The following is a 56,992-nucleotide window of genomic DNA, read 5'->3' on the forward strand; positions in this document are numbered from 1 at the left end:
CGTTTCAGTTATGTGTTCAAGGCTTGACGACAACGTTGCGAGGGGTTTGACTTCACCGCACCGGACCGCCGAGTGATCCCGACCACGTGGCAGCGGGTGCCCCCGCATCCCCCTTGCTCGGCGGCCCTCTGGAGGAGGTCAAAGTCGTTGAACACCCGTAACAGGTTCGTGCGCCGCGCCACGGTCGGCGCCGCCGCAGCCCTGACCCTCGCCGCCGCCGGATGCGGTGCGACCACCACGACCAGTGGGGAGGGCGAGGCCGGAGGCAACGCCTCGGTCGAAGAGGGCTTCACCATCGGTCTGCTGCTGCCCGAGTCCAAGACGGCGCGCTACGAGAAGTTCGACCGGCCCTACTTCGAAGAGGCCGTCGCCGAACTGTGCGAGAAGTGCGAGGTCTCGTACCAAAACGCCGACCAGGACACCAGCAAGCAGCAGTCCCAGGCCGAGGCGATGCTCACCGAGGGCGTGGACGTGCTCGTCCTCGACGCCGTCGACGCCGAGGCGGCCGGCAGCATCGTGCAGCAGGCCAAGGGCCAGGGCGTGCCCGTCGTCGCCTACGACCGTCTCGCCCAGGGCGGCGTGGACTACTACGTCTCCTTCGACAACAAGACGGTGGGCAAGGTCCAGGGGCAGGCCCTCATCGAGGCGCTCGAGGCCGAGGGGAAGGCCGACGAGGGCGAGATCGTCATGATCAACGGTTCGCCCACCGACCCCAACGCCGCGGACTTCAAGGCCGGCGCCCACGAGGTGCTCGACGGCCAGGTGGAGATCGGCGCCGAGTACGACACCGCCGACTGGTCGCCCGACAAGGCCCAGCAGCAGATGGAGCAGGCCATCACCTCCATCGGCGCCGACAACATCTCCGGCGTCTACTCCGCCAACGACGGCATGGCCGCGGGCATCATCGCCGCCCTCAAGAGCGCGGGCGTCGAGGAGCTTCCCCCCGTCACCGGCCAAGACGCCGAGCTCGCCGGTATCCAGCGCATCGTCGCGGGCGACCAGTACATGACGGTCTACAAGGCCATCCGCCCCGAGGCCCAGGTCGCCGCGGGCATGGCGGTCGCCCTGGCCACGGGCGAGGAGTACGACGGCGGCGGCGAGTTCACCGTCACCGAGGTCACCGACGCCGACGGCAACACCATCCCCTCGGTCCTGCTCGAACCGACCGCGGTGACGATCGACAACATCGAGGACACCGTGATCTCCGACGGCTTCTACAGCATCGAGGAGATCTGCACCGACGCCTACGCCGACACCGACTTCTGCACGTCGGCCAACGAGGGGTGACCCCCCTTCCGTGAAAAGCCGAGGGCGCCGGGCCCCCACCCGCCCGGCGTCCTCACGGGCAACGGCGAACGCGCCGCACGTCGACCCCTGCCGGGGGAGGGTTAGGAAGAACAATGAGCGAACCGATCCTGGAGCTCTCCGGGATTTCCAAGCGATTCGGCGCGGTTCAGGCGCTGAGCGAGGTGGATCTGCGGGTCCACCCGGGCGAGGTCGTCGCCCTGCTCGGTGACAACGGCGCCGGCAAGTCCACGCTGGTCAAGGTGATCGCCGGGGTGAACCCCGCCGACACCGGCGAGATCCGCTGGGAGGGCAAGCCGGTCACGGTCAACCGTCCGGGTGACGCCCAGCAACTGGGCATCGCCACCATCTACCAGGACCTCGCGCTGTGCGACAACCTGGACATCGTCGCCAACCTCTTCCTCGGTGCCGAGCGGACCTCGGCGGGTCTGCTGGACGAACTGGAGATGGAACGGCGCGCCCAGGAGCTGCTCGACTCCCTGTCGGTGCGCATTCCGAGCCTGCGCGTGCCGGTGGCCTCCCTGTCGGGCGGCCAGCGCCAGATCATCGCGATCGCCCGCTCGCTGCTGGGCGACCCCAAGGTCGTCATGCTGGACGAGCCGACCGCGGCGCTGGGCGTCGCCCAGACCGCCCAGGTCCTCGACCTCATCGAGCGGCTGCGCGACCAGGGGCTCGGGGTCATCCTGATCAGCCACAACATGGCCGACGTGCGCGCGGTCGCCGACCGGGCCGTCGTCTTGCGGCTCGGCCGCAACGCCGGCGACTTCCGGGTGGAGGACACCCCTTACGAGGAGATCGTGGCCGCGATCACGGGGGCCGCGGACAACCCCGTGTCGCGTCGCGCCGGTCGCGTCACGGTGCCGGGATCGGAGGAGGCGTGATGGCCCAGCAAACCCCTGTCGCCAAGCAGGAGGTGGGTGCCCGCGATCCGCGGCTGATCGTGGACGCGGCCTCGCCCAGCGGCCTGGTCTCCGGCGCCCTGCGCCGGTTGCGTGGTGGAGAGCTCGGACCGGTGCCGGTCATCATCGGCCTGGTCATCATCTGCGTGGTCTTCCAGTCGCTCAACTCCAACTTCCTGTCACCGCAGAACCTGTCGAACCTGACCCTCCAGATCGTCTCGACCGGGCTGATGTCGTGCGGCGTCATCATGGTCCTGCTGTTGGGTGAGATCGACCTGTCGGTCGGCTCGGTCTCGGGCGTCGCCGGCGCGGTGCTCGCGGTGCTCGCGGTCAACCAGGGGATCAACGAGATCGCGGCGATCACCCTGGCCGTCCTCAGCGGCACCCTCATCGGCGTCCTGCACGGCACCGTCTTCGCCAAGGTCGGCGTGCCCGCGTTCGTCGTCACGCTGGCCGGTCTCATCGGCTGGCAGGGCGTCCAGCTCTACCTTCTCGGCTCCGACGGCACGATCAACGTCCCCTACGACGGTGTGATCGCGTCGCTGACCCAGACCTACTTCGTGCCCTGGATCGGCTGGCTGCTGGCCGTCGGCGCGGTCGGCGTCTACTTCGCCAGCACCTTCCTCGGCGAGCGCCGCCGCGCCGCCGCGGGCCTGCCGGCCAAGTCGGTGCTGGAGGTCGCGGTCCGTACCGTGCTGCTGGCGATCCCGGTGTTCGGCGCGGTGATCGTGCTCAACCTGTGGAAGGGCATCCCGCTGGCCTTCCTCATCTTCCTCGGCTTCGTGGTCGTGTTCGACCTGATGCTGCGCAAGACCCGCTACGGCCGCATGGTGTTCGCGGTCGGCGGCAACGCGGAGGCGGCCCGGCGCGCCGGCATCAACGTCGACCTGATCCGCATCTCGGTGTTCGCCCTGGCGTCGACGCTCGCGGCGGTCGGCGGCATCCTGGCGGCCTCCCGCGGGTTCGCGGTCACCCAGTCCAGTGGTGCCGGCGACGTGCTGATGCTCGCGATCGCCGCCGCGGTCATCGGTGGCACCAGCCTCTTCGGTGGTCGTGGCAGCGCCTACTCCGCCCTGCTCGGCGGTCTGGTGCTGGGCGCGATCACGTCAGGGCTGTACCTGCTCCAGATGGACTCCTCGGTCCGCTACATGATCACCGCGGTGGTCCTGCTGATCGCCGTCGTCTTGGACGCGGTCTCCCGGCGCAGCCGCAAGGCCCACGCCAGAGGCTGACCCCCGACCGCGCCGGGGCCCACGGCCCCGGCCGCCGGCCGGCCGTGCCACCGCCCACCCCTCCACCCGGCGGACCCGGCCGGTCTTTCGAGGCACCCCCGGATCACCCTCCTCTCCGGGGGTGCCTCCGCACGTCGCGCGAGGGTCAGCAGGTCGCGCGCGTGTGCCCGGCGCTGGAGTCGGGCAGGACGTCGCGGTCGCGCAGGATCACCGACGCGCCCTCGGCGGCGCCGGCGCAGGCGCGGCGCAGGTCCTGTTCGCGGTACTCGATGTCGAGGACCCGGCCGGGGTAGGCGGCGGTGTAGGTGGCGCACTCGTCGTAGCGCGCGCACTCCTCGGTCACGGCGAAGTCGAATCCCGCCGCCGCGGCCTGCGGGGCGATCTCCGCCGCGTTCTTCTGGCCGATGGCCAGTCCCTCCCGGTGGGCCCGTTCCACGAACAACCGGGCCAGGGCGAGCGCGTCCTCGCGGGAGAGCAGCCCCGCCGAACGGGTCCAGGAGTCGAGGTTGTCCACCTCGACGGCGTCGAAACCGGCCTGCGCGCAGCCGCGCATCCAACCGCCGACGATCGCCGCGATCCCGTCGCGCCGTTCGGGGGTGGACAGGTCGAGGAGCCGTTCGTCCCAGTCGGTGTCGATCACGGGCTCGCCCTGGGCGTCGCTCAGCAACAGGTCGGCGTCCGCGTCGCGCCACACCTCCTCCTCGCCGGGCTGCGCCTGGTAGCCGTTGACGTAGCAGATGTTGTAGCGTCCCGGCTCCGGTTCGGCCAGACGGTCCCGGATCACGATCCGCGCGTCCTGCGCCGCCGGGTAGGGGCCGCCGATCTGGTAGTCGAAGCCGGCGTCCTGCGGGGGCGGCTGCACGTCGGATCGGGGGGAGCAGCCGGCGCACACGAGGAGCAACGCGAGCAGCAGACAGGACGGGACGGAGCATCGGGAGAGCATCTTCACGTTCCGATCCTGCACCCGCGGCGCGCCCCCGCGGTCCCGCCCCCACCGCAGGTGTCCTCGGGCGGGGGAGTAGCGTCGCTGCCCATGCCGGATCTCACCTTCCTTCTCGTGGCCGGCACCGCGGTCCTGGTGGGGGCCGCGGTGCAGGGCGGTGTCGGCCTGGGCGTCGGTCTGGTCGCGGCCCCCGTGGTCTCGATGCTGGCCCCCGAACTGATGCCGGGGACGATGCTCGTCGTCTCGGCGGTGCTGCCGCTGCTGACGATCGGCACCGAATGGCGCCACGCCGACCTGCCGGGGCTCTCCTGGGCGTTGCTGGGCAGGCTGGTCGGCACCCTTCCCGGCGTCTGGGTCGTCGCGGTGCTTCCCGCCGCCGAGCTGGAGGCGGTGGTCGGCGTGATGGTCCTGGTGGCGGTGGCGTTGACGGTGCGCGCGGTCCGGCTGCGCGCCACACCGGGAACCCTCGGGCTGGCCGGCCTGGTCTCGGGGGTCACCGGCACCGCGACGTCGATCGGTGGGCCGCCGATCGCGCTGGTCTACCAGCACGCGGCCGGCCCGCGCGTTCGCGCGACCCTCGCCGGCTACTTCGCCGTCGGGGCCCTGCTCTCGCTGGCCGCGCTCGCCCTGGGGGGACAGGTGTCCGACCGTCAGGTGGTGGCGGGGGTGGCGCTCGTCCCGTTCGTGGTGGCGGGGTTCCTGCTGTCCCGACCCCTCCGGCGCGCCGTGGACGGCGAGCGGCTGCGCGCCGCGCTGCTGGTGGTGGTCACGCTCTCGGGGATCGTCCTGCTGGCCCGGTCGTTGTCGTGATGGGGAATTCCCCTGGCGCCGACGGTGGGGCGCGTCTCATAGTCTGGAACCCCTATGAGACGACCCACGAAGGCGGACCTGGCCGCCGCACACGGTACGACGATCCCCGACCTGCTGGCCCCCGGCCTGCGGGTGCTCTTCTGTGGGATCAACCCGGGGCTGTACTCCGGCTACACGGGCCACCACTTCTCACGGCCCGGCAACCGCTTCTGGCCGGCGCTGCACGCCTCGGGTTTCACCCCGCGTCTGCTGCGCCCCGAGGAGCAGCACCTGCTTCCCGGGTGGGGGCTGGGCATCACCAACCTGGTGGCGCGGGCCACGGCGCGTGCCGACGAGTTGAGCGGCGAGGAGCTGAAGGAGGGGGGCGAGGTGCTGGCCGACCGTCTCAGGACCTACCGGCCCGCCGTCTTGGGGGTGTTGGGGGTGACCGCCTACCGGCAGGCGTTCGGCCGTCCCAGGGCGGAGGTCGGCCTCCAATCGGAGCGGATCGCCGACACCCCGGTGTGGGTCCTGCCCAACCCCAGCGGTCTCAACGCGCACTGGAGCGCGGCGGGCATCGCCGAGGAACTGACACGGATGCGTCGTTGGGCGTTCGACACGGACACGGGGACGGCGCAGTCCGATTGAGATAGGTTCGGGCAAAAGACGCCCATGGCTGCTTTTAAACTCGGTTGGCAGTGCGTGCCGGGACCGTACCGGTCGGCCCGCCACAGATTCCGCAGACGAGGGGAATGACGAGAGTGACGCTGCTCGAGTCGATCGGAAATCCGGACGACCTGAAGAAACTCGCCGTGGACCGGCTCCCCCGGCTGGCGGATGAGATCCGGGAGTTCCTCATCGCGGAAGTCTCCCGGACCGGGGGGCACATCGGCCCCAACCTGGGTGTCGTGGAGCTGACGATCGCCCTGCACCGCGTGTTCGACTCCCCGCGTGACCCCATCCTGTTCGACACCGGACACCAGTCCTACGTGCACAAGCTGCTCACCGGGCGGCAGGACTTCAGCCGGCTGCGCCAGCAGGGCGGACTGTCCGGCTACCCCTCCCGCGCCGAGTCCGAGCACGATTTCGTCGAGAACTCCCACGCCTCCACCGCGCTGTCCTACGCCGACGGCCTGGCAAAGGCCAACCAGCTGCTCGGCCGCACCGACCGCACCGTCGTCGCCGTGATCGGTGACGGCGCGCTCACCGGCGGCATGGCCTGGGAGGCGCTCAACAACATCGCCGAGGGGCGCGACCGCCGGGTCGTCATCGTCGTCAACGACAACGGCCGTTCCTACTCGCCCACGATCGGCGGCCTGGCCGACCACCTCGCCTCCCTGCGCATGACCCAGGGCTACGAGCAGGTCCTCGACATGGCCAAGAACGCGATCAACCGCGCGCCGGTCGTCGGCCCGCCGTTGTACGAGGCGCTGCACGGGCTGAAGAAGGGGCTCAAGGACGCCATCCAGCCCCAGGTGCTGTTCGAGGACCTCGGCCTGAAGTACCTCGGGCCGATCGACGGCCACGACGAGCAGGCGGTCGAGCGCGCGCTGCGCCGGGCCCGCGCCTTCGGCGGCCCGGTCATCGTCCACTGCATCACGCAGAAGGGCAAGGGGTACGCCCCCGCCGAGAACCACGAGGAGGACCAGTTCCACGCCACCGGCGTCTTCGACGCCGAGACCGGTGAGGCCAAGCCCAAGTCCGGCCTGAGCTGGACCTCGGTCTTCGGCGAGGAGATGGTCGCGCTCGGCGCCGAACGCGACGACGTCGTCGCCATCACCGCGGCGATGCTGCACCCCACGGGCCTGGCGCCGTTCGCCGAGGCCTACCCCGACCGCGTCTACGACGTCGGCATCGCCGAGCAGCACGCGGCGACCTCGGCCGCGGGCCTGGCGATGGGGGGCCTGCACCCGGTCGTCGCCGTCTACGCGACCTTCCTCAACCGCTGTTTCGACCAGGTTCTGATGGACGTCGCGCTGCACCGTCAGGGCGTCACCTTCTGCCTGGACCGCGCCGGCATCACCGGCGACGACGGCGCCAGCCACAACGGCATGTGGGACCTGTCGATCCTCCAGGTGGTCCCCAACCTGGGCCTGGCCGTGCCGCGCGACGCCCAGCGGCTGCGCGAGCTGCTGCGCGAGGCGGTCGCCGTCGACGACGGTCCCACGGTGGTGCGCTACCCCAAGGGCACGGTCGCCCCGGAGATCCCCGCCATCGGCAAGGCCGGCGGCATGGACGTGTTGCGCCGCGCGGGCGACACCGGCGCGACCGAGGACCTGCTGCTCGTCGCGGTCGGCTCGATGGCCCAGACGTGCTGCGAGACCGCCGACCGGCTGGCCGACCAGGGGATCGGGGTGACCGTGGTCGACCCGCGCTGGGTCAAGCCGCTGGACCCGGCGCTGGTCACGGAGGCCGCCCGGCACAGGGTCGTCGCCGTGGTCGAGGACAACGGCCGGGTGGGCGCGGTCGGCGACGCGGTGGCGCGCGCGCTGCGCGACGCCGACCTGGACATCCCGGTCCGCACCTTCGGGATCGAGCAGGACTTCCTGGACCACGCCAAGCGCGACGTGATCCTCGCCGAGATGGGGCTGACCTCCCAGGACCTCGCCCGCAAGCTCACCGAGACGGTCGCGCGCCACACCGAGCGTTCCCGCGAGGACGAGCCGGCCCAGTAGTCCGATGTGGGCGGGGCGTCGCCCTGCCCACGGGATCACCGCCGCGACCGCGAGGGCCGGGGTGGGCGACAATAGGACCATGACCACTCCCGACCTCCTGCGCGTAGCGGTGATCGGTTCCGGCCCCGCGGGCATCTACACCGCCGACGCCCTCACGCGGCAGACCCGCCAGCCCGTGGCCGTGGACATCATCGATCGCCTGCCCACCCCCTACGGCCTGGTACGTTACGGCGTCGCCCCCGACCACACCTCGATCAAGGGAGTGGCCCGTTCGCTGCGCCGGGTCCTGGAGCACCCGGACGTGCGGTTCGTCGGCGGGGTGGAGTTCGGGCGTGACGTCACCCGGGCCGACCTGGCCCGCGCCTATCACGCCGTCGTGTACGCCACCGGGGCCACCGTCGACCGCCGTCTGGGGGTCCCGGGGGAGGACCTGCCCGGCAGTGTCGCCGCCACCGACTTCGTCAACTGGTACTGCGGCCACCCCGACTCCGAGGTGGAGCGCTTCCTGCTCGACGCCGAGGAGGTCGCGGTGGTCGGCGCGGGCAACGTCGCCCTGGACGTCGTGCGCATCCTCGCCAAGGACGCCCATGAGCTGCGGGGCACCGACATCCCCCAGCCGGTCCTCGACGTTTTGGCGGCCAGCCGGGTGCGCCGCATCCACCTGCTCGCCCGGAGGGGCCCGATGCAGGCCAAGTTCACCGCCAACGAGCTGCGTGAACTGGGCCGTCTCCGCGACGCCGACGTGTCGGTGCGCTCCGCGGACGTCGACGTGGACCTCAACAGCGAGGCCATGCTGCACGCGGCCCGCGCGGCGCGCACCAATATCGAGATCCTCGGCTCGTGGGCGGGGCGCGCGCCCCTGGGCCGGTCGCGCCGGATCGAGATCCGCTTCTGGACCCGGCCGATCGCCGTCCACGGCGCCACCCGGGTCGAGGGGGTCGAGCTGGAGCGGACCCGCCTGGACGAGGAGGGGCGCCTGGTGGGGACCGGCGAGACCGAGTCCCTGCCGGTCGGGATGGTCTTCCGGTCGATCGGCTATGCCAGCGTTCCGTTGCCGGGGGTGCCCTTCGACCCGTCGGCGCGCACCGTCCCCCACAGCGAGGGCCGGGTCCTCGATAGCCGTGGCGAGGTTGTTGTGGGCGACTACGTCGCGGGCTGGCTCAAGCGCGGCGCCTCCGGGGTGATCGGCACCAACAAGTCCGACGCCGCGGCGACCGTCCGCTCCCTGCTGGCCGACGCTCCCACGCTGGTGGCGAAGGCGCCCGCCCTGGACGGGTTGGACGACCTCCTCCAGGGGCGCGGCGCCGTCGTGACCGACTACCAGGACTGGCTGGCGATCGACGCGGCCGAGGCCGCCCGGGGCGCCGAGCTGGGCCGTGGCGAGCGGGTCAAGCTCGCGGGCTGGCGCGAGCTCTACGACGCGATCGGGCGTTAGGCGCGTCGTCGGCGCGGCCGCGCCCGGCGGATCGCCACGGTCCGTGGTGGGTCGTCGCGGACCGGCCGACGTCCAGCGGGACCGCGTGGGGTCGTCGTCGTCCCGGACCTCGCAGGGGCGGCCAAGGCCGGATGCTCCGGCGGAATCGAGGGGGCGGGTCACGCCCGAGCGGAACGGGTCCTGGGTCGGCGCATCCGCGTGCGTCGGCGGACGGCGCGTTCGGCCGGGCGCCACGGTCCGCTGCCCGGCCGGTCCCGAAGCGGGCCGACCGGTGCACCATCCGCCCCGTGACGGGGGTCCGCTCGCCCTGGTGGCCACGGGCCGGTACCCGACCGCGGCCGGGAGATGGTCCATCTTCGGGCGCGGCGCCGCCTTCCCCGCGCGGGGCCGCGCCCGGCCGGTCGGTCGCGGCGGCCGGGCCGGCTCCCGGGGGCGCCCGCCGGCCTTACGGGCCGGTGAGGAGAGCGGCGTGGCGTCGTGAAACGGCGCTTCGCCGTTCGGGGCGGTGGCGCGGGACCGCTGAGCCCCGCCGCGCGGCCGTCATCACCGCCGTCGCGCTGACGTGGGCGTGACACGTCGACGACTTCCCGCGCGGGGCGGCACACGCCCTTTTCCCGGACGCGACCGGAGCCGGTGGGTGTGACCATCGTCGGGCGCGGGCCGGCTGGAAGAACACGGTGACGTGTCCGGCGGCCGGCCCGGCCCACAGGCCGGCCCCAGGTGGTGCCGTCGGGCGCGCGGTGTTCGGCGGGGCAAGACGCCCGAACCCGGCAGTGGACCGTGCCGGCGGGGGCGGTCACGTGCGTCCGTCAGGACGCCGGAGCCTGGCGGGCGCGTTCCTGGTGGCGGCGGGCCTTCAGGCGGTTACCGCAGGTCTTCATCGAGCACCAGCGGGCGGTGTTGGCGCGGCTGCGGTCGAGGAGGAAGAGGCGGCACTCGTCGTTGCCGCAGGGGCGCAACCGGCCCGGCCTGCGTTCCCGGACGTCGTACCAGGCGAGCACCAGCTCCACCGCGATCAGCCGCTCGGGCGGTGCCTGGAGACGCCACCGCAGGACTGACCCGCCGACCTCGGGGAGCCGGGAGACGCCGGCGAGTATCCGCTGTAGCTCCGCCTCGGGTACGGGGCCGCGTGTGGCGGTCTGGAGCACGTCCCTGGTCGTTCGCAGCCAGTCGAGCGCCGACGTGTCGGCGGGGCCGCCATGCTCTCGCGCCCATCGCCGCAGTACGGCGTCATCGGCCCATAGATCCTGGGGCCGGCCGTCCACCATCGGGGTGCTGTTCAGCGCTTCGAGCAGCGCTCCTTCGTCGATCACGTCCGCCCACCTCCCCATCTAACCCTCTTCGTTGGCTTGACAGGTTATCTCGGATCCGGTCCACTGGGGACAGAGATAACCGCCTTAAGGGATTTTGAGGGTTAGCCATGATGGACATCCGCCACCAGTACGCCGCCGTGCGCGGACACCGCGTCTTCTATCGGGAGGCCGGACCCCGCGACGCGCCGGCCCTGGTGCTCCTGCACGGATTCCCCACCAGCTCACGCATGTTCCGCCGGTTGATCCCCGAACTCGCCGACCGGTTCCGCGTCATCGCCCCCGACCACCTCGGCTTCGGCCACTCCGACACCCCGCCCGCCGACACGTTCCACTACACCTTCGACGCGCTCGCCGACATCACAGCGGAGCTTCTGACCGGGCTCGGTGTCACCGACTACGCCATGTACGTGCAGGACTACGGTGCGCCCATCGGGTGGCGGCTCGCGTTGCGTAACCCCGAGGCGCTCACCGCGGTGATCACCCAGAACGGCAACGCCTACGAGGAGGGGTTCGTCCCGGAGTTCTGGGCGCCCGTGTGGGCCTACGCGAAGGACCCGGGGCCTGGGACGGAGCCGGGGGTCCGTGCCGCCCTCGAACTGGACGCCCTCCGCTGGCAGTACCTCCACGGGGTGGACCGCCCCGAACTGGTCGACCCCGACACCTGGACGGCCGACCACCGTGACATCAGCCGCCCCGGCAATGACCTCGTCCAGCTCGCCCTCTTCCGCGACTACGCCACCAACCCGCCGCTCTACCCGCGGGTGCACGCCTACTTCCGGGAGAGCCGCGTCCCGCTGCTGGCGGTATGGGGGGCGCAGGACCGTATCTTCGGTCCGGACGGCGCGCGTGCCTTCGCGCGGGACCTGCCCGACGCCGAGATCCACCTGGTGCCCGGGGGCGGGCACTTCCTGCTTGAGAGCCACCTGGACAGCACGGTGGAGCGCATCCGGGACTTCTTGGCCCGCAGGCTGCCGGCGGCCCGGATGTGACGTCTTGCGGGCGGGGTCACCGGCCGGGACGGCGCTCCTCCTGGGGGTCGGCGGTGGGCCTCCCGGCCGGTGGCGCTGCCGGTGGCCGTTCCCGGGGACCGCGCGTGCGCTCCGCGCCGCCACGATGGCGAGGCGGTCCCGGCCGCGCGGTCCGGCGGGCTCGGATCAGCGCACGAGCCGCCCCTCGGCGTCGAAGGTGTTGCAGGCCCCCGCGCTGTCGGCGTCCCAGCCCTCCTCGAACCAGTGCTGGCGGTTGTCGGTGGTGCCGTGGGTCTCGGAGTCCCCGCCGCCGTTGAAGTCGGTGTTGATCGCCTCGGCCTGCGCGTCGTCGTAGACGTCGAACGCCCGCAGGGCGATCCCGCCCAGGCAGTCGGCCTGTAGCTCGGCGCGCCGGGTCACGGCCAAGGCCGCCCTCTCACTCTTGGCGGAGAGTTCCATCTCGGTGACGACGCCGAGCAGCCCCAGCTCGGCCTGGAGGTAGTGGCCGTACTCGTGGGCGATCAGCGCGCCCCAGACCCCCTCGTCGTCGGGTGCGGCGAGGTACCCGGCGAGCTGGCGGATGCTGGGCAGCAGCACGGTGATCGTGTTCGTCCACTCCTCGTAGTAGGCGAGCGTGACACCGTCCTGTTCGATGTCCTCCTCGGGCCAGTCCTGGGGCAGTTCCTCCAGGACGACGTAGGTCGGCGCCTGCGGGCGCAGGCCGAGATCGGTGAGCCGGGGCGTCCACACCTCGTCCAGGCAGGCTCCGAGCGCGGAGGTGAACGCCTCCCACGAGCCGGCGGAGTCGAGATCGAGTTCGGGAGGGGAGCAGCGCGCCGCGTCGGGGGCCGGCAGCGCGTAGAAGGGGTGCTCGGCCAGGTCGATCTCGGCCGGGCCGGGCGCCTGGACCAGGGTGAGGTCGAGCGTGTGGGCGGGGCCGGGTTTGCCGGTCGCGCCGTCGGGAGAGCTGAGGGAGCCGGCGACGAGGACGACGCAGACGACGAGGGAGATCAGCGAGGCGACGGCGGCACCGCCGGCGCTGATCCACAGCGCCGGTCCCGGCGGGTGGTCCGGTGGAGCCGGCCGCGGCGGGGGCGGGGCGACCGCCCCGGGATGCGGTGGGAGGTAGGGGGGCGGGAACGGGTGGGGCGGGGGAGTGGGGAGACGAGGGGGAGGACCGGCGGTGCGCGCTTCGCGGGGGGCGTCGTCGGGCATCGGGTCCGGGCCGGAGCCTGGGGAGGCGCCGCCGCGGATGGTGTCCAAAGAAGCTTCCTTCTCCATGAACAGCTTTAATCGTGGCGATCAACTCTATTCGGGCACAAAGGGGTGTGAGTGTACAGCACCCGTTTCAGGGCTGGATCGTGATCAATGGGTGGGTGGGCGGTACTGCACGCCCAAGTCCGTCAGGATGTCGCGCAACTCGGCCTCGAACATCGGCTCCATGGCCTCCATGGAGAACGCCAGGTGCTGGAAGACCTCCATGCACACCAGCCCGTAGAGCCGCACCCAGCAGGAGGTGAGCACCCGCAGCGCACCGATGGAGGCGTTGGGGGTGGTGAAACGGGTCTGCTCGCCGAAGGCGACGAGCTGGCGGACCAGCGCGGGCGGAAGGTCCTCCTCGGCGGGCAGGGGGAAGCGGCGCTCCTCCAGCAGCCGGTCGAACAGGGTCAGGAAGGTCGCCGCGAAACGCCGGCCGGATTCGAGGGCCGCGCTGTCGTGTGGAACCGGGTGTTCGGGGGCGGAGGAGGCGAAGAGCAGCGCGAACTCCGCGCGGTGGGTGACCGCCCAGGAGCGGAAGGCGCGCAGTGACGCCAGGATGCGCCCGTCCACGTCGTCGCGGTCGACGCCCTCCTCGGCCCGGGTGACGGTCTGTGACAGCTCGGTGAAGAAGTCGGCTCGTAGGGCCGTCATCAGGTCGTCGAGGCTGGAGAAGTAGCGGTAGAGGCCGGGGGCGGTCATGCCCATGTCGCGTGCCACGGCGCGCAGGGAGACGCCGTTGGGGCCGTGTTCGGCCAGGTGATGGCGGGCGGTCTCCTTGATCTCGGTGAGAGTCGCCTCGCGTAGCCGTTCCCGGCGTGTCCGTGGTGTTGCCGTGCCGGCTTCGTGTGCGTACACCGGAGCCACCTATCCCGCCCACTTTGATCCGGATGAACCGGACATGCCCTACCTCACACCATAGGTGAGTGAATGGCGACCTTTTGAGTGAACACCGTAAGCTTACGGTGTTCGCACCGTTTTCGCCGTTCACCCAACGTTAACAGGAAGCCGAGGAACGGGTTCATGTTCTCCACCCTGGGCGCCCTCACCCATCGGGCGCGCCTGTGGATTCTCGCGTTCACCGCCCTCTTCGTGGCTTTCGCCGCGATCTGGGGCACGGGGCTCTTCAACGAGGTCAGCGACGGCGGGTTCGAGAGTCCCAACGCGGAGTCCACCCGCGCCGGCGAGGTCATCGAGGAGGAGCTCGGCCACGACGCCGTCGACGTCATCGCCCTCTACCGCAGCGACGACCTGCGCGCCGACGACGAGGAGTTCACCTCCGCCGTCCGCGACGTGGTCGACGGGCTGCCCGAGGACGAGGTCGCCTCGGTCACCAGCTATCTCGACGAGCGCCTGCCCGAGCCTCAGCGCGCCGCCCTGATCTCCGAGGATCAGCACGCCACCTATGTGGCGATCACCCTCGCCGGTGACAGCAAGGAGGAGCGTATGGACTCCTTCGCGGCGATCGAGGAGGACCTGGAGGCCGACGGGCTGCGGACCTATGTCGGCGGCCCGGTCGGGGTGGAGGCGGAGCTGTCGGCCAAGGCCGAGAGCGACGTCGTGCGCGCCGAGCTGATCTCGCTGCCGATCCTGCTCCTGCTGCTCGTCGCGATCTTCGGCGGCGTCGTCGCCGCGTTGATGCCGCTGGCCGTGGGCGGCCTGGCGATCCTGGGCTCGCTGACCCTGCTGCGTGCCCTCACCCACGTCACCGAGGTGTCGGTCTTCGCCGTCAACGTCGCCACGATTCTGGGCCTGGGGCTCGCGATCGACTACGGGCTGTTCCTGGTCAGCCGCTTCCGTGAGGAACTGGACCGTACCGGTGACGTCGGCCGGGCGCTTCCGGTGACCCTGGCCACCGCCGGACGCACGGTCGCCTTCTCCGGCGTCACCGTCCTCATCGCCTTCGCCGGTCTGCTGTTCTTCCCGCAGCCCATCATGCGCTCCATCGGCCTGGGCGGGATCGCCGTCGTCCTGTTCGACCTCATCGCGGCGTTGGTGGTGCTGCCGGCCCTGCTGTCCCTCATCGGGCGCCGCATCGACGCGCTGCGGCTTTCGCTGCCCCGGCGCACCGTGACGGGCGCGGTGGCCGAACGGGCGGGCGCGTGGGCGCGGCTGGCCCACAGCGTCATGCGTCGCCCGGTGCTCTACCTGCTCGCCGTCGTCGTGGTCCTGGGGACCTTCGCCGCCGCGCTGACGTCCTACCAGGTCGGCTCCACCGACCAACGCTACCTGCCCGAGGACTCCCCCAGCCGGGTCGCCACCGAGATGATGAGCGAGGACTTCCCCTCCGGAGGGGCCAACACGTTGGAGATCGCGGTTCTCGGACCGGTTGAGGAGGCCGAACTGGCCGACTACGCCGAGCGCCTCGGCGGGCTGGACGGTGCGGTGTCGGCGGCCGTGCAGCGAACCGGCGAGGACATCGCCGAGGTCAGCGTGGGCTACGAGGGCGAGGTGGACGACGAGGCGACCACCGAGCTGGTGCGTGAGGTGCGCGCGGAGGCCGGGCCCGAGGGGGCCGAGGAGGTGCTGGTCGGCGGAACCGCCGCCCGCCAGATCGACAACGTCGAGGCGATCGTCGATGCCGTCCCCGCCACCCTGGTCTTCGTGGTCGCCGCGACCCTGGTGCTGCTGTTCCTGGCCTTCGGCTCGATCGTGCTGCCCCTCAAGGCCGTCGTCATGGGACTGCTGTCCCTGGGGGCGTCGCTGGGCGTCGTCATCTGGGGGTTCCAAGAGGGGCACCTGGCCGGGGTGCTGGGCTTCGAGCCGGTGGGCACGCTCGACCCGACCTATCTCGTGCTCATCTTGATCGTGGCGTTCGGCCTGGCGATGGACTACGAGTTGTTCCTGCTCAGCCGGGTCCGTGAGGAGTTCCTGCGCACCGGGGACAACCCGCACTCGGTGGCCGTCGGTCTCCAGCGCACCGGACGCATCATCACCAGCGCGGCGCTGCTGCTCGTGGTGGTGCTGGCCGCCATGGGCACCTCCGAGCTGCTGTTCCTCAAGGTGATCGGCCTGGGCCTGGCGATGGCGGTGGTCGTCGACGCGACGCTGGTGCGGGCGCTGCTGGTGCCCGCCACCATGCGCCTGCTGGGGCGGGCGAACTGGTGGCTGCCGGGTCCGCTGCGCCGGCTGCACGACCGTGTCGGTATCACCGAGTCGGAGGAGGCGCCCGAGGAGGCGCGTTCCGAGGAGCTGGTCCGGTCGGGACGGAGCTGACCGGCCGGCGCGGGATCCGAGGTGGCTCGGGCCGGCGCGGATGGCGTGACCGTCCGCGCCGGCCCGAGCCGTTGGGTTCAGCCGCCGCTGGCGCCCCGGCGGACCGGCGAATCGCCGCCTGACGAGGGCGAGGAGGTGTCCCGCCGATCGGTGAAGGGCAGGTCCGGGCGGTGTCGGCGGGCCTGGGCCACGACCTCCTCGGGAGAGTGGTCCCAGGTGGAGCGGATGTGCGTGGCGTAGCGCAGTTCCCAGGGGCACTCGACGCTGGCTCCGCTGCGCTCGGCGGAGTCCGAGGATCCGGAGTCCACCGCGGCGGACTCGGCCCGGGAACGGGGCACGAAGGCCAGGTAGTGGTGGCGCACGCAGGCGCCGCGGTGCTCGATGCGTTCGGTGTAGGCGGTGATTCCGGCGAGCTCGTCCCAGTCCAGCCGGTGGTCGTCGGCGTGCGACCGGGGCCAGGGAACGGTGACGCAGACGCCGGAGTCGTCCATCTCCAGGACCGGGCGGCGCGACAGGACGCGGCTGGCGGCCAGCAACCCCCCGCCGCCGAACAGGACCACGGCGACGATCCCGAGCACCACGCTGGTCGTCGTGCCCTCGATGATCATGGCGATGCCCGCGATGACGAAGATGAGGCAGCCGGCGGTGAGCCAGGCCCCCTCCCACGTCAACCGGAGCCGGTTTTTGACCACGAACGATCCGTTTCGGCTGGTCATGCGTCCAGGATAGGTCGCCCCGCCCGTTCCGGGGCGGATGATCCCCAGGGTGTCCCGAAGGAGTCCGGAAACGGGGAGCCGGAGCGTGGGACGGCGCGCATGGGACGGCCCCGCCCCCCGGCAGGGAGGCGGGGCCGTGCCGCACGGGACAGGACGCCTACAGCGCCTTGGGACCGTCGGGGTGGAACAGCTTGCCGTTGACCTTCTCAGAGATGCCGGAGCGGTCCAGGTAGGGCGTGATACCCCCCAGGTGGAACGGCCAGCCGGCACCGGTGATGAGGCACAGGTCGATGTCGGCGGCCTCGGCCACGACCCCCTCGTCGAGCATGATCTGGATCTCGCGGGCCAGCGCGGTCAGCGCCCGCTCCAGGATCTCCTCCTCCGAGGAGGGCTTGTCCCCGCCCTCGAACAGCGCCCGCACCTCGGGGTCGATCTGGAAGTCCGGTCCGAAGACGGCGGTCCTACCCGCCTCGACCAGGCGACGGTGCTGTTCGGAGACCGTGAAACGGTCCGGGAAGGCGGCGTGGAGCGTCTCCGACACGTGCAGCGCGACGGCCGGGCCGACGAGCTGGAGCAGCAGCAGCGGCGGCATCGGCAGCCCCAGCGGGGCCACGGCGCGGTCGGCGACCTCGGGGGCGGTGCCCTCCTCGACCGCGGCCAGCACCTCGCCCATGAAGAGCGTGAGCAGCCGGTTGACCACGAACGCCGGGGCGTCCTTGACCAGGACCGCGGTCTTCTTCAGGCCCTTGGCGGTGGCGAACGCCGTGGCCAGCGCGGCGTCGTCGGTCTTCTCACCGCGGATGATCTCCAGCAGCGGCAGCACGGCGACCGGGTTGAAGAAGTGGAACCCGACGACCCGCTCGGGGTGGGCCAGTCCGCTCGCCATCTCGGTGATGGACAGCGAGGAGGTGTTCGTCGCCAGGATCGCCTCGGGCGAGACGTGCTGCTCGACCTTGGCGAAGACCTCCTGCTTGACGTCCATCCGCTCGAACACGGCCTCGATGACGAAGTCGGCGTCGGAGAACGCCTCGTAGGACAGCGAACCGGTGACCAGCGCCTTGAGCCGGTTGGCCTTGTCGGGGGAGACGCGGCCCTTGGCGAGCAGCCGGTCGATCTCGCCGTGGACGTGGCCCACGCCGCGGTCCAGCCGTTCCTGGTCCAGGTCGGTCATGACGACCGGGACCTCCAGGCGGCGGGCGAACAGCAGGGCGAGCTGTCCGGCCATCAGCCCCGCGCCGACGACGCCGACCTTGGTGACCTTGCGGGCCAGGGACTTGTCGGGGGCGCCCACGGGACGCCGGCCGCGCTTTTGGGACAGGTCGAAGGCGTACAGCCCGGCCTTGAGCTCGTCGCTCATGAGGAGGTCGGCCAGCGCCTCGTCCTCGGCGGCGAAGGCCTCGTCGCGGGTGCGGTCCTTGGCCGCGGCGACCAGGTCCAGCGCGCGGACCGGGGCCGGGGCCGCGCCGTGCAGCTTGCCCTCCACGAGGAAGCGGGCGTTGCCCACGGCCTGGTCCCACGCCTCGCCGCGGTCGACCTCGGGCCGCTCGACGACGACCTCGCCCTTGACGACGCGGGCCGCCCAGCGCAGCGACTCCTCGACGAAGTCGGCCGGCTCGAACATCGCGTCGGCGATGCCCAGCTCGAAGGCCTGCGGGCCCTTGAGGGTGCGGTTCTGCGCCAGCGGGTTCTCGATGATGACCTTCAGGGCCTTCTCGGCGCCGATCAGGTTCGGCAGGAGATAGGTGCCGCCCCAGCCGGGAACCAGGCCGAGGAAGGTCTCGGGCAGCGCGACCGCCGGAACACCCGAGGAGATCGTCCGGTACCGGCAGTGCAGCGCGACCTCGACGCCACCGCCCATCGCCGCGCCGTTGACGAAGGCGAAGGTGGGGATGTCGGTCTCGCCCAGCTTGCGGAACACGTCATGGCCGAGTTTGCCGATGGCGTGCGCCTGCTCGCGGGTGCGGATCTTGGGGACGCCGTTGAGGTCGGCGCCGACCGCGAAGATGAACGGCTTGCCGGTGACGCAGATGGCGGCGATGTCGGTGCGCGCGACCGCGGCGTCGATCGCCTCGCCCAGGGCGAGCAGGCCGCCGGGGCCGAAGGTGTTGGGCTTGGTGTGGTCGTGGCCGTTGTCCAGGGTGACGAGGACGGCCGTTCCGGCGCCGTAGGGCAGTTCGACGTCACGCGCCAGGGCCTTGGTGACGATCTCGTCGCCGAACAGCGCGCGGGCCTGTTCGATCGGGCTGCTCACTTGGCGTTCCCTTCCCAGTTCGTGTTCTCCCAGAGCACGGTGCCGCCCATGCCCATGCCGACGCACATCGTGGTGAGGCCGTAACGGACGTCCGTGCGCTCGGCGAACAGGCGGGCCAGCTGCATCATCAGGCGCACGCCCGAGGAGGCCAGCGGGTGGCCCAGCGCGATCGCGCCGCCCCAGGGGTTGACCCGGGCGTCGTCGTCGGCGATGCCGAAGTGTTCCAGGAAGGCCAGGACCTGCACCGCGAACGCCTCGTTGATCTCGATGAGGCCGATGTCGTCCATGGTCAGTCCCTGCCGGGCCAGCAGCTTCTCGGTGGCCGGCACCGGGCCGACGCCCATGACCTCGGGCTCCACTCCGGCGAAGGAGAAGTCGATCAGGCGCATCGGGGCGTTCAGCCCCAACTCGGCGGCCACCTCTTCGGCGGCGATGATGGCGCCGGTGGCACCGTCGTTGAGGCCGGCCGAGTTGCCCGCGGTGACCCGGCCGTGCGGACGGAAGGGGGTCTTCAGCGAGGCCAGCGCCTCCAGGGTGGTGCCGGGCCGCGGGGGCTCGTCCGCGGTGGCCAGGCCGTAGCCCTGTTCGGCGGAGCGGACCAGCATCTCGACGAGGTCGGGCTGGATCTTGCCGTCGGCGTAGGCCTTGGCGACCTTCTCCTGGCTGCGCACCGCGTAGGCGTCGGCGCGCTCCTTGGTGATGGTGGGGTAGCGGTCGTGCAGGTTCTCCGCGGTGTTGCCCATGACGAGCGCGGAGGGGTCGACCAGCTTCTCCGACAGGAAGCGCGGGTTGGGGTCGACGCCCTCGCCCATCGGGTGGCGGCCCATGTGCTCGACGCCGCCGGCGATGACGACGTCGTAGGCGCCGAAGGCGATGCCGGCGCCGCTGGTGGTGACCGCGGTCATCGCGCCGGCGCACATGCGGTCGATCGCGTACCCCGGGACGCTGCGGGGCAGGCCGGCGAGGAGGGCTGCGCTACGGCCGATCGTCAGTCCCTGGTCGCCGATCTGGGTGGTGGCGGCGATGGCGACCTCGTCGACACGTTCCGGCGGCAGGCCGGGGTTGCGGCGCAGCAGCTCGCGGATGACACGCACGACCAGGTCGTCGGCGCGCGTCTCGGCATAGAGGCCCTTGCCGGCCTTGCCGAACGGGGTGCGGACCCCGTCGACAAATACGACATCGCGGGCAGTTCGCGGCACGATTGCCCCTCCTTCGACAACGGATGGGTGAGTTGATGTCCCACATGCTACTCGCCGGTAACTAATGGTGCGAGCCCCGGGGCCGCCAGGTCGCCCCGGAAGATGACGCGATCGGTCAGCGGGCTGTCAGCGAGCTGTCAGGACGCCCCGTAAAGATGTTGATGCGGCGACTGGTCCGTAATAGGGAGAAGCGTCGGAAGGGTCCGAGGTGCCGGCCGTGTCGGAGACGAGGCGGCCGAACCGGAACGGCCGTTAGGCGATGGGCGCGATCAACAATGGAGGCAGAGATGACCGAGGTGGCCCAGCACGCGGGTGAGCAAGAGGGGAGGACGCCGCCCGACACCCCCAAGGCGCCGTTGCGCCGGCTGTGGGAGTACGCCCGGCCGCACTCCGGCGCCCTCCTTCTCGGCGGCTTCCTGTCCTTCCTCGGGGGCGCGGCGGGACTGGCCCAGCCGCTCGTGGCCAAGCTGGTGATCGACGCGCTGGCGCAGGACCAGACGCTCACCCGGCCGCTGCTGTTGCTGGGGGTGCTCCTCCTCACCGGGGCCCTCGTCAGCGCCCTGGGCGCCTACGTGCTCGGGCGCACCGGCGAGAGCGTCGTGCTGACCGTCCGCCGCCAGCTCCTCACCCGGCTGTTGCGGCTGCGCGTGGGAGCCGTGGACCGGCTCAAGCCGGGCGACCTCGTCTCGCGCCTCACCTCCGACACCACGCTGCTGCGATCGGTGGTGACCAACAGTCTCACCAACGTCGTCACCGGCTCGCTCCTGCTCATCGGCGGCGTCGTGCTCATGGCGGTCATGGACGCGATCCTGTTCGGGGTCACGATGGCGGTCCTGGTCGTCGTCGGCCTGGTCATGGGGGTGGTCCTGCCCCGTATCAGCCGGGCCACGGTCGCCGGACAGGCCGCGGTCGGTGAGATGGGAGCGCTGCTCGAACGGCTCTTCGGGGCCTTCCGGACAGTCAAGGCCAGCGGGGCCGAACGGCACGAGGGTGAACGCCTGGAGACGGCGGCCCACACGGCCTGGCGCAAGGGCGTGCAGGTCGCGGCCTGGAGCGCCCTGTCGGGAACGGTCGCCGGTTTCGCGGTGAACATCGCCTTCCTCGCCGTCCTCGGGATGGGCGGGGTGCGCGTGGCGGCCGGGGAACTGGAGGTCTCCTCGCTCATCGCCTTCCTGCTGCTGCTCTTCTACCTGATGGAGCCGCTGGCCATGCTGGTGCAGGCGGCCACCGAGATGCAGAGCGGTCTGGCCGCGGTGCACCGCATCGACGAGGTGGCCACCCTGGAGCGGGAGGAGGTCGACGCGGCGCCCGAGTCCCCGACCGGCTCCAACGGCCCGGCCACGGTCGCCTTCGCCGACGTGACCTTCCGCTACGCGCCGGACGCGCCCATGGTCCACCACGGTGTCACCTTCGAGGCGCCCTCGGGCGGGCTCACCGCCCTGGTCGGCCCCTCGGGCGCGGGCAAGACGACCGTGTTCTCGCTGCTGGAGCGCTTCTACGACGCGACCTCGGGCGCGGTGCTGCTGGACGGGGTGGACGTGCGGAACTGGCCCCTGCCCGCGCTGCGGGCGGCGATCGGCTACGTCGAGCAGGACGCGCCGGTCCTGGACGGCACCCTGCGCCAGAACCTCGTCATGGCCGCGCCGCAGGCCACGGCGGAGGAGATCGACGCGGTGGTGCGCACGGCGCGCCTGGAAGAGCTCGTCGCCCGTCTGCCCGACGGCCTGGACAGCGCCATCGGGCATCGGGGGACCACGATCTCCGGCGGCGAGCGTCAGCGTGTCGCGATCGCCCGAGCGCTGCTGCGCCGCCCGCGTCTGCTCCTGATGGACGAGGCGACCTCCCAGCTGGACGCCGCCAACGAGACGGCGCTCAAGCAGGTCATGCTCGACGCGGCACGCGAGACCAGCGTCATGGTCGTGGCCCACCGGCTGTCCACGGTGACCAGCGCCGACCGCATCGTGGTCATGGAGGCGGGACGGGTACGCGCGGTGGGGACGCACGCCGAGCTGGTCGCCACCGACGAGCTCTACCGCGACCTCGCGGCCTCGCAGCTGCTCACTGCGTCCTAGCCGTCGAACCGCCCTCGCCGCCACGCGCTCGCGCGGGGGCCGGTGTCCTGCGGACATCGGCCCCCGCGTCGGCCGGGTGGGGGTGCGGGACGGGGCAGTGGGCGAGGTCGAGCTGGATGATCGCGTCGGCGAACCGCCCGGCCATGCGGTAGGCGTCGGCGAGGTTGCGGCGCAGCAGCAGGGTCTCCGGATCCCGGGGACCGACGGTGTGGATCGCCAGGGTCAGCGCCAGTTCGTAGTGGGCGATGGCCTCGCACAGCCGCCCCACCCGGGTGTAGCCGAAGGCGAGGTTGTTACGCGCGGTGAGGGTGTCGGGGTGTGTCGGGCCGAGCAGGATCTCGTGGTGGGCCAGGGAACGTTCCTCATCCGCCACCTGGCGGCGTAGCGCCTCTCCGTCCGGACCCGGTCCGGGCCGTTCGAAGAACCACCAGGTGACCAGCGGGATGACGACCGCCACCAGCAGGAACAGGCCCACGGCCATGAATGGGCGACCGGCCGACCACACGGCCGCGCCGAGCAGGAAGGCCACCACCGTCTGACCGATCCGTCCCAGCCATCTCGGGAGATCCACGGTTCCTCGCCCCGCATCGGTTCGATAACTGGTGCGTAACATTCCACGCTGATCGCTCGAATAATCCTTATGCGTGGAAAACCTTCCCAGGCGGGAGAATCTTGATACCGGGGGAGGGGCCGGTCGCGTTCGGGATCAGTACAGCGCGGCAGCGTCACGAGGCCGACCCGCGACGCGGTAGGCGCCCGCCAGGTCTCGACGGACCTTCATGGTCAGCAGCCGGATCTCAGGGTCCCCCGCCGCGGCCAGACAGTTGCGGTAGGCGCGTTCCAGCGTCTCGACGGCCTCGCCCGGCCGTGACGCCTGGAGGTAGGCCAACCCGAGCTGGTGGTGGATGGCCAGCGTGTCGTAGTGGCGGGCGCCGAGACGCCGGTGCCGTTGGGCCAGCACCATGCGCAGCTGCGGGATCGCCTCGTCGAACCTGCCGCTGCCGCGCAGGGCGAGGGCCAGCCCGATGCGCAGGCTCTCCGTCTCCTCCGCGGAGGCCCCGGTGGAGTCCTCGATGGCGCGCTCGAAGTGCGCGATCGCGGCGTCGGGGCGTCCGGTGCGGCGATAGGCCGAGGCCAGGCGGGTACGCGCGGTCACGGTCTCGACCGCGGTGGGACCGAGCCGCTGGAGGCGCTGCTGGAGCAGGACCTCCCAGTTGGTCGCGGCGTCGTGGAAGCGACCGGCGTCCTCCTGGCACCAGGCGAGGTTCTCCCGGATGATGTCGGTCTGGTCGTCCTCTTCACCGAGCACGGCCACCGAGTCGGCCAGGGCGACCTCGAACTGCTCGATCGCCGCGGAGCGCCGCCCGATCTGGGCGTACTTGCTGGCGAGGTTGTTGCGGGCGGCGATGGTGCGGGGGTGCTGTGCTCCGAACCGCTCGATCTGGTCGTGCAGGACGCGCTCCAGCCACGCGGCCCGCTGGGCGGGCGTCTGGCCCGGAGGGGGATCGCCGGGGGCCGTGGTGCCCCGAACCCCTGTGCCGGTGCCCCTGAGCCTGCTCTTGCGCAGCAGGGACCGCCACACCGACACCCGGCTCACCACCTCACTGCTCCGAGGAGCGACGTACCCGGCATTCTTACCGTTTCGCAGCGGCGACAACACGATTCAATAACTTAGTCCGTCCAGGGGGTTCCGTGCCGTGAGGAGAGGCCGTCGCCCCCTGGTGAATTGTGTCACTTGACGGTAATAAGCGATTGAACGGTTTCAGGGGTGGTTCAGACCCCTTTTTCGGCTTTCTGAAGTGCTTCCGTGAGCGCGACCGTGGTCAACCCCACCTGCCACTCGCGCGCGTTGTTACCCCGCAGGTGCTGGGCGACCGCAGCCTCGTCCAAGGGACGCGGCGGCGCCCACGCCAGCCTGCGCACGGCGTCCGGCTGGAGCAGGTTCTCCGTCGGCATGGTGACACGTTCGGCGATGGAACTCACCACCGAGCGAGCCGCCTCCAACCGCCGCGCCGCCACCGGATCGCGGTCGGCCCAACGGTTCACCGGGGGAGGACCGTCACCCGGGGCGCTCGGCCGGGGCAGCTCGGCGACGGACATGTCCCGCACCCGGTTGATCGCCTTGATCCACACCGGGATGTAACGGCGGGCCAGCCGGACACCGAACGGCTTGATCGCGGCGAGGTCCTGGGCGGTGCGGGGCATCGCCAGCGCCGCCTCGACGATACCCGCGTCGGGGACCACCCGCCCCGGCGACAGGTCCCGTTCACACGCGATGCGGTCGCGTTCGGACCACAGCTCCCGCACCACGCCCAGCCCACGCTGGTTGCGGACGCGGTGGATGCCCGAGGTCCGCCTCCAGGGGTCGGGGCGGGGCTCCTTCGGGGGCGCCGCCAGCACCGCGGCGAACTCCTCGCGCGCCCACTCCAGCTTCCCCGCCGCGGCCAGCTCCTCCTCCAGCGCGTCCCGCAGCTCCACCAGGACCTCGACGTCCAGCGCCGCGTAGCGCAGCCAGTCCTCCGGCAGGGGGCGGACCGACCAGTCCACGGCGGAGTGCTCCTTGGCCAGGCGCATTCCCAGCACGCGCTCGACCATGGCGCCCAGTCCCACCCGTTGGTAGCCGAGCAGTCGTCCGGCCAGCTCGGTGTCGAACAACCGGGCGGGACGCAGGTGCAGTTCCGTCAGGCAGGGCAGGTCCTGGTGCGCCGCGTGCAGCACCATCTCCGCGTCGGCGATGGCCGCGTTGAGCTCCGTCAGGTCGTCACAGGGGATCGGGTCGATCAGTGCCGTTCCCGCCCCGGCCCGGCGGAGCTGGACCAGGTAGGCGCGCTGTCCGTAGCGGTACCCCGAGGCGCGTTCGGCGTCCACCGCCACGGGGCCCCGTCCCGCGCCGAACGCCTCGACGACCTGTTCCAGGCGCGCCGCGTCCCCGACGACCGGGGGCAGGCCCTCCCGCGGCTCCCGGAGTAACGGGGCTTCCCCGGTCGGACGTTCCGGGGAGGAGCCGGGATCTTGGTCACCTGTCTTGGAGTTCAGCACGTTCGACACAGCACTACGGTATGTGCTCCGCCCGGTGGGCAGGCGAACACCGAGGTCCCTCGGAGCGCTCAGGCCCTGGTGCCCCGCCCTCTCCCGTTCTCCTCCCCGAGCTCCCCCGACGCCGCTGCGCGGCTCGGTCAGTCGTGGCGGGGCCGGCGTTGGCTGATGTCGGTCACGTCCACCGGGGGCAGGCCCGCGGTCGCCGACAGCAGGGCCAACCAGGCCGACATGTGCCCGGACAGGTCCTCGGAGAGGGGGGACCAGGAGGCCCGAAGCTCCAGCTCCGTCGTCGTGGGCTGGCCGGACTTGGCGCCGAAGCCCTCGGTGGTGGCGCGGGTCACGGTTCCGCTGAGTTCGCGCTGGTCGGCCCCGTGCCCGCTCAACGCCTCGGTCAGCCAGCTCCAGGCCACCTGCCCCAGCAACGGGTCGGTCGAGATCTCGGGTTCGAGTTCGGCGCTGACGTAGGCGACCACCCGGAACGGGCCGGGCCAGTCACGGGTTCCCTCCGGGTCGTACAGGACGATGAGCCGCCCCAACGCGATGTCGTCGTCGTCGACCGTCACGGTCGCCGACATCGCGACGGCGTGGGGGGCGAGTCGCCGGGGGGCGGGGATGTCCTCGAGCGCGATCTCGGGGCGCACCACGGGTTCGCGCAGACTCTCGACCGCGCGCCGGAACGAGGGAGGCGCGTCATCGTCCCTAACGGCAGGGGGCATGATGGAAACGTCAGCCTTAATCTTGGAATCTCCACTTCGTGCCACCGGCCGCGAGGCCGGCGGGCCCGCGGGCACGGCGGAGTTCACGGCCACCGCCGCGCAGGCCGGACCTCACTCCACGCGCCGGGTGGGCACGCACACGACGGTGGCACGAGTCACGTCGGGTTCCGGGGAGCTTTTCCGGCGTGTCGGTGTTTTGTGATGATCTTGGGATGTCCACGGGGCCGGCGTGTCCCGCCCGGGGCCCATCGGTTCCGGCCGCTTCGCGCCCCGTCTGCCCCGATCGGGGCGCGACAGGCTCGGAAGGCGTGGCACGATCAATGGTGTGACGCTGCAAGACTCTCCATTTCTCCGCGCCTGCCAGCGCCTGCCGGTGTCCCACACGCCGGTGTGGTTCATGCGCCAGGCGGGCCGCTCCTTGCCCGAATACCGCAGAGTCCGCGCCGACGTCCCGATGCTGGAGGCGTGTGCGCGGCCCGACATGATCGTCGAGATCACGATGCAGCCGGTGCGCCGCTACGAGGTGGACGCGGCCATCTACTTCAGCGACATCGTGGTGCCCCTGAAGGCCATCGGTGTCGATCTCGACATCAAGAGCGGCGTCGGCCCGGTGGTCGCCGAGCCGATCCGCGACCTTGACGCGATCAAGCGCCTGCGCGACCTCGAACCTGACGACATCCCGTTCGTCACCGAGGCGGTCGGCGAGCTCGTCGGCGAGTTGGCCGACCGCCCGCTCATCGGGTTCGCGGGTGGCCCCTTCACCCTGGCCTCCTACCTCATCGAGGGAGGGCCGTCCAAGAACCACGAACACACCAAGGCCATGATGTACGGCGAGCCCGACGTGTGGGCCGAGCTGATGCAGCGTCTGTCGGCCATCACCCTGGAGTTCCTCAGGGTCCAGGTGGCGGCGGGGGCCAGCGCCGTGCAGCTGTTCGACTCCTGGGTGGGCGCGCTCAGCCCCGAGGACTACCGCGCCGGCGTGCTGCCCTACACCAAGTGGATCTTCGCCAAGCTGGGCGAGCTCAACGTGCCGCGCATCCACTTCGGCGTGGGCACGGGAGAGCTGCTGGGCCTGCTCGGCGAGGCCGGGGCCGACGTGGTCGGGGTCGACTGGCGGGTTCCGCTCGACCGCGCGGCCCAGCGGGTCCAGGCCGGCACCGCTCTCCAGGGCAACCTTGATCCGGCCACGCTCTTCGCGCCGTGGGAGGTGGTCGCCGAGCGCACCCGCGACGTGCTCTCCCGCGCGCGGGCGGCCGAGGGACACATTTTCAACCTGGGTCACGGCGTGCTGCCGACGACCGACCCGGACAAGCTGGCCCGCCTGACCGACTTCGTGCACCAGGAGACGGCTCGCTGAGGCGCGGGGTCCGGCCGCGGACGGCGCGCGGCCGGACCCCGCGCTCACCCCTCCTCCCGTTCGGGCGGAGCGGGGGCCGCCTCGTCGTCGGCGGCCACGTCCGCGTGGCCGGGGGCGGCGTCCCGGGCCGGGCGACGCCCGCGCCGCAGCAGCAGCCACACCGGTACGCCGCCCAGCGCGACCAGGGGCAGGAACGGCAGCAGCCAGCCCACGAGGACCGCGATGCCGCGCAGCAACGTCTGGAGCGCCTGCACCCCCGCCGCGAACCCGTCGCCGAACCCTGACGGGTCCACGTCGGTCGCGGAGGCCGGTCCGACCAGGGACAGTTCGATCGTGCCGTAGGCGGTCTGCCCGGCCAGGGCCTCCTGCCGGGCCTGCAACGCCTCCAGTTCGCCCTGGCGTGTCCCGATCTCGGCCTCGACCGCCAGCACCTCCTCGACGGTCCCTGCCTCCTCCAGGAGGTCCCGCAGTCGCGCGAGCGAGGCCTCGGCCGACTCCACCCGGCTGTCGACGTCGGCCACCTCCTCGGTCACGTCCTCGACCTGCCGCTCCAGGCTCCGCAGGTCGCCCAGTTCCGCCAGCTCCTCCAGCGCCTCCTCGTAACCGTCCTGGGGGACCTTGAGGGTCAATGACGCGCTGGGGAGCTCGCCCCCGTCGGAGTAGGCGGTCTCCGCGGCGACGTGACCGCCCGCGGCCACCACCCGCTCGACGGCCCGCTCGGAGGCGTCCTCGACGTCGGAGACCTCCACCGACAGCGACGCGGTGGAGATCACTGTGCGTTCGCTCACGTCGACAGAGAGGTCGGAAGCGGCCCCGGCGGCGGCGCCGTCGGCCCCTCCCTCGGGGGGTGCCGCCTCCATCGCGGCGTCGGGAACGGAGGCCGTCCCGAGATTCGACCGGCTCTCCGAACAGCCCGCCAGCAGGGCGGTTGCCAGCGTCAGACAGGCGAGCGCGACGGCTCGGCGACGGCCGTGCAGGGCTCCCACACACAGGTTCATGCGGCTTCGACGTGCCACGGGGTGAGACCGTTGCGGCCCTCGGATAACGCTCACATCACATCGGAGGGGCCGGGTTCACGGCACCCCGTCAGCACCCGCGCACCAGGAACGCGCGCAGATGGCGGGGTGCGGACGAGGACACGAAACCATCTGGAAAGCTGGGGGCATGGAGACGAAACCGCACGTCGTGGTCGTCGGTGGCGGACTGTCCGGATTGACCGCGGCCCATCGCCTCATCGAAACCGGGTCCCGGGTCACCGTGCTGGAGTCCGCACCGCGACCGGGCGGCAAGCTCCACAGCTCCCCGGTGGCCGGGGTCCCGGTGGACTCGGGGGCCGAGTCCATCCTCACCCGCCGCCCCGAGGCCTTGGAGCTCGTCGCGGACCTGGGGCTGGGCGATCGGCTCACCCATCCGGCCCCCGCGCCGGCGCGTCTGTACAGCAGGGGCGCGCTGCGCGACTTTCCCAGTGGGCACCTCATGGGGGTCCCGGGCGGCCTGACCGCGCTGGCCCGCAGCGGCGTCCTGTCGTGGACGGGCACGCTGCGCGCGGCGCGCGACCTGGTCTGGCCGGCCACGACCATCCACGCAGACGTCCCGGTGGCCACCTACATCGGCGTCCGCATGGGGTCCGAGGTGGTCGACCGCCTCGTCGAACCGATGCTGGGCGGCGTCTACGCGGGCCGCGCCGACCGCCTGTCGCTTGAGGCGGCGCTCCCTCAGATCGTGCCGGCCGCGCGTACCCGGCGGTCCCTGATGGCCGCCGTGCGCGAGATCAAGGAGGAGCAGGCGGCCAAGGCGAGGGACGCGGCCCCCGGTCCGGTGTTCGCCACCCTGCGGGGCGGTCTGGCCACCCTCATCGACGCGCTCGTCGACCGCGTGACGGCGGCGGGCGGCGCGGTCGAGACCTCGACCCCGGTGCGCGAGCTGCGACGTGACGGCGCGGGCTGGCGGATCGTCGCCGGCCCTCCCGGGGCGGAGCGCGCCGTCGCGGCCGACGCGGTCGTCCTGGCCTGTCCCGCCCCCGAGGCCGCCCGGCTGCTGCGCGTGGAGGTGCCCGAGGCGGCGCGCGAGCTCGAACGGATCGGCTACGCCAGCATGGCCGTCATCACGCTGGCCTACCGGGCGCGGGACTTCGCCGCGCCGCCGAAGGGCAGCGGCTTCCTGGTGCCGGCGCTGGAGGGACGGACGATCAAGGCCGTCACCTTCAGCAGCGTCAAGTGGCCCTGGCTGGCCGAGGCGCTGCGCGCGGCCCACCCCGACGAGGAGACCGTGCTCGTGCGCTGCTCCATCGGACGAGTGGGCGAGGAGGAGACGCTCCAGCACTCCGACGAGGAGCTGGCCGCGCTGGCGGTCGCCGACCTCGCCGACATCTGCGGCATCGGCCGGCCGCCCGTCGAGCAGCGGGTCACCCGGTGGCAGGCCGGCCTGCCCCAGTACACGGTGGGGCACGAGGCCCGGATCGCCCGGGCCCGCACGGCCGTGGCCGCGCACCCCGGCCTGGCCCTGTGCGGCGCCGCCTACGACGGTGTGGGCATCCCGGCCTGCGTCGCGAGCGCCACCGAGGCGGCCCGCACGCTGACGACCGTCCTGACCGAGCGGGTGGCGCACGGCGCCGGACCCGCGCTCTCCGACTGACGCCGGTCACGGCGCTCAGCCATCACCGATATCGAACCGACAAGGGAGTTCCACGTGACGACGGGGCACGAGAGCCACAACGGCGCCTCCGACGCCGAAGAGCTGAACAAGCTCATCCGCTACACCATGTGGTCGGTCTTCAAGGTCGGCGACCTCGGCGAGCTCGACCGCGTCGCGGCGGTCGAGGAGGTCACCCGCCTGTTCGACGCCGCGGCCGAGAAGGGGGTCACCACCCGCGGCTCCTACGACGTGCAGGGGTTCCGCGCCGACGCCGATGTGATGTTCTGGTGGATCGCCGAGACCCCCGACGCGCTCCAGGAGATGTACGCGTCCTTCCGGCGCACCGCCCTGGGCCGGGCGAGCGCCCCGGTGTGGTCGGTCGTGGGCATGCACCGGCCGGCGGAGTTCAACCGCGGCCACGTGCCGGCCTTCCTGGCCGGTGAGGAACCGCGCGACTACATCTGCGTCTACCCCTTCGTGCGCTCCTACGAGTGGTACCTGCTGCCCGACGAGGAGCGCCGCGCCATGCTCGCCGAGCACGGCCGGATGGCCGCGCCCTACCCCGATGTGCGGGCCAACACCGTCTCCACGTTCGCGCTCAGCGACTACGAGTGGCTGCTGGCCTTCGAGGGGCAGGAGCTGCACCGTATCGTCGACCTGATGCGCCACCTGCGCGGAGCCGAGGCCCGTCGGCACACCCGTCTGGAGGTCCCCTTCTACACGGGGCGGCGCAAGAGCGTGGCCGAACTGGTCGAGGCGCTGCCCTAACCTCGTGGGCAGCGGTCGTGCTTCGAGCGTGGCATGCAACCGACGCCACGACCGGTGTCACGGCCCTATAATTCCGGGAATGCGGCTCCGGTCGTCGTGCGGCACCCGTGCCCGGCGGCCGGAGCTTTTTGCTTATCTCCGCGTCGATCGGAAGACGCGCTATTACCCCCCTTCCCGCTTCATAGAGATCAAAGAGGAATATGGGACCTGTGGACTGGTCTACGTCGCTCGCCGCGTCCACCACGTCGACGTCCATCGACCCTTCCGAGGGGTACGAGGGATTCATCGGCTGGGTGCTCGGCCTGATGACAGACCTGGGCGAGCTCGGTGTCGGCCTCGCCCTTCTCATTGAGACGTTCTTCCCCCCGATGCCCAGTGAGGCGGTGCTGCCCGGAGCGGGCTTCCTCGCCTACGACGGCAAGATGAACCTGTGGCTGGCGATCCTGGCGGCCACGCTCGGCGCCCTGGTCGGCGCCTGGGGGTTCTACGCGCTGGGGGCGTTGCTGGGCCGAGAGCGGACCAAGTGGCTGGTGGAGAAGACCCCTCTGCTGGAGGTGGAGGACTTCTACAAGGCCGAGGCGTTCTTCTCCCGTTGGGGGGGCATCGCCGTCCTGATCGGCCGTTGCGTGCCTCTGGTACGGAGCTTCATCTCCATCCCGGCGGGTATCGAGCGGATGCCGTTCTGGCGGTTCTCGCTCTACACCTTCGTCGGCAGCGCCGTGTGGAACGGGTTGTGGATCGGCTTGGGCTACGCCTTCGGTCCGGCGATCAAGCCGGTCCTGGAGGAGTGGAGCGGCGTCATCAGCAACGCCGTCCTCGTCGTCATCGCGGTGCTGTTCGTCTGGTTCATCGTCGTGCGCGTGCGCAAGATCATGCGTCGCCGTAACGGCGGGGAGCCTCCGCGGGCCCCGCAGGGACGGCACCACGTCGCCAAGCACCGCGTCGTCGACTGACAAGGGCGAGGGACACCCGGCTTCCACGCCGAGGGGGCGCACCCGTACGGGTGCGCCCCCTTTTTCTGCGTCTTTCCGGTCCGCCCCTTCGGGGGGGCGGGCCGGAGGGTCAGCCCTTCCGTGCGGAGGGCACCGGGTGTTCGCCGGGCCGTCCAGCGCGTCGGCGCGTCACGAGCACGTAGAACGGGATGGCCAGGATCAGCACCAGCACGAGGCTGGACCCCGAGTACAGCAGCGCGTCGCCGGCCGGGGCGTTGACCGCCCAGGCGGTGAGGCAGCCCACGCTGCCCAGGATCCAGGCGAGCACCGCGAACGCCGTGCGTCCCCGCGGCTTGGGGTACTCCACCCGGCTGACCATGAGCCAGGCGACGAGGAAGATCGCCGCCACCCCGAGGTACACGGGGGGGTCGAGCAGCACGACGGTGATGACGGCCATCGCCCCGAACGGGCTGGGCAGCCCGGTGAAGTAGTGGTCTCCGGGCGCCTGGCAGGAGAAACGGGCCAGGCGCACCACGACCGCGAGCAGGACGGCCGCCGCCGCCGCGATCGGGAGCAGACCACCCTCGTCGGAGGCCAGCGTGCCCCAGGCGATCACGAAGAACGCCGGGGCGAAGCCGAAGCTGATCACGTCGGCGAGGTTGTCCAGTTCCGCGCCCATCCCACTGCCACCGAGCTTGCGCGCGACACGGCCGTCGAAGAGGTCGCAGACGGCCGCGATCAGCAGCAGGACCACGGCCGCGGCCACGTCACCGCGCTGTAGCGGCCCGTGCACGCCGGCCGAGAACTGGTCGACCTGCGCCGAGGCGAGCTGCCAGACGGCCATGAAGCCGCACAGCGCGTTGCCCAGGGTGAAGTAGTCGGCGAGGACCAGTCGCAGCCGCGGCGCCGGCTCGTGGCCGGTGACGGCCGCGGCCAGCCTCTCGTCAGTCGCGGTCAAGTCGGGTCTCGCCGGCTCGGACCTTCTGGCCGACCTCGACGGCAGGGGCGATTCCTGCTGGCATGTACACGTCGACGCGCGAACCGAAGCGGATGAGGCCGATCCTCTCGCCCTGCTCCACCTTCTGCCCGACGCCGAAATACGGGACGATACGCCGGACCATCGCCCCGGCGATCTGAATGACCGTGACCTCACCGATCTCGGTGTCGAAGGTCCAGATGACGCGTTCATTGCGCTCGCTGTCTTTGTCGAAAGCGGGACGGAAGCCCCCCGGCCGGTGTTCCACTCTGGTCACCACGCCCGCCAGCGGTGCGCGGTTGACGTGGACGTTGAGCGGGTTCATGAAGACCGCCACCCGGGTCCGGCCGTCGGGCTGGGTGTCGATCGTCTGCACGACGCCGTCCGCCGCCGAGAGGATCCGCCCACTGGCCGGACCGCGCTCGGGGTCACGGAAGAACCACGCCATGCCGGCCGCCAGGCCGACCGTCGACACGGCGAGGGCGGTGCGCGCGCGCGACCCGCGGGCGCTCAGGACCGCGGCACCGGCGGCCGCGCAGGCGGGTACCAACCAGGGGGCCGAGCCGCGGGCCATGCGCAGGCGCGGTCGGGGAGGGAGATCAGGGGAATGGTCGTCGGTCATGGGGAGCTTTCGTCGAGAAGCCATACGGAGGGGACCTGGGGCGGCCGGGCACGGGGCGGTGGCGCGGTGGTCGGGCCCGCGGTGTCGCGGTCGCCCGACCCGGTCCGGCACCGTCTGATGAACGAGGATGTTATGCCACTGGGCCGTCCGCCTCCAGGGTCAGGGCTATGGAGTTGATGCAGTAACGGTCATCGGTCGGGGTGGGGTAACCCTCCCCGTGGAAGACGTGACCGAGATGGGACGCACAGCGGGCACAACGCACTTCGGTACGTATCATGCCAAGCGATCGGTCCTCATGCAGGGTTACCGCAGAGCTGTCGGCGGGATCATAGAAGCTCGGCCAGCCACAGTGCGACTCGAACTTCTCTTTCGAGCGGAACAGTTCGGCGCCACAGGCCCGGCAGCGGTAGACTCCGCTGACCGTGGTCGAGACGTACTCCCCGCTCCACGGGCGCTCCGTGGCACCCTCGCGGAGCACCGCGTACTCCTCCGGGGTGAGCCGCTCGCGCCATTCCTCCTCGGTCCGGTCGACCGGTGTCCTTGGTTCGTCCATACAGGCGACGCTACCTTGGGCGGCGCGGGATCGTCCCGTTCCCCACCGTCCGTCGCGCAGTGGAGCCGGGGCGCCGTCCGAGCGGTGAGCGGAGCCGTCCACCTTTTCCGGTTTCCTGGCGGGTGAGAAGTTCTTCCTTTACCCAATCGGGTAGGGCGGGACGAAACGTCGAAACCGGCAGGGAGTGCGACCGTGCTCGTTCCGTATCGACAAGTCCTGCAACGACGACCGATGATCCCTGGGTGGCCTTGGCCAGGAAGGCCGCCCGTGCCGGAGTCCTTCCCGTCCGCTCCCGCATCCGTGGCCCCCTCTCGTGCCCCCCGTGCCGTCCGTGTTCTCCGCGCGATGCCCGTCGCCGCGACGCCGCGTCCTCGCCCCTTGGGGGACGGGGCGCTGCTGGCGGTGGTCACGCTGATCGGCCTGTGCGGGTTGGCGACGGCCGGACTGCTCGGCCTGGCGTTGGCGCGTTGGATGGCGACCTCCTCCAGCGACGTCCTGCCCGTTGTGGGCGGTGGCCTGGGGGTGGCCGTGATCCTTCTCGGCCTGGCCGTCCTGGTGACCGCTCAGGCGCGTGGACGGGGCGGGCGAGGCTGATCCGGTCCGCTGCGGTGGGCCGGGGCCGTCCTCCCCGGCCCACCGCGCGCGGCCCCTCCCTCGTGACTCGGAGTCGTCCGGGGACACGAGGCGGCTCTCTAGAGAACCGGCTCTTTTATATCGACACAGAACCACCGGCCCGTCAACCGGTATCCCCTTGAATGTCCATTTCCTGTAGAAGGGCGCCACGGCCGCGCCGCACCTCTGGGGGGCTCAGGCGTCGAAGTCGTAGTGCAGCACGTAGGCCGAGCCGTCCAGGACCATCTCGTTGAGCTCCACGGGACGGTGGTCGGCGGTCAGCGCGGTGCGCACGACGTCGATCACGGGGGTGCCGGCGGGAAGCCGTAACTCCTCCCGCTCCGCCGGCGTCGGCATGCGCACGCGGATCTCCTCGGTGAAGTGGGCGGGGGCGTGGCCCAGTTCGGCGAGGCGGGCGTAGATGCCGCCGGGACCGCTGTCGACTTCGGTGATCGGCGAGCCCGCCACCAGCTTGGCCGGCAGGTAGGAGGTGGCGATCTGTAACGGCCGTTCCTCCACGAGATAGCGACGGCGGCGTTCGACGACCCGTTCCTTCTCCGGCAGCGTCAACGCCCGGGCCACGTGGCGGGGGGCGTCGGTTTCGCGGACCCGGACGTCCTCGACCTGGAATGCCCGATCGCCGGCATCGGCCTGCCAGATGACCCGTCCCTCACCCCACAGCTCCCGGGACAGGCGGCGCGGGCCGTGCCGGCGTAGCGGACGGAACCCCCGCACGTAGACGCCGGATCCGCGGACGGCCACCGCGATGCCCTCGTTGACGAGGAGGGCCAGGGCCTGGCGGGCCGTGGCGCGGGCGACCCCGTACCGCTTCATCAGTTCGTTCTCGCCCGGTATCCGGTCTCCGTCGGAGAGCTCTCCCGAGAGGATGGCCGAGCGCAACGCCTCGGCGATCTCCCGGTAGACCGGTGGGGAGCCCTTTTCGGACGTCGGCACTACGCTCATCCTCTCGCCCGGACCACGCCTTCGCGTGGTGGGACCTCCCTGCGTCGGCGTGGTGTCCTGAGGGGGTGCCACCCCGCGGCGGGCGGTGGGCCGCTTCCTGCCCACCCCGTCATGGCGGACGTCGCCATCGCTCTCTTACACAGCGGGTATGTCCGGTTGACCGTTGCTTTATGCGTGATTGTTACTCATCCGAATTCGGATATCTCTGGGAGGTTAATTGCTGCCTGTTCCGTAACCCGTCAAAAGTCCGGTTTGAGGATGACCTGAACGTGGTCGTCATTCACGCGTGTAGCGCGCGAACAGGGCGCCCTCGGCCTCCAGAAGGTGTTCCAGGCGCAGCAGCCGGGTGTGAGAGGGCGCGTCCCCGGCGACGATGCGCGCCGCGGACGGCCCCACCAGGTGGGGGCTCACCGTCAAGCACAGCTCGTCCACGGCGTCGGCCGCCGACAGCTCCGCCAGCAGGTGCGGCCCTCCCTCGGTGAGGACCCGGTACAGGCCGCGCTCGGCGAGCGCGGAGAGGATCGCCCCCGGCTCGACCCGATCCCCGCCGGCCACCACCAGGTCGGCGTGCTCGGCGGCCCAGGCCCGCCGTTCGGCCGGCGCCGACTCGGTGGTGAACACGATCGTGCGGGACTGCGGGGGCGCCTTGGTCAACAGGTCCGGATGGAGCTCCAACGTGCGGGTCACCACGGCGATCGGCGGGGTGGCCGGACGGCCGGCCCGCAGCTGGGACCACACCTCACGCGGACGCACCGGCCGGTAGCCCTCGATCCGGGCGGTCGCGGCCCCGGCCAGGACGACGTCGGCCAGCCCGCGGAGCACGCCCATCACCGCGCGGTCGGCGGGCGAGGACAGCTCGGCGGTCCGCCCCGACGCGCCCCAGGCGCCGCCGTCGGCGCTGGAGACCATGTTCGCGCGCACCCAGGGGCGGCCCATTCCCTCGGGATAGGCGTAGACCGTCGCCAGGTCGACCTCGCCGCCGGGGGTGGGCAGCAGACGGGAGAACCGGGGGGGCGTGGTGTCGGTAGGGCTCATGTCCACCGAGGGTAGCGGTGGGCCTCGCGGCGGTCCGGGGAACCCCGCGGCGCGCCGGCCGGGTCGGTTCAGCGCCCCGCGTGGGACACCCGCCGCAACAGCACCAGGGCCCGGTCGATGACGCGCAGCCGGCCCGAGGCCGCGAGGAGGGGACGGTCCTGGACGTCGGGTTCGGCGGTGTCCAGCACGGTCTCCCAGGTGGTGCCGTACTCCCTGCCAGGGATCGCGAAGTCGACGGCCCGGTCGCCGGCGTTGAGCAGCAGCAGGAAGGAGTCGTCGCGCACGGTCCGGCCACGCGGATCGGGTTCGGTGATGGCGTCGCCGTTGAGGAACACCCCCAGCTCGCGCCCGCCACGGCCCCAGTCGGCGTCCTCCATCAGCGAGCCGTCGGGCCGCAGCCAGGCGATGTCGCGCTGCTCCCCCTCGCGCGGCGGCCGTCCCTGGAAGAACCTGCGGCGCCGGAACACCGGATGCTCGCGGCGCAGCTTGGCCAGCCCGCGGACGAACTCCAGCAGCTCCTCCTCCTTGCGGGCGGCCTTCCAGTCGATCCAGGAGACCTCGTTGTCCTGGCAGTAGGCGTTGTTGTTGCCGGCCTGGGTGCGGCCGATCTCGTCTCCGTGCAGCAGCATCGGCACCCCCTGGGACAGCATGAGGGTGGCCAGGATGTTGCGGACCTGGCGACGGCGCAGGGTCACCACCGCCGGGTCGTCGGTGGGCCCCTCGACGCCGTGGTTCCACGACCGGTTGTCGTCGCTGCCGTCGCGGTTGTCCTCGCCGTTGGCGAGGTTGTGCTTGTCGTTGTAGGAGACGAGGTCGGCGAGGGTGAAACCGTCGTGGCAGGTGACGAAGTTGATCGAGGCGACCGGCCGGCGTCCGTCGTCCTGGTACAGGTCGCTGGAGCCGGTCAGGCGCGACCCCAGTTCGGGCAGGACCGGGTGGCCGCGCCAGAAGTCGCGGACGGTGTCGCGGTACTTGCCGTTCCACTCCGTCCACAGCGGGGGGAAGTTGCCCACCTGGTAGCCGCCGGGCCCCACGTCCCAGGGCTCGGCGATCAGCTTGACCTGTGAGATCACCGGGTCCTGCTGCACGATGTCGAAGAACGTGCTCAGCCGGTCGACGTCGTGGAACTCCCGGGCCAGCGCCGAGGCCAGGTCGAACCGGAACCCGTCGACGTGCATCTCCAGCACCCAGTAGCGCAGCGAGTCCATGATGAGCTGCAACGAGTGCGGGTGGCGCACGTTGAGGCTGTTGCCGCAGCCGGTGTAGTCGAGGTAGTAGCGCCGGTCGTCGTCGCGTACGCGGTAGTAGGTGAGGTTGTCGATGCCGCGCAGGGACAGGGTCGGTCCCATGTGGTCGCCCTCGGCGGTGTGGTTGTAGACGACGTCGAGGATCACCTCGATGCCGGCCTCGTGCAGCGCCTTGACCATCGCCTTGAACTCCTGCACCTGCTCGCCGCGGGAACCGGTCGCGGCGTACCCGCTGTGCGGCGCGAGGAAGGCCAGGGTGTTGTACCCCCAGTAGTTGGTCAGGCCGCGGGCGACCAGGGCGTGCTCGGGGACGAAGTGGTGGACCGGCATCAGTTCCACCGCGGTCACGCCCAACGTGGTGAGGTAGTCGACCATGACCGGGTGGGCGAGCCCGGCGTAGGTCCCGCGCAGCCGTTCGGGGATGTCGGGGTGGCGCATGGTCAGTCCGCGCACGTGCGCCTCGTAGACCACCGTCTCGTGGTAGGGGATGTTGGGCCGGTTCTCGTTGCCCCAGTCGAAGAAGGGGCTGACCACCACGCACTTGGGCACGAACGGCGCGGAGTCGCGGTCGTTGCGCCGCGAGGGGTCGTCGAAGTGGTAGCCGAACAGCGACTCGTGCCACGACAGGGTTCCGTCGATGGCCTTGGCGTAGGGATCGACGAGCAGCTTGTTGGGGTTGCAGCGCAGCCCCGCGGCGGGGTCGTAGGGACCGTGCACCCGGTAGCCGTAGCGCTGCCCCGGGCCGACGCCGGGAAGGTAGCCGTGCCAGACGAACCCGTCGTTCTCGGTCAGGGGGACGCGGGTCTGGGCTCCGTGGTCGTCGAACAGGCACAACTCGACTCGGTGCGCGGCCTCGGAGAACAGGGAGAAGTTGGTTCCGGAGCCGTCGTAGGTGGCTCCGAGCGGGTACGGGGTTCCGGGCCAGACGTCCACCATGTGCGTCGCTATCTCTTTCTCAGGCCTCCGTGATGAGGAGGTTCTTCCGTCATCGCCGGGGGAGTATGCCGGTTTGCGTGCGATCGACACCGGATCGTGCCTGGCTTTGCTGGTCATCCCCTGTCTCCGCCCCTCCGGTGACCCTGAGTGACGGTTTCGATACCCCTGATCGGACGCGCCGAATCCGAAAAGGAGGGGGACGGAGGGCGGATGGGGAGGGAGGCGTGACGGCCCGCCCTGCGCTTCGCCGGGGGGAGCGGAGGGCGGCCGTCGCGCCTTGTGGTCCGGCCGGGGCGGGAGGGAGCCCCCTCCCGCCGTCCCTCTCACCCGCCTCTCAGGTCGGTACGCCTAGGCCCGGGGACGGGCGCGTTCGATGATGGCCGCGACGTCGGTGCCGCGCGGCAACGTGCCGAAGACGTGGCCCCACTCCCCGGCCAGGCGCGAGCCGACGAAGGCGTCGGCCACGGCGGCGGGGGCGTGCCGTACCAGCAGCGCGCCCTGGAGACACAGCACCATCGACTGGACGACCGCGCGAGCGCGGTACTCGGCGGCCTCCAGGTCCGACAGCTCGGCGTGCAGCCGTTTGACGGCCGCGTCGAGACGGGCGTCGGCGCCCTCCGCGGCGGCCAGTTCGGACAGGAACGCCTCCAGGCTGTGCGGCTCGCGGGCCATCGCGCGCAGCACGTCCAGTGCCGCGACATTGCCCGACCCCTCCCAGATCGAGTTGAGCGGCGACTCGCGGAACAGCCGGGGCATGCCGGACTCCTCGACGTAGCCGTTGCCGCCCAGGCATTCCAGCGCCTCGGCCGCGTGCGCGGGGTGACGCTTGGTGACCCAGAACTTGCCCGCGGCCACCGCCAGCCGGCGGAACGCGGCCTCCTCACTGTCGCCGAGGATCGCCCGGTCGGCGGCTCCGGCCAGGCGCAGCATCAGCGTGGTCGCCGCCTCCGACTCCAGGGCCAGGTCGGCCAGCACGTTGCGCATCAGCGGCTGGTCGACGAGGGCGGCCCCGAACGCCCGGCGCCCGCGCGCGTGGTGCAGTGCCTGCACCAGCCCGGCCCGCATTCCCGCCGCCGAACCGATCACGCAGTCCAGGCGGGTGCCGTTGACCATCTCGATGATCGTGCGCACGCCTCGTCCGGGTTCACCCACGAGCCAGCCGAGCGCGCCGTCGTACTCCAGCTCCGCCGAGGCGTTGGACCGGTTGCCCAGTTTGTCCTTGAGGCGTTGGATGGACAACGAGTTGCGGGTGCCGTCCTCCAGCACGCGCGGCACCAGGAAACACGACAGCCCCTCGGGGGTCTGGGCCAGGGTGAGGAACAGGTCCCCCATGGGAGCGCTGGTGAACCACTTGTGGCCGGTGAGCCGGTAGGCCCCGTCGGGGCCGCCGGCGACGGCGCGGGTGGTGTTGGCGCGCACGTCGGATCCGCCCTGCTTCTCCGTCATCGACATTCCGGCGAGCAGGCCCCGTTTGCCCAGCGGCGGGCGCAGCCCGAAGTCGTACTCGCGGGAGGTGAGCAGCGGTTCGTAGCGGGCCGCCAGTTCGGGGGCGTGGCGAAGCGCCGGGACCGCGGCGTAGGTCATCGATATCGGGCACCCGTGGCCGGCCTCCACCTGCGACCACACGTAGAACTTCGCCGCGCGCGCCACGTGGGCGCCGGTCCGCTCGTCGGCCCAGGGGGCGGCGTGCAGGCCGTGGGTGACGGCGGTGTCGACGAGCACGTGCCAGGCGGGGTGGAAGTCGACCTCGTCGACGCGGTGACCGTAGCGGTCGTGGGTGCGCAGCACCGGTTCGTTGACGTTGGCCTGTTCGGCCCAGGCCTGCGCGGCGGCGCCGCCGGCCATCCGGCCCAACTCGTGGAGCTCCTCCATCGCCCATCCGGCGCCCTCGCGCCGCACTCCTTCGAGCAGCGCGGGCTCGGCGGCGACGTCGTGGCCCTCCAGCGGTGAGGGCTGGTTGAACACTTCATGTGTGGCGGGCATGGGACCCTCCTCGGGGGCGAGCGGACGGATCGCCTCAGCGTAACCGGCACTCCGCCCGCGACCGAACCGGATTCGGTAGGAGACGTCCCCCCTGACGCCGCGGGCACCCGCCCCCCAGGGAACGGGTGCCCGCGGCGGCGCGCTCGGACTCCTAGGGGACCACCGCCCCCTCGTCCGGAACCCGATGCAGCGCCTCGTCGTAGCGGTGCAGCGCGACCCGGGCGACCTCGGGGGCGTCGCCGAGCGCCGCCGACACCGTGTCGGCGCCCGCGGCCAGGGACTGCTCGGCGACCAGGTCGCCGAAGTACCCCGGTGCGAGCAGGTAGGTGGCGACCACGATCCGGGGCGCACCCTGCGCGCGCAACCGCGCCACGGCCTCGCCCGGCGTGGGCGAGGCCGCCGAGGCGTGGGCCGCGACCACGCGGAGCCACGGTCCGCGCTCCGCCAACGTCTGCGCCGCCCGGGTGATCACGGCGTTGGCGGTGGCGTCACTGGAGCCCGCCGAGGCGAGGACCAGCGCGGTGTCGGGCGCCGCGGTGACGCCGGCCTCCGCCAGCCGCCGCTCGACCGCCTCCAGCAGCAACGGGTGCGGTCCCAGCGTGGCGGCGTAGCCGAGGCGCAGCCACGGCCAGGCCGCCCGCGCCGCGGCCAGCTCCCGCGGTAGGTCGACCTTGCTGTGATAGGCCGCGGTGAGCAGCGCGGGCAGCACGACGGCCGCCCCCGCGCCCTCGGCGGCCAGCGAGGCCACGGCCGCGCGCGGGTCCGGCGCGACATGGTCGAGGTAGGCCACGCGCACGTCCAGGCCCGGGCGCAGCCGGCGCACCCGCGCGAACAGCGCCTCGACGGCGCGCGAGGAGCGCGCGTCCCTGCTGCCGTGGGCCACCGCGACCAGCGGCGGGCCCTGGGCGTGTCCCGCCGCGCTCACAGGTGGATTCCGCATTCGGTCTTGCCGGTGCCCGCCCAGCGTCCGCTGCGGGGGTCGGCGCCCGCCTCCACCCGCCGGGTGCACGGCGCGCAGCCGATCGACGGGTACCCGTCGTACTGCAACGGGTTGACCATGACGCCGTGCTCGGCCATGTAGGCGTCCACGTCGGCCTGGGTCCACCGCGCGATGGGGTTGACCTTGACCATCTGGCGGCGGGCGTCCCACTGCACCACGCCGATGTCGCGCCGGGTGACCGCCTCGTCCCGGCGCAGCCCGCTCAGCCAGGCGTCGTAGGGCTCCAGGGCGCGTTGCAGCGGCTCGACCTTGCGCAGGTAGCAGCAGATGTTGGGGTTGCGGCCGTGCAGCCGGGGACCGAGGTCGCGGTCCTGCTCGGCGACGGTACGCCGGGGTTCGACGTTGATCAGGTTGATCGGGTAGACCGCCTCGACCGCGTCACGGGTGCCGATCGTCTCGGCGAAGTGGTAACCGGTGTCGAGGAAGATGACGTCGATTCCGGGCACGACCTTGGACACCAGGTCGACCATGAGCGCGTCGGCCATCGACGAGGTCATGCACAGCCTGTCGCCGAAGGTGTCGGCGGCCCACTCGATGATCTCCTGCGCGCTGGCCTCCTCCAGCTCGGCCGCCGCGCGCGTGGCCAGGCTCTCGCCGTCCACTGTGACGTTCATGCGTTCCCACCCGTCTGTATGCCACCGGCCGGCCTGGCGGCGATGCCCTGTAGGCCGACGAACTTCACTCGAAAGACCCGCGCGCAGCCGCCGCAGGCCCACGCGGAACCCGCGCCCTTGTGCGCGTCGCCCTCGTGGGGCACCAGGTCCTCGTCCCCGCAGTAGGGGCAGTAGTAGGGAGCGGCGCGTTCGCTCACTTCAGATCCCCCTCGCCGGCGCGCGTCACCCACTGCGCGAACGCCTCGCCGTCCTCCTTCTGCTCCAGGTAGCGGCGCAGCACGCGCTCGACGTAGTCCGGCAGCTCCTCGGCGGTCGTCTTCAGGCCGCGGACCTTGCGGCCGAAGGCGGCGTTGAGCCCCATGCCGCCGCCCAGGTGCACCTGGTAGCCCTCGACCTGTTCGCCGGCGGCGTTGGTGACGAGCTGTCCTTTCAGCCCGATGTCGGCGACCTGGATGCGCGCGCAGGAGTTGGGGCAGCCGTTGAGGTTGATCGTGATCGGTTCGGGGAAGTCGGGCAGCCGCCGTTCGAGCTCCTCGATCAGGGTGGCGCCGCGCGCCTTGGTCTCCACGATCGCCAGCTTGCAGAACTCGATGCCGGTGCAGGCCATCGTCTGGCGGCGGAACGTGCCGGGGTTGACCTGGAGTCCCTCGGCCTCCAGGGCGGAGACGGCCGAGTCCACCCGCTCCTCGTCGATGTCGAGGATGACCAGCTTCTGGTCGGCCGTGGTGTGCACCCGGTCGGAACCGTGGGCCTCGGCGATGTCGGCGATGCGCGCCAGCGTGGTCCCCGAGACGCGGCCCACCTTCGGGGCGAAGCCCACGTAGTAGCGGCCGTCGCGCTGGCGGTGCACGCCCACGTGGTCGCGGCGCAGGCCGGGGTCGAGCTCGGGGGCGGGGCCGTCGGGCAGCGCGTAGCCCAGGTACTCCTTCTCCAGCACCTCGCGGAACTTCGCCGTCCCCCAGTCCTTGACCAGGAACTTGATCCGCGCGCGGTGGCGCAGCCGGCGGTAGCCGTAGTCGCGGAAGACCGAGCAGACCCCCGCCCAGACCTCGCTGACCTGATCGGGGCGGACGAAGACGCCGAGCCGCTGGGCGAACATCGGGTTCGTCGACAGGCCGCCACCGACGAACAGGTCGTATCCGGGTGTTCCGTCGGGTCCGATCACCCCGACGAAGGCGACGTCGTTGATCTCGTGGTTGACGCAGTGGACCGAGCAGCCGGCGATGGAGGTCTTGAACTTGCGCGGCAGGTTGGAGAAGAGGGGGCTGCCGATGTGCTCGTCGTAGATCTGCTGGATCTGCTCGCTGGCGTCGATGACCTCCTCTTCGGCGATCCCGGCGAGCGGACAGCCCAGGATGACGCGGGGGGTGTCACCGCACGCCTCGGTGGTGGACAGCCCGACGGCCTCCAGCTTCTCCCAGATCGCCGGGACGTCCTCGATGCGCACCCAGTGCAACTGGACGTTCTGCCGGTCGGTGATGTCGGCGGTGTCGCGACCGTAGGCCGTGGACACCTCGGCGATGGCGCGGAGCTGCGCGACGGTGAGCCGGCCGCCGTCGATGCGCACGCGCAGCATGAAGTAGCGGTCGTCGAGCTCCTCGGGCTCCAAGACGGCGGTCTTGCCGCCGTCGATGCCCGGGGCGCGTTGGGTGTACAGGCCGTACCAGCGGAACCGTCCGCGCAGGTCGGCGGGGTCGATCGAGTCGAATCCGGCGCGGGAGTAGATGTCGATGATGCGTTGACGGACGTTGAGGCCGTCGTCGTTCTTCTTGTTCTCTTCGTTCTTGTTGAGCGGTTCGCGGTAGCCGAGAGCCCATTGACCCTCGCCACGGCGCGGCCGTGAGGTCGTGGGGCTGGTCTTTGCGGATGCGGGAGGCATCGCGGGGTCCTCCGAGCGGGTCGCGGGGCGCGTCGGCCGACGCGCACCCCACCGGCCCCAGGATCCGCACCTCGTTGTGGCGGAGTCGGGGTCGTGCGAGGCGGAGGGCAACGTCGGCGCCGCATACGCCCCAGGGTGCGGGCGGGTGGAGACAGTGCGGCGGTGGAGTCAGCCGACGTTGCGACAGATGGCACTGCGGACCCGCAGAAAGTCCACGTGCCGGCGCACGCAGAGCATCGGGTCCAAAACAGTGGTCATGGTCTCGACAATGGCACGCGGAGGAATCCTTTGTCCAGGCGCGGGCCGTCCCGCCTGTCGGTGAAGCACATCACGTATAACCGGTAAAGTAAGTAGGAAATAGGGTCACGTTTTGTCATCGGAACCGGGAGGATCGACAGGTCGGACGCCGAGGCGGGAGCCGGCGGCTAGGTTGGACGGTGTGCGAGTTCTCGCGGAACGGGCCCGGCGCTATCTGGACGATCTGTGCATCCGTAACCCGCGGCTGGGCGCCGTGGTCTCCCTCGTCGCACGTACCGCGGCCTCTGCCTCCCGCACCCGGGTGGTCGGGCTGGCCGCCGAGTCGGCGTTCTTCTCGTTGCTGTCACTGCCCGCCCTGCTCCTCGGTCTGGTCGGCGCGCTCGGCCACCTCCGTCCGCTGCTGGGCGCCGAGACGGTCCTGGGGGTGCGCGAGTGGATCTTGGAGCTCGCCGCCACCGCGCTGACCACCGACACCGTCGACACCGTGGTCACCCCCCTCGTCGACGATTTCCTGGCCGGCGCGCAGGGCGGCGCGATCTCGGTGACGTTCCTGGTCTCCCTGTGGTCGGGGTCGCGCGCCATGAACGTGTTCATCGAGTCCATCACGATCGCCTACGGTCTGGAGGAACTGCGCGGCTACTTCCGCCAGCGCGCCCTGGCGTTCGTCGGCTACCTCGGCGGCCTGCTGTTCGCCCTGGTCGTGCTGCCCGCGATCGTGGCCGGGCCGGAGCTCGTCCGCGACCTGCTGCCGATGACCGCCGACCACCTCCACCTGGCCTACTGGCCCGGGGTCGTCGCGCTGTCCCTGCTGTGCCTGGTCGGGCTGTACACGCTGAGCGTTCCGGTGCGCACCCCCGTCTGGCGTCACCTGCCCGGCGCGGTGGTCGCCGTCCTGGTCCTGCTGGCGGGGTCGGTGCTGTTGCGCCTGTACCTCGACGCCTCCTTCGGCCAGGTCACCATCTACGGTTCGCTCGCGGCGCCGATCGCGATCCTGGCCTGGTTGTGGGTCATGGCCCTGGCCGTCCTCGTGGGGTCGTCCCTCAACGCCGAGATCGACGCGATGTGGCCCACCGAGACGACCGCGACGGCGCGCGCCGAGATCGCCGCCCGGCGGCACGCCCGCGCCGCGCGTCTGGTGGAGCGGCGCGAGAAGGCGTTGCAGAGCGTGGCCGGGGAGGAGGGCGAGGCCGACGTGGAACCCGCGCCCGAAAACGACCGCCCGGAGCGGGGCGAAACGGTCGCCGCCGCGGTCCCCACCGGCGAGGAGCAACGGCAGGAGGGCGAGGAGCAACGGCAGGAGGAGGAGCCGGCGGACGAGGGCGCCGAGACTCCCCCCTCGGGGCCGGTGGCCCGGGCCGGGGAGGGGTGAGAGCAGGAGCACCCTTCGGCGGCTACCGGAGGGAGCGCGGATCCGGCATGCTCATGATCATCGGCGCGTCCATCCCCGTCCCCGAGCCCGCGCCGTCGAGGTGAGTGACCATCATGGCCGTCCCGTCCCGTGACCGACGCTCCGGATGCCGACGACCGGCGGGGGTGGTCGCCGCGCTGGCCGTCGTCGTGGCCCTGGTCGGATTGGCGGCCCTGCTCACCGGACGGGATCCGCTCGGCCTGCTGCGCGACCTCGCCGGGGACGGGGGCGGACCCGCCTCCCCGGCCTCCCCGGCTCCGGGCTCCTCGGCCGAGGCGGAACGGGCGGCCGACCTCCTGGCCGCCATCCCCACCGCCGAGCCCGCCCCCCGGGGCGACTACGAACGCGAGGAGTTCGGCCACGGGTGGATCGACACCGACGGCAACGGCTGCTCCACCCGTAACGACATACTGGCGCGCGACCTCGACCAGGTGCGCACCGACGAGGAGTGCAAGGTCCTCGCGGGCGTGCTCGACGACCCCTACACCGGCGACCGCGTCGAGTTCACCAGCGAGGACCCCCAGCAGGTGCAGATCGACCACGTGGTCCCGCTGTCGCTGGCCTGGCGGATGGGAGCCGACGAGTGGGACCGGGAACGCCGGATCGAGTTCGCCAACGACCCCGACAACCTGGTCGCCGCCTACGGTCCGGCCAACCGGGAGAAGAGCGACTCCGGTCCCGGCGAGTGGCGCCCCCACGCCGACTACCAGTGCTCCTACGCCATCGCCTACATCGACGTCTCCCACCGCTATGACCTGCCGCTGGCGGCGCGGGACCACGCGGCGCTGGCGGACATGCTCGGCACCTGCTGAGCCCCGGCCGTCCGCGCCGGCGCCCGACCTCGCGCCCGGGGCGGCCCCGTGGGCCTCAGGCGGCGGCCCCGGTCGAGGTCCGGGGGCGTAGCGCCCCGGCCAGGGCCGCCCCGATGAGCGCCGCCAGGGGGATCGCGACCAACCCGACACGCAGCGAGGCGGAGTCGGCGACCAGTCCCACCAGGGGCGGGAAGCACAGGAAGCCGACACGCGCCAGCCAGGCCACGATGGTCACCCCGTCGCCGCTGCGCACCCCCGGGATCTCACCGGCCGCGGTGAGGGTCAACGGGAACAACGTCGCCACCCCCAGACCGGTCAGGCCGAAACCGGCGATCGTCGTCCAGGGGCTGGGGAACAGCAGCGCCGCCCCCAGCCCGGCCGCGGACAGCAGCAGTCCCGTGCGCGCGACCGCCACGGCCCCGAACCGGTCGGTCAGCCGGTCGCCGACGAGGCGTCCCACCGTCATCAACGCCTGGCACGCCACGAAGGGCAGGCCGGCCAGGAAGGCCGTGGCCATGAGCTCGTCGCGCATGTAGACCGCCCCCCAGGACGCCGCGGCGTCCTCGACCGCGGCCGACATCATCAACAGCACGCTCAAGGCGAGCAGGAGGCCGGCCGCGCGACGCAGCAGCCGCAGCACCTCGCCGGGGGCCGGGGCGTGCGAACCGTCGGAGCGTTCCGCGTGCTCGGGGCCGGGCAGCAGCATCCGCGCCGCCGTGAGGGAGAGAACGGCCAACAGGATCGCGACGCCGCCGAGGTGCGCGGGGAGCGGAACCCCCAGGCCGGCCATTGACGCTCCCAGCAGGCCGCCGCCCACCGCGCCCACGCTCCACACGGCGTGGAAGGTGTTGATGATCGACCGGCCGTAGCGGCGTTGCACCCGCAGCCCGTGGGAGTTCATCGCCGAGTCCATCCAGGCGTCCGCGCACCCCAGGCCGAACAGGGCCACGGCCAGGACCCCCCAGTTGGGGGCGAGGGCGACCAGCGGGAGCAGCAGGGCGCCGAGCAGGCCGGTGGCCACCGACACCCGCCCGCTGCCGAACCGGGCGATGAGCGGCCCGGCGAGCATGCCGGTCAGCAGCGCCCCCAGCGGCATCGCGGCGATCGCGGTGCCCAGCGCGACGTTGGAGAGTCCCAGGTCGTCCTTGATGGCGGGCAGCCACGGCACCACGTTGGTGTAGGTGAAGCCGTTGACCAGGAACAGCACGACGACGGCGGCGCGCGCCCGGCGCGCCACCGCGTCCGGCCGCGCGGGAGCCTGGGGGTGTGTGGACACCGGTTCCTCCTTCGGGTGGGGCCCCAGACGACGGTCGTCGCCTCCGTCGCGGAGCCCGGCGGGTCCGGCGGGGCCGGGACTCTCCGAACCCTAGAACACGGCGGCATCGCGTGAACGGGGGGAGCGAGGGCAAGCCGAAGGGGAGCCGGGCTTGCGTCACGTGTGTCGGGCGTCCTACATATGGTCCTTTCGGACCGCAACCCCGAGCCCTGGTGAACATCCCATCCGTCCGACCGACCCGGCGATCCCCGCTCACTCGCCCATGATGACCGGAGCCCCGACCGATGATCGATTCGAGCGCGCTGCGCGACAAACCGACGCTCACCGGTGACCTCGTCCGCCTCGTTCCGCTGGCGGAGGAGCACGCCGACGTCTTCTACGAGGCCACCCAGGATGCCGAGACCCGCCGTCTGACCGGCACCCACCGTGTCCTCACCCGGGAAGAGGCGCTGCGCTGGTGCGCCTCGCGGGCGCGTCGGACCGACCGGCTCGACCTCGCGATCATCGACCGGGCGCAGGGCCGTTACGTCGGCGAGCTGTCGTTGATGGACGTCGACGCCGACAACGAGAGCGCCGCCTACCGGATCGCGCTGTCGGCCATCCAGTTCACCGGTCGTGGCCTGGGGCGGGAGGCGACCAGACTGGTCCTGGACTACGCCTTCAGCCGGATCGGGCTGCACCGGGTCTGGCTGGAGGTCTACGCCTTCAACATGCGGGCGATCGCCGCCTACCGGGCCTGCGGCTTCGTGGTCGAGGGGCGGTTGCGTGACGCTCTGCTGTGGGAGGGGCGCCGCCATGACGCCTTGGTGATGGCCGCGCTGGAGGGCGACTTCCGCAAGGCGGAGGAGCGGGCCGGCCGGTGAGCCGGGCGGAGGGAATGGCCGTCTATGGTCGGCCCTGATGTAGATTTGCGGTTTTCCGGGGTTGCGGCGGTGGAACGAGGGGGTATGCCGGTAGGCACTCTTCACTGCCGAGTCAAGCGGTAGGTCGCCGTGAGTCCGCTTCCCGTTTCGCTTCCCTTCGCCGATCGAGCCGAGGCCGGGCGCCGGCTCGCCGAACGGGTGCGTGCCTTCGCGGTCACCGACCCGATCGTGGTGGCCCTGCCTCGCGGGGGCGTGCCCGTGGGCGCGGAGCTCGCCCGCCGGCTACGCGCCCCCTTGGACGTCCTGGTCGTGCGCAAGATCGGGCTTCCGGGCCACGCCGAACTGGGCGTCGGCGCGCTGGCCGAGGACGGCCATGTCTGTTTCGACGACTCCATGCTGGCCAGGCTGGGGGTCTCGCGCGAGCGCCTGGCCGAGACGGTGGCGGCGGAGCGGGCCGAACTCGCCCGCAGGCTGGAGGTCTACCGGGGGACGCGGTCGGCGCCGCGCCTTGCCGGACGTGACGTCATCGTCGTCGATGACGGGGTGGCCACCGGCGGGACGGCGCGCGCCGCGCTACGCATGGTGCGCCGCGCGCGCCCGGCCAGGTTGGTGCTCGCCGTTCCGGTGGCCTCGGGCACGGCGGTCGAGGCGCTGCGTCCAGAGGTCGACCAGCTCGTGGTCCTCACCGCCCCGGCGAACTTCCGCGCGGTGGGGGAGTGGTACCGGGATTTCCGCCAGCTCTCCGACGAGCACGTGACCACGTTGCTGGCGGAGCTGCGCGACCAGAGCGCCGAGAACGACTCCGAGCGCGCGGTCCGCATCCGGGCGGGGGAGGAGCACCTCGACGGGGACCTGGCGGTGCCCTCGGTCGTGCACGGCACGGTGGTCTTCGCCCTGGGGCACGGCCGCCACGATCCGCGGCATCGCACGGTCGCCGCGGCGCTGCGCCGGGCGGGGTATGCCACGCTGCTGTTGGACCTGCTCACCTCCCAGGAGTGGCGACGGGAGGAGGAGACGGGGGCCAGCGGGGTCGACACGCGCCGGTTGGGAGAGCGGTTGGCGGCGGCGGTGCGCTGGCTGCGCAGGTCGACCGATGCCGCCGACCGGCCGGTGGGGCTCGTCGGGTCGGGCTCCGGTGCGGCGGCGGCCCTGGTGGCGGCCGCGGAGCTGCCCGACGACGTCGGAGCGGTCCTGGCCCGCGACGGCCGTATCGACATGGCCGAGGACGCGCTGACGCGGGTGCGGGTCCCGGTCCTCGCGCTGGTCGAGGGGGAGGACTCCTTCGTCCGGGAGATCGCCGAATGGGCGATGGGCCGGCTCGCCGGTCCCCGGGAACTGCGGGTGGTCGCCGGCGCTGAGCAGCTGCTCAGCGGCCCCGAGGATTGGCAACGGGCCGCGGACTCCGCGGTGGAGTGGTTCGGTCGGCACCTGTGAGGCCGGGGTGGGAAACGCCGTGGCGCCCCGGCACGGGGCCGAGGCGCCACGGGAAGAACGCGGGAATCGCGCGGGACGGCCGAAACGGCCGGCCAGGGGAAGCCGTGAAGGCGGGGAACCGCCGGAGGGGTCCGGAGGTCCCGTGCCGTGCGACGGAACACGCGGATGACGGGGTCGCACGGAGGGGGCGGGACACGGGGCGTCGTGAGGACGCGCACCGTCACCGCCGCGATTCGCCCGGGGCGGGCGTCGGGATCAGGCTGCGTTGGCGCGGCGCATGCGGCGACGGCGCTCAGAAGCGCGCTCGTCTTCGTTCAGGCCGCCCCACGTGCCGTACTTCTCGGGACGCGAGATCGCGTAGTCGAGACATTCGGTACGAACAGGGCACTGAGCACAGATCTCCTTGGCCTTGCGCTCACGGATCTCCCGCTCGGGCTGGCGCTCGCCGTCCGGGCCGAAGAAGAGCACAAGGTCCTCGCCCCGGCACGCGGCGGCATCCTGCCACCCCCAGCTCGGGCGGGGGCGCAGCGTGGCCTGCCGGCGTACCTGAGACATGGTTGAACCACCTCTACTGAAATCGCTAGTAAGCTGTCAGAAGCTGAGTCACAAAACTGGTCATGCAGCGTGAGACGCCCAGCATGACGAAACGTCATGCCGTGCTTCGGTGTTCCCGGTGTGGTGGAGACCACGGCGGCGCAGATCCGCCGAAGCCGGCGGGCGCTCACGCGATAGGCCGCGGAGGCAGAAACGCTCTCCCTGCCGGCCGGTACGTAATCATGCCATCCCCACTCCCGATCGCGCACGGGGGGTGGGGAAATTACTCGCTCAACCGTTACCGAAAACCGGTTTGAACCGGTGGATGTGTGGCCATCTGTCCCGGTTTGCCACGGAATCGCAAGTACCGACGCGGGCGCCGGATATGGGACATCGTATGTCTGTTTTTGGTCTCTGGCCAGAGGTTCGGGTTGATAGCCGGGTCACACCAGCCCGGTAGCGCCGCCGGTCCAGGAGATGTGCGGTTCCCCTCGGCCCGGCGGCGACGAGCTGCTAAAGTTCGCGGCTCTCTCCCGGGGTCAGGCGCTCGTAGTTGCCCCCCGCCACCTCGGTCAGCGCCAGGTTCTTGGCGTAGACCCCCGCCCCCACCTCGTTGAGCAGGCCGTCATGGATCGCGACGGCCCGCTGCGGCGCCACCTCGCGCGCGTAGTCGATCAGCTCGCCGACCTTCATCCACGGCGCGTGCAACGGGAGGAGGAGCAGGGCGACCGGATCCTCCGGCACGGTCAGCGCGTCCCCGGGGTGGAACAGCGCGCCACCGGGGGCCTCGATCCGGAACCCCACGTTCGCCACGACCGGAATGTCGGGATGGATCACCGCGTGCCGCTCCCCGTAGACGTGGACGTCGAAGCCGGCCATGCGCGGGGTGTCGCCATGGACCACCTCGTGGACCCGCACGCCCCGCTCCGTCAACTCCGAGAGCCGCGCCGCCACGGAGGGGTGGGCGTAGATCTCCAGTTCCGGATTGTCGGTGGCGGCCGCGTACAGACGATCGGGATCGAAGTGGTCGGGGTGTTCGTGGGTGATGGCGATCGCGTCGGCGCCCGCCGCCGCGTCCGGCTCGCTGAACGTGCCCGGGTCGATGACGAGCGTCGCCCCGTCGCGTTCCAGGCGTACGCAGGAGTGCCCCAGTTTGGTGATACGCACGGTCGGTTCCTCGGTCCGGTCGATGGATGGAAGGTGTCCGGCGGACGCCTCGGCGTCCGCCCTCTCCCATGACACCTCTCCCCGCCGCGCGACCCTAACCCGCCGAGGGAGTGGTCTCCTCGCGGACGGGGGCGGGCCGGCGGTCCGCCGGCGCGGTGCGGGGACCCCGGCGCACCCGGCGGAGGAGTTCCTCCAGCGCCGCGACGTCGACGGAGTCGCGTGCCCCCCTGGCCTCCGCGGGCGGGAAGGGAGGGGCGGACGGGGTGGGGGTGACGGGGGTTCCGGCCGAAACGGGCAGGTGTGGTTCTCGCGTCTTGTCCACGGGACAGGGCCTCCCCTGACCGGCGAGACGCCACACCGAAGGGGGCGGGATTTTTGGTCCGTTGTTGCCCCTCGGCGGCCCGGCGCGTTGCCCTCACCACCCCCTAAGGGACGAGTTCGGGGGCGCGCACGGGAACGACGCCCGCCCACGCCCCGTCGTACTAGGTGGAGGCGAGGGCGGGCGCAAGCCCCCGCGGTCCACCCGGGGGCGGACAACGGCACAACGACGACATGCGCGCGAGGGGCGTACCGCCCGCGAACCTCACACGCGAGTACAGGGAAGGGTGGGGGAAATGGCCCTGCTGCGTTTCGTCCTCAACGTCATCTGGTTGTTCGTCGCCGGGTTCTGGCTGGCCGTGGGATACGCCTTCGCGGGTCTCATCTGCTGCATCCTGATCGTCACGATCCCGTTCGGCGTCGCCTCGTTCCGCATGGCCAACTACGCGCTGTGGCCCTTCGGGCGCGAGCTCGTCCGCCGCCCCGGCGCGGGAACCGGCAGCACGGTCGCCAACGTCATCTGGGTGATCGTCGCCGGATGGTGGCTGGTCCTGGGACACATCGTCACCGCGTTCGGCCTGGCGATCACGATCATCGGCATTCCCATGGCCTGGGCCTCCCTGAAGATGATCCCAGTGGCACTGGCCCCGTTCGGCAATGAGATCGTTGCCAGCGGCGAACGCCGCTCCGTCTGGCAGTTCTAGACTTCCCTTCCCGCCCGGTACGGCGTCGACCGCCGCCTTTGCTGAGCGACGTTGGACACGACCACCGGTGCGGGGATGAGACGGCGGTTGGTCAGGAAACGGAGTAGAGGGGCCGGAGTTGAGGGTGTTCCGACCGGGACAGCGGTGGATGTGGCGCAAGAGGACGGAGCCCGTCCGCGAAACCGGGCCGGTGGTGACGGAACAGGTCCCGCCGCCCGAACCCGGGGAGATGGAGGAGGACGACCTGCTGCGCCGGGTCAGCGACACGTCCTGGCGGATACTGGTCGTCGGCGTCGTCGCGGCCCTGCTGCTGTGGGCGGCCACCTACACCCGGGTCGTCACGCTGCCCATCGTGCTCGCCGTCTTCCTGACCGCGCTGCTCATGCCGGCCGCCAAATGGCTGCGCCGGCGGGGTCTGGGCCGTGGCCCCTCGACGACGATCACCTTCCTGGGCGCCATGATCGTGTTCGGCGGGGTGGTCACCCTCATCGTGCAGCCGGCGATCAACGGTGTCGGCGGCCTCCTCGACAGCCTCAACCAGGCGGTGGCCACCCTCCAGCGGCTCGCCGCCTCGCTGGGGCTGGACGAGCAGGTGGTCAACCAGCTGGTGCGCAGCGCCCAAGCCGAGCTCCAGCGCAACAGCGCCCAGTTGGTCAGCGGCGCCTGGGCCGGTGCCGTCGCCGTCGGCGAGGTCCTCATCGGGCTGGTGCTCACCCTGGTCCTCACCGTCTACTTCGTCCACTCCGGTGACAGGCTCATGGAGTGGGTGTGCGAACTGTTCCCGCAGCAGTCCCGCCGCGCCCTGCGCGTCGGGGGGCGGGTCACCTACGGGGTGATGGGGCGCTATGTCCGCGGCGTGGCGATCGTCGGGTTCATCGACGCGGTGGGCATCGGGCTCTTCCTCGTCTTCCTCATCGACATCCAGCTCGCGATCCCCCTCATCGTGCTGACGTTCATCGGCGCCTTCCTCCCGGTGGTGGGGGCCTTCCTCACCGGTCTGATCGCCGCGCTGGTGGCCTTCATCGACGCGGGGTGGGTGATCGCGCTCGTCGTGATCGGCGCCACCGTGCTGGTGCAGCAACTGGAGAGCCACATCTTCGCGCCGCGGATCTACGGGAAGGCGCTGGAGCTTCCTTCGGCGATCGTGCTGCTGGCCATCGCGGTGGGCTCCATCGTCGGTGGGATCGCCGGGGCCTTCCTGGCCACCCCGGTGGCCGCGGTCATCGCCGCCCTGCTGCGCAACCGCCCGTTCGCCGCCGCCGAGCGCGAGGCCGCCGAGGCGCGTCGGATCGCCACCGGCGGGATCGTCGCCACGGCCCCGCCCGGGCCCGAGCCGGCCCCGCCGTCTCCCGCCGCGCCGGTCGCCCCGCAGGAGGGCGGCACGGCCTGACCCGCGTCCCCTGTTGTTCCGCGCGTCCGCGCGGGAGGCGGTCCCTCCTCCCGCGCGGACGGGCAACCAGCAGAGCGGACGCGGCGGCCCCCACCGGAGGCTAGGCTGGGGGCGTGCGTGTGATTCCGGACTGACCACCCCGATGCCTCCGCGCCGCCCGCCGTCGCGGGCGTCGCTGCGGAGCCGTTCCCGACCGTCCCCACGCATGCCCTCGCAAGGAAGTCATAGCCTGATGCTCATCGCCTCCGACCTGGAGATCCGTGTCGGATCCCGCCTCCTGCTGGAGCCCACCTCCTTCCGCGTCGCCGCCGGCGACCGCATCGGCCTCGTCGGCCGCAACGGGGCGGGCAAGACCACCTTGACCAAGGTCCTGGCCGGCGCAGGTCTGCCCGCCAACGGACAGGTCACCACGAAGGGGACTGTCGGCTACCTGCCGCAGGACCCGCGCACTGGCGATCTCGACGTGATCGCCCGCGACCGGATTCTCGCCGCGCGCGGCATCGACGAGGTGTTGCGCCGCATGCGCGTCGCCGAAGAGAAGATGAGCAGCGACGTCCCCAAGATCCGGGACCAGGGGGTGCGGGCCTACGCCCGGGCCGAGGAGCGCCTGCACGTGCTGGGGGGATACGCGGCCGAGGCCGAGGCCGCCTCCATCGCCTCCAGCCTGGGGCTGCCCAACCGGATCCTCTCGCAGCCGCTGCACACGCTCTCGGGTGGTCAGCGCCGCCGGGTCGAGCTGGCCCGCATCCTCTTCAGCAACGCCGACACCCTCCTGCTCGACGAGCCCACCAACCACCTCGACGGCGACTCGATCGTGTGGCTGCGGGACTTCCTCAAGTCCCACCAGGGCGGTCTGATCGTCATCAGCCACGACGTCGAGCTTGTCGAGCACGTCGTCAACAAGGTCTTCTACCTCGACGCCAACCGCTGCGTCATCGACATCTACAACATGGGCTGGAAGGCCTACCAGGTCCAGCGCGAGGCCGATGAGCGGCGTCGGCGCCGGGAGCAGGCCAACGCCGAGAAGCAGGCGTCGGCGTTGCAGAAGCAGGCCGACCGGTTCCGGGCCAAGGCCACCAAGGCCAAGGCCGCCCAGCAGATGGAGCACCGGGCCGAGCGCATCCTGTCCTCGGTCGCCGGGCAGCGCCAGGTGGACCGGGTGGCCAAGCTGCGCTTCCCCGATCCCGCGCCGAGCGGTCGCACGCCCTTGATGGCCGAGGGATTGTCGAAGTCCTACGGGTCGTTGGAGATCTTCTCCGGCGTGGACCTCGCGATCGACCGGGGCAGCCGCGTCGTCATCCTCGGGCTCAACGGCGCCGGCAAGACGACCCTGCTGCGCCTCCTGGCGGGGGTCGAGAAGCCCGACACCGGTCGGGTGGTGCACGGCCACGGGCTGCGGCTGGGCTACTACGCCCAGGAGCACGAGACGCTCGACACCGAACGTTCGGTGCTGGAGAACATGATGAGCGCGGCGCCGGACCTGCCGGAGGTCGAGGCCCGCCGCACCCTGGGGTCCTTCCTGTTCACCGGCGACGACGTGGCCAAGCCGGCCGGGGTGCTGTCGGGTGGCGAGAAGACCCGTCTGGCCTTGGCCACGCTCGTGGTCTCCAGCGCCAACGTGCTGCTGCTGGACGAGCCGACCAACAACCTCGACCCCGCGAGCCGCGAGGAGATCCTCAGCGCCCTGCGCAACTACAAGGGCGCCATCGTGCTGGTCACCCACGACGAGGGCGCGGTCGACGCGCTCCAGCCCGAGAGGGTGATCCTGCTCCCCGATGGTGTCGAGGACGTCTGGAACGCCGACTTCACCGATCTCATCGCGCTGGCCTGAGTTCGCGGCCCGCCGTGACCGCGCGGCGGGCCGCTCGGAGAGCCACCCGGCCCCGATATAGGTACTGTCCGAAACCTCGTCTTCGGTTCGACACGCCTTCTTTTCCCCTCCCGGTGGGTAGCCAGCCGGCATGCCATGGCTGATCATGGGCAGCAATGTCGCTGCGGTCGACCGAGAGCACAGGAGGTACACGTGGCCGAGACCCTGAGAAAGGGCACCCGCGTGACGGGAACGGAGCGCTCCCAGCTCGCAGCCGAGCTGAAGAAGCGCTATGACGAGGGCGAGAGCATCCGTTCCCTGGCCGCCGCAACGGGACGTTCCTATGGTTTCGTGCACCGTCTGCTCACCGAGGCCGGAGTGAGCCTGCGCGGCCGTGGCGGAGCCACGCGGCGTAGCACCTCCTGAGGCCGTTCCGCGCGTCGCCGCTCTCGCGCGGCCGCCGGACCGCCCCGTGCCGCCGTGAGCAGGGTGCCGTCCGTATTCACCGCCGGACTCGCCCCCCGGTCATGGCAGGCGATTGCCGAAAGGCTACGGTGAGGCGGTCAAGTCGACCGAATCCGGCTCGGTGGTAGGGGCCGGTGTGCGGAGGTGTGCGAGGTGGAGGCGGCACTGCCGTCAGCCGAGGAGCTGACGGCCGCGGGGCTACGGCTGGAGATCCAGGGGGCGGTCGCGAAGGTCACGCTGGCGCGTCCTGAACGGCGTAACGCCATGACCGGACGGACCTGGACGACTCTGGCCCATATTGGCCATGGTCTGCCCGAATCTGTCCGTATTGTTGTCATAAGCGGAGATGGGTCGTCTTTCTCCTCGGGGATCGACCTCGCGATGTTCTCTCCCGAGGGCGTCCCCGGCGAGACCTCG

At 71.6% G+C, this 56,992-nt stretch carries 51 protein-coding genes (1 of these 51 running past the window's edge); 24 read left to right on the top strand and 27 right to left on the bottom strand.

Annotated features, from left to right (window positions below):
• The first annotated feature begins 147 nt into the window (after positions 1-147).
• The 3 genes from B5D66_RS15910 (at position 148) to B5D66_RS15920 (ending at position 3,436) form a co-directional block, all read left to right on the top strand.
• Positions 148-1,287 (top strand): sugar ABC transporter substrate-binding protein, encoded by a 1,140-nt coding sequence (locus tag B5D66_RS15910; protein ID WP_078762526.1) that lies wholly within the window; start codon positions 148-150, stop codon positions 1,285-1,287.
• Positions 1,288-1,400: 113 nt separating this feature from the next.
• The gene (locus B5D66_RS15915; protein ID WP_078762527.1) at positions 1,401-2,186 is read left to right on the top strand and encodes an ATP-binding cassette domain-containing protein; all 786 of its coding nucleotides are present in this window, start codon (positions 1,401-1,403) and stop codon (positions 2,184-2,186) included.
• Positions 2,186-3,436: a sugar ABC transporter permease gene (locus tag B5D66_RS15920; RefSeq protein ID WP_078762528.1), complete on the top strand. Its 1,251-nt coding sequence runs from the start codon at positions 2,186-2,188 to the stop codon at positions 3,434-3,436. The genes B5D66_RS15915 and B5D66_RS15920 overlap by 1 nt, the downstream gene beginning before the upstream one ends.
• A 145-nt stretch (positions 3,437-3,581) precedes the next feature.
• On the opposite strand, the gene B5D66_RS15925 is transcribed toward B5D66_RS15920, so the two are convergent.
• Entirely contained in the window at positions 3,582-4,379 is a 798-nt protein-coding gene (locus B5D66_RS15925; protein ID WP_078762594.1) for an endo alpha-1,4 polygalactosaminidase, read from the bottom strand.
• Positions 4,380-4,469: 90 nt separating this feature from the next.
• Between B5D66_RS15925 and B5D66_RS15930 the strand changes: the two genes are divergently transcribed.
• The 4 genes from B5D66_RS15930 to B5D66_RS15945 all read left to right on the top strand — a co-directional run bounded on the left by B5D66_RS15930 (position 4,470) and on the right by B5D66_RS15945 (position 9,278).
• Positions 4,470-5,189 carry a TSUP family transporter gene (locus tag B5D66_RS15930; RefSeq protein ID WP_078762529.1) on the top strand — a complete coding sequence of 240 codons (720 nt, stop codon included), beginning with the start codon at positions 4,470-4,472 and terminating at the stop codon, positions 5,187-5,189.
• Between the two features lie 54 nt (positions 5,190-5,243).
• Positions 5,244-5,816, top strand: coding sequence for a G/U mismatch-specific DNA glycosylase (gene mug / locus B5D66_RS15935; protein ID WP_078762530.1), 573 nt, complete (start codon positions 5,244-5,246; stop codon positions 5,814-5,816).
• Positions 5,817-5,929: 113 nt separating this feature from the next.
• Positions 5,930-7,843 (top strand): 1-deoxy-D-xylulose-5-phosphate synthase, encoded by a 1,914-nt coding sequence (gene dxs / locus B5D66_RS15940; protein ID WP_078762531.1) that lies wholly within the window; start codon positions 5,930-5,932, stop codon positions 7,841-7,843.
• Positions 7,844-7,922: 79 nt separating this feature from the next.
• Positions 7,923-9,278 carry an FAD-dependent oxidoreductase gene (locus B5D66_RS15945; protein WP_078762532.1) on the top strand — a complete coding sequence of 452 codons (1,356 nt, stop codon included), beginning with the start codon at positions 7,923-7,925 and terminating at the stop codon, positions 9,276-9,278.
• Positions 9,279-10,087: 809 nt separating this feature from the next.
• On the opposite strand, the gene B5D66_RS15950 is transcribed toward B5D66_RS15945, so the two are convergent.
• Positions 10,088-10,591 carry a CGNR zinc finger domain-containing protein gene (locus B5D66_RS15950; RefSeq protein WP_078762595.1) on the bottom strand — a complete coding sequence of 168 codons (504 nt, stop codon included), beginning with the start codon at positions 10,589-10,591 and terminating at the stop codon, positions 10,088-10,090.
• A gap of 107 nt (positions 10,592-10,698) precedes the next feature.
• Between B5D66_RS15950 and B5D66_RS15955 the strand changes: the two genes are divergently transcribed.
• Positions 10,699-11,580: an alpha/beta fold hydrolase gene (locus B5D66_RS15955; protein ID WP_078762533.1), complete on the top strand. Its 882-nt coding sequence runs from the start codon at positions 10,699-10,701 to the stop codon at positions 11,578-11,580.
• A gap of 165 nt (positions 11,581-11,745) precedes the next feature.
• Here B5D66_RS15955 and B5D66_RS15960 read toward each other — a convergent pair whose 3' ends face one another.
• Both B5D66_RS15960 and B5D66_RS15965 read right to left on the bottom strand, forming a co-directional pair.
• Complete coding sequence (locus B5D66_RS15960) at positions 11,746-12,822, bottom strand: neutral zinc metallopeptidase (RefSeq protein ID WP_078762534.1); 1,077 nt, start codon at positions 12,820-12,822, stop codon at positions 11,746-11,748.
• A 102-nt stretch (positions 12,823-12,924) separates the two neighbouring features.
• Entirely contained in the window at positions 12,925-13,674 is a 750-nt protein-coding gene (locus B5D66_RS15965; protein ID WP_200813664.1) for a TetR/AcrR family transcriptional regulator, read from the bottom strand.
• Positions 13,675-13,839: 165 nt separating this feature from the next.
• Between B5D66_RS15965 and B5D66_RS15970 the strand changes: the two genes are divergently transcribed.
• On the top strand, positions 13,840-16,032 hold the full coding sequence (locus B5D66_RS15970) for an MMPL family transporter (protein ID WP_078762536.1): 2,193 nt from the start codon (positions 13,840-13,842) through the stop codon (positions 16,030-16,032).
• Positions 16,033-16,109: 77 nt separating this feature from the next.
• Here B5D66_RS15970 and B5D66_RS15975 read toward each other — a convergent pair whose 3' ends face one another.
• The 3 genes from B5D66_RS15975 to B5D66_RS15985 all read right to left on the bottom strand — a co-directional run bounded on the left by B5D66_RS15975 (position 16,110) and on the right by B5D66_RS15985 (position 20,198).
• On the bottom strand, positions 16,110-16,748 hold the full coding sequence (locus B5D66_RS15975) for an STM3941 family protein (RefSeq protein WP_078762537.1): 639 nt from the start codon (positions 16,746-16,748) through the stop codon (positions 16,110-16,112).
• 157 nt (positions 16,749-16,905) lie between these two features.
• The gene (locus B5D66_RS15980; RefSeq protein ID WP_078762538.1) at positions 16,906-18,999 is read right to left on the bottom strand and encodes a 3-hydroxyacyl-CoA dehydrogenase NAD-binding domain-containing protein; all 2,094 of its coding nucleotides are present in this window, start codon (positions 18,997-18,999) and stop codon (positions 16,906-16,908) included.
• Complete coding sequence (locus tag B5D66_RS15985) at positions 18,996-20,198, bottom strand: thiolase family protein (protein WP_078762539.1); 1,203 nt, start codon at positions 20,196-20,198, stop codon at positions 18,996-18,998. The genes B5D66_RS15980 and B5D66_RS15985 overlap by 4 nt, the downstream gene beginning before the upstream one ends.
• A gap of 287 nt (positions 20,199-20,485) precedes the next feature.
• On the opposite strand from B5D66_RS15985, the gene B5D66_RS15990 reads away from it, so the two are divergent.
• The gene (locus B5D66_RS15990) at positions 20,486-22,270 is read left to right on the top strand and encodes an ABC transporter ATP-binding protein (protein ID WP_078762540.1); all 1,785 of its coding nucleotides are present in this window, start codon (positions 20,486-20,488) and stop codon (positions 22,268-22,270) included.
• On the opposite strand, the gene B5D66_RS15995 is transcribed toward B5D66_RS15990, so the two are convergent.
• The 4 genes from B5D66_RS15995 to B5D66_RS16010 form a co-directional block, all read right to left on the bottom strand.
• Positions 22,257-22,841: a tetratricopeptide repeat protein gene (locus B5D66_RS15995; protein ID WP_159457277.1), complete on the bottom strand. Its 585-nt coding sequence runs from the start codon at positions 22,839-22,841 to the stop codon at positions 22,257-22,259. The genes B5D66_RS15990 and B5D66_RS15995 overlap by 14 nt on opposite strands.
• Before the next feature lie 135 nt (positions 22,842-22,976).
• On the bottom strand, positions 22,977-23,867 hold the full coding sequence (locus B5D66_RS16000) for a tetratricopeptide repeat protein (RefSeq protein WP_394330061.1): 891 nt from the start codon (positions 23,865-23,867) through the stop codon (positions 22,977-22,979).
• 176 nt (positions 23,868-24,043) lie between these two features.
• Positions 24,044-25,318: an HRDC domain-containing protein gene (locus B5D66_RS16005; protein WP_078762543.1), complete on the bottom strand. Its 1,275-nt coding sequence runs from the start codon at positions 25,316-25,318 to the stop codon at positions 24,044-24,046.
• 128 nt (positions 25,319-25,446) lie between these two features.
• Complete coding sequence (locus tag B5D66_RS16010) at positions 25,447-26,025, bottom strand: DUF3000 domain-containing protein (RefSeq protein ID WP_078762544.1); 579 nt, start codon at positions 26,023-26,025, stop codon at positions 25,447-25,449.
• Positions 26,026-26,413: 388 nt separating this feature from the next.
• On the opposite strand from B5D66_RS16010, the gene hemE reads away from it, so the two are divergent.
• A complete protein-coding gene (hemE, locus tag B5D66_RS16015) occupies positions 26,414-27,382 on the top strand; it encodes a uroporphyrinogen decarboxylase (protein ID WP_235001036.1) in 969 nt (322 codons plus the stop codon).
• Between the two features lie 44 nt (positions 27,383-27,426).
• Here hemE and B5D66_RS16020 read toward each other — a convergent pair whose 3' ends face one another.
• Entirely contained in the window at positions 27,427-28,170 is a 744-nt protein-coding gene (locus B5D66_RS16020; protein ID WP_159457278.1) for a DUF4349 domain-containing protein, read from the bottom strand.
• Positions 28,171-28,546: 376 nt separating this feature from the next.
• Here B5D66_RS16020 and hemG point away from each other — a divergent pair, with 376 nt between their 5' ends.
• From hemG to B5D66_RS16035, 3 genes are all read left to right on the top strand, one after another.
• Positions 28,547-30,016: a protoporphyrinogen oxidase gene (gene hemG / locus B5D66_RS16025; RefSeq protein WP_078762546.1), complete on the top strand. Its 1,470-nt coding sequence runs from the start codon at positions 28,547-28,549 to the stop codon at positions 30,014-30,016.
• Positions 30,017-30,142: 126 nt separating this feature from the next.
• Entirely contained in the window at positions 30,143-30,784 is a 642-nt protein-coding gene (hemQ, locus tag B5D66_RS16030) for a hydrogen peroxide-dependent heme synthase (RefSeq protein ID WP_078762597.1), read from the top strand.
• 209 nt (positions 30,785-30,993) lie between these two features.
• Positions 30,994-31,737 (top strand): DedA family protein, encoded by a 744-nt coding sequence (locus B5D66_RS16035; protein ID WP_235001032.1) that lies wholly within the window; start codon positions 30,994-30,996, stop codon positions 31,735-31,737.
• A 109-nt stretch (positions 31,738-31,846) separates the two neighbouring features.
• Here the strand turns inward: B5D66_RS16035 and pssA are convergent, their stop codons facing one another.
• From pssA to msrB, 3 genes are all read right to left on the bottom strand, one after another.
• Complete coding sequence (gene pssA / locus B5D66_RS16040; protein ID WP_078762548.1) at positions 31,847-32,674, bottom strand: CDP-diacylglycerol--serine O-phosphatidyltransferase; 828 nt, start codon at positions 32,672-32,674, stop codon at positions 31,847-31,849.
• Complete coding sequence (locus B5D66_RS16045) at positions 32,661-33,314, bottom strand: phosphatidylserine decarboxylase (RefSeq protein WP_078762549.1); 654 nt, start codon at positions 33,312-33,314, stop codon at positions 32,661-32,663. The genes pssA and B5D66_RS16045 overlap by 14 nt, the downstream gene beginning before the upstream one ends.
• Before the next feature lie 130 nt (positions 33,315-33,444).
• Positions 33,445-33,867, bottom strand: coding sequence for a peptide-methionine (R)-S-oxide reductase MsrB (msrB, locus tag B5D66_RS16050; protein WP_078762550.1), 423 nt, complete (start codon positions 33,865-33,867; stop codon positions 33,445-33,447).
• Positions 33,868-34,212: 345 nt separating this feature from the next.
• On the opposite strand from msrB, the gene B5D66_RS25170 reads away from it, so the two are divergent.
• A complete protein-coding gene (locus B5D66_RS25170; protein ID WP_144390164.1) occupies positions 34,213-34,461 on the top strand; it encodes a hypothetical protein in 249 nt (82 codons plus the stop codon).
• Positions 34,462-34,674: 213 nt separating this feature from the next.
• Here B5D66_RS25170 and B5D66_RS16060 read toward each other — a convergent pair whose 3' ends face one another.
• The 8 genes from B5D66_RS16060 to B5D66_RS16095 all read right to left on the bottom strand — a co-directional run bounded on the left by B5D66_RS16060 (position 34,675) and on the right by B5D66_RS16095 (position 44,136).
• Positions 34,675-35,442: a GntR family transcriptional regulator gene (locus tag B5D66_RS16060; RefSeq protein ID WP_078762552.1), complete on the bottom strand. Its 768-nt coding sequence runs from the start codon at positions 35,440-35,442 to the stop codon at positions 34,675-34,677.
• Between the two features lie 276 nt (positions 35,443-35,718).
• Positions 35,719-36,477, bottom strand: a complete 759-nt coding sequence (locus B5D66_RS16065) for a pyrimidine reductase family protein (RefSeq protein WP_078762553.1) — start codon at positions 36,475-36,477, stop codon at positions 35,719-35,721.
• 68 nt (positions 36,478-36,545) lie between these two features.
• On the bottom strand, positions 36,546-38,660 hold the full coding sequence (glgX, locus tag B5D66_RS16070) for a glycogen debranching protein GlgX (RefSeq protein ID WP_078762554.1): 2,115 nt from the start codon (positions 38,658-38,660) through the stop codon (positions 36,546-36,548).
• Between the two features lie 348 nt (positions 38,661-39,008).
• Positions 39,009-40,643 carry an acyl-CoA dehydrogenase family protein gene (locus tag B5D66_RS16075; protein WP_078762555.1) on the bottom strand — a complete coding sequence of 545 codons (1,635 nt, stop codon included), beginning with the start codon at positions 40,641-40,643 and terminating at the stop codon, positions 39,009-39,011.
• A gap of 151 nt (positions 40,644-40,794) precedes the next feature.
• Positions 40,795-41,583, bottom strand: coding sequence for a sirohydrochlorin chelatase (locus B5D66_RS16080; RefSeq protein WP_078762556.1), 789 nt, complete (start codon positions 41,581-41,583; stop codon positions 40,795-40,797).
• Positions 41,565-42,257 (bottom strand): phosphoadenylyl-sulfate reductase, encoded by a 693-nt coding sequence (locus B5D66_RS16085; RefSeq protein ID WP_078762557.1) that lies wholly within the window; start codon positions 42,255-42,257, stop codon positions 41,565-41,567. Before B5D66_RS16085 ends, B5D66_RS16080 begins: the two co-directional genes overlap by 19 nt.
• Positions 42,254-42,454 carry a hypothetical protein gene (locus B5D66_RS16090; RefSeq protein ID WP_078762558.1) on the bottom strand — a complete coding sequence of 67 codons (201 nt, stop codon included), beginning with the start codon at positions 42,452-42,454 and terminating at the stop codon, positions 42,254-42,256. Before B5D66_RS16090 ends, B5D66_RS16085 begins: the two co-directional genes overlap by 4 nt.
• The gene (locus tag B5D66_RS16095; RefSeq protein ID WP_078762559.1) at positions 42,451-44,136 is read right to left on the bottom strand and encodes a nitrite/sulfite reductase; all 1,686 of its coding nucleotides are present in this window, start codon (positions 44,134-44,136) and stop codon (positions 42,451-42,453) included. Before B5D66_RS16095 ends, B5D66_RS16090 begins: the two co-directional genes overlap by 4 nt.
• A gap of 439 nt (positions 44,137-44,575) precedes the next feature.
• Between B5D66_RS16095 and B5D66_RS16100 the strand changes: the two genes are divergently transcribed.
• Positions 44,576-45,763, top strand: coding sequence for a YihY/virulence factor BrkB family protein (locus tag B5D66_RS16100; RefSeq protein WP_078762560.1), 1,188 nt, complete (start codon positions 44,576-44,578; stop codon positions 45,761-45,763).
• A gap of 113 nt (positions 45,764-45,876) precedes the next feature.
• Positions 45,877-46,614, top strand: a complete 738-nt coding sequence (locus B5D66_RS16105; RefSeq protein ID WP_078762561.1) for an HNH endonuclease family protein — start codon at positions 45,877-45,879, stop codon at positions 46,612-46,614.
• A gap of 55 nt (positions 46,615-46,669) precedes the next feature.
• Here B5D66_RS16105 and B5D66_RS16110 read toward each other — a convergent pair whose 3' ends face one another.
• Positions 46,670-47,890 carry an MFS transporter gene (locus B5D66_RS16110; protein WP_078762562.1) on the bottom strand — a complete coding sequence of 407 codons (1,221 nt, stop codon included), beginning with the start codon at positions 47,888-47,890 and terminating at the stop codon, positions 46,670-46,672.
• A gap of 284 nt (positions 47,891-48,174) precedes the next feature.
• On the opposite strand from B5D66_RS16110, the gene B5D66_RS16115 reads away from it, so the two are divergent.
• Positions 48,175-48,753: a GNAT family N-acetyltransferase gene (locus B5D66_RS16115; protein WP_078762563.1), complete on the top strand. Its 579-nt coding sequence runs from the start codon at positions 48,175-48,177 to the stop codon at positions 48,751-48,753.
• Positions 48,754-48,882: 129 nt separating this feature from the next.
• Positions 48,883-50,187: a phosphoribosyltransferase family protein gene (locus B5D66_RS16120; protein WP_078762564.1), complete on the top strand. Its 1,305-nt coding sequence runs from the start codon at positions 48,883-48,885 to the stop codon at positions 50,185-50,187.
• A gap of 255 nt (positions 50,188-50,442) precedes the next feature.
• Here the strand turns inward: B5D66_RS16120 and B5D66_RS16125 are convergent, their stop codons facing one another.
• The 3 genes from B5D66_RS16125 to B5D66_RS16135 form a co-directional block, all read right to left on the bottom strand.
• Positions 50,443-50,742 carry a WhiB family transcriptional regulator gene (locus B5D66_RS16125; protein WP_123201111.1) on the bottom strand — a complete coding sequence of 100 codons (300 nt, stop codon included), beginning with the start codon at positions 50,740-50,742 and terminating at the stop codon, positions 50,443-50,445.
• Positions 50,743-51,234: 492 nt separating this feature from the next.
• Positions 51,235-51,888, bottom strand: a complete 654-nt coding sequence (locus B5D66_RS16130) for an MBL fold metallo-hydrolase (protein WP_078762599.1) — start codon at positions 51,886-51,888, stop codon at positions 51,235-51,237.
• Positions 51,889-51,982: 94 nt separating this feature from the next.
• Positions 51,983-52,210, bottom strand: coding sequence for a hypothetical protein (locus tag B5D66_RS16135; RefSeq protein WP_078762565.1), 228 nt, complete (start codon positions 52,208-52,210; stop codon positions 51,983-51,985).
• Positions 52,211-52,502: 292 nt separating this feature from the next.
• On the opposite strand from B5D66_RS16135, the gene B5D66_RS16140 reads away from it, so the two are divergent.
• The 5 genes from B5D66_RS16140 to B5D66_RS16160 form a co-directional block, all read left to right on the top strand.
• Complete coding sequence (locus tag B5D66_RS16140) at positions 52,503-52,910, top strand: YccF domain-containing protein (protein ID WP_078762566.1); 408 nt, start codon at positions 52,503-52,505, stop codon at positions 52,908-52,910.
• Between the two features lie 190 nt (positions 52,911-53,100).
• Positions 53,101-54,300, top strand: coding sequence for an AI-2E family transporter (locus B5D66_RS16145; RefSeq protein WP_394330062.1), 1,200 nt, complete (start codon positions 53,101-53,103; stop codon positions 54,298-54,300).
• A gap of 232 nt (positions 54,301-54,532) precedes the next feature.
• A complete protein-coding gene (locus B5D66_RS16150; RefSeq protein ID WP_078762568.1) occupies positions 54,533-56,131 on the top strand; it encodes an ABC-F family ATP-binding cassette domain-containing protein in 1,599 nt (532 codons plus the stop codon).
• A gap of 192 nt (positions 56,132-56,323) precedes the next feature.
• Positions 56,324-56,536 (top strand): helix-turn-helix domain-containing protein, encoded by a 213-nt coding sequence (locus tag B5D66_RS16155; RefSeq protein WP_078762569.1) that lies wholly within the window; start codon positions 56,324-56,326, stop codon positions 56,534-56,536.
• 192 nt (positions 56,537-56,728) lie between these two features.
• A protein-coding gene (locus tag B5D66_RS16160) for an enoyl-CoA hydratase/isomerase family protein (RefSeq protein ID WP_078762570.1) crosses the window boundary here: on the top strand, positions 56,729-56,992 show its start. The gene runs 546 nt beyond the window's last position; only the first 264 of its 810 coding nucleotides appear in the window; its start codon is at positions 56,729-56,731; its stop codon lies beyond the right edge, outside the window.

The sequence above is a fragment of the Marinactinospora thermotolerans DSM 45154 genome (assembly GCF_900167435.1).
GTDB lineage: Bacteria > Actinomycetota > Actinomycetes > Streptosporangiales > Streptosporangiaceae > Marinactinospora > Marinactinospora thermotolerans.

Excerpts from the sequence above, each read along its gene's own strand:
- B5D66_RS15915 (WP_078762527.1), top strand. The coding sequence starts at position 1,401 with ATGAGCGAACCGATCCTGGAGCTCTCCGGGATTTCCAAGCGATTCGGC.
- B5D66_RS15920 (WP_078762528.1), top strand. The coding sequence starts at position 2,186 with ATGGCCCAGCAAACCCCTGTCGCCAAGCAGGAGGTGGGTGCCCGCGAT.
- B5D66_RS15925 (WP_078762594.1), bottom strand. The coding sequence starts at position 4,379 with ATGCTCTCCCGATGCTCCGTCCCGTCCTGTCTGCTGCTCGCGTTGCTC.
- B5D66_RS15930 (WP_078762529.1), top strand. The coding sequence starts at position 4,470 with ATGCCGGATCTCACCTTCCTTCTCGTGGCCGGCACCGCGGTCCTGGTG.
- mug (WP_078762530.1), top strand. The coding sequence starts at position 5,244 with ATGAGACGACCCACGAAGGCGGACCTGGCCGCCGCACACGGTACGACG.
- B5D66_RS15945 (WP_078762532.1), top strand. The coding sequence starts at position 7,923 with ATGACCACTCCCGACCTCCTGCGCGTAGCGGTGATCGGTTCCGGCCCC.
- B5D66_RS15955 (WP_078762533.1), top strand. The coding sequence starts at position 10,699 with ATGATGGACATCCGCCACCAGTACGCCGCCGTGCGCGGACACCGCGTC.
- B5D66_RS15970 (WP_078762536.1), top strand. The coding sequence starts at position 13,840 with ATGTTCTCCACCCTGGGCGCCCTCACCCATCGGGCGCGCCTGTGGATT.
- B5D66_RS15975 (WP_078762537.1), bottom strand. The coding sequence starts at position 16,748 with ATGACCAGCCGAAACGGATCGTTCGTGGTCAAAAACCGGCTCCGGTTG.
- B5D66_RS15990 (WP_078762540.1), top strand. The coding sequence starts at position 20,486 with ATGACCGAGGTGGCCCAGCACGCGGGTGAGCAAGAGGGGAGGACGCCG.
- B5D66_RS16010 (WP_078762544.1), bottom strand. The coding sequence starts at position 26,025 with ATGCCCCCTGCCGTTAGGGACGATGACGCGCCTCCCTCGTTCCGGCGC.
- hemG (WP_078762546.1), top strand. The coding sequence starts at position 28,547 with ATGGAGACGAAACCGCACGTCGTGGTCGTCGGTGGCGGACTGTCCGGA.
- hemQ (WP_078762597.1), top strand. The coding sequence starts at position 30,143 with ATGTGGTCGGTCTTCAAGGTCGGCGACCTCGGCGAGCTCGACCGCGTC.
- B5D66_RS16045 (WP_078762549.1), bottom strand. The coding sequence starts at position 33,314 with ATGACCGACGACCATTCCCCTGATCTCCCTCCCCGACCGCGCCTGCGC.
- msrB (WP_078762550.1), bottom strand. The coding sequence starts at position 33,867 with ATGGACGAACCAAGGACACCGGTCGACCGGACCGAGGAGGAATGGCGC.
- B5D66_RS25170 (WP_144390164.1), top strand. The coding sequence starts at position 34,213 with ATGCCCGTCGCCGCGACGCCGCGTCCTCGCCCCTTGGGGGACGGGGCG.
- B5D66_RS16060 (WP_078762552.1), bottom strand. The coding sequence starts at position 35,442 with ATGAGCGTAGTGCCGACGTCCGAAAAGGGCTCCCCACCGGTCTACCGG.
- B5D66_RS16065 (WP_078762553.1), bottom strand. The coding sequence starts at position 36,477 with ATGAGCCCTACCGACACCACGCCCCCCCGGTTCTCCCGTCTGCTGCCC.
- glgX (WP_078762554.1), bottom strand. The coding sequence starts at position 38,660 with ATGGTGGACGTCTGGCCCGGAACCCCGTACCCGCTCGGAGCCACCTAC.
- B5D66_RS16075 (WP_078762555.1), bottom strand. The coding sequence starts at position 40,643 with ATGCCCGCCACACATGAAGTGTTCAACCAGCCCTCACCGCTGGAGGGC.
- B5D66_RS16080 (WP_078762556.1), bottom strand. The coding sequence starts at position 41,583 with ATGCGGAATCCACCTGTGAGCGCGGCGGGACACGCCCAGGGCCCGCCG.
- B5D66_RS16085 (WP_078762557.1), bottom strand. The coding sequence starts at position 42,257 with ATGAACGTCACAGTGGACGGCGAGAGCCTGGCCACGCGCGCGGCGGCC.
- B5D66_RS16095 (WP_078762559.1), bottom strand. The coding sequence starts at position 44,136 with ATGCCTCCCGCATCCGCAAAGACCAGCCCCACGACCTCACGGCCGCGC.
- B5D66_RS16105 (WP_078762561.1), top strand. The coding sequence starts at position 45,877 with ATGGCCGTCCCGTCCCGTGACCGACGCTCCGGATGCCGACGACCGGCG.
- B5D66_RS16115 (WP_078762563.1), top strand. The coding sequence starts at position 48,175 with ATGATCGATTCGAGCGCGCTGCGCGACAAACCGACGCTCACCGGTGAC.
- B5D66_RS16125 (WP_123201111.1), bottom strand. The coding sequence starts at position 50,742 with ATGTCTCAGGTACGCCGGCAGGCCACGCTGCGCCCCCGCCCGAGCTGG.
- B5D66_RS16140 (WP_078762566.1), top strand. The coding sequence starts at position 52,503 with ATGGCCCTGCTGCGTTTCGTCCTCAACGTCATCTGGTTGTTCGTCGCC.
- B5D66_RS16150 (WP_078762568.1), top strand. The coding sequence starts at position 54,533 with ATGCTCATCGCCTCCGACCTGGAGATCCGTGTCGGATCCCGCCTCCTG.